Source organism: Pseudomonas sp. F9001 (genome assembly GCF_013385435.1).
Classification (GTDB): Bacteria; Pseudomonadota; Gammaproteobacteria; order Pseudomonadales; family Pseudomonadaceae; genus Aquipseudomonas.
The window spans coordinates 57672-109786 of sequence record NZ_JACAPX010000011.1 but is presented as its reverse complement, the minus strand read 5'-3'; the positions used below and the strand labels follow the sequence as shown (position 1 = coordinate 109786).

Here is a 52115-nt window from a genome sequence, read left to right as displayed (position 1 = left end):
GCCCGCTCCCACATTTTGATTGTGCTATTTTCAGGTTTTTGGCTGCAACAACAGCGCCACCAACGCACTCCACCCTGTCTGATGCGAAGCCCCCAACCCCCGCCCGGTCTCGCCATGAAAATACTCATGGAACAACACCAGGTCGCGGCTCGCCGGGTCCGCCTCCAACTGTGCATACCCCACCATCGACGGCCTCGAACCGTTCTCATCCCTCAGAAACAAACGCGTCAACCGCTGACTGAGCCCATCGGCAACCTCCTCCAACGACGCCAGATACCCACTCCCCGCCGGATACTCCACCGAGAAATTATCCGCGTAGTACCGATGAAACTCCCGCAGCGACTCAATCAGCATGTAGTTGACCGGCATCCACAACGGCCCGCGCCAGTTGGAGTTACCGCCGTACAGCCGCGAATCAGACTCCGCCGGTTCATAGCGGGCACACAGGGTATTGCCATTCATCTTCAGCGCCAGCGGTTCCTCGGCGAACGCTTTCGACAGCGACCGCACCCCAAAGGTGGAGAGAAACTCCGACTCATCCAGCATCCGCCGCAGCAAGTCCTTGGTCCGCTCCCCCCGCAACAGCGCCAGCAGCAGGCGATTACCCTGCCCCGGCTCGTTCCAGCGCGACACCAGCTTGGCCAGGTCCGGCCGGTGTTTCATAAAACCCAGCAATCGCTCGCGCAACCCCTCCAGCCCTTCATGCTCGCGCTGCTCCAGCACCAGCACCGCAAACAGCGGCATCAGGCCGACTATGGAGCGCAGGCGCACCGGTTCGCTTTCACCGCCAGGCCGATGCAGCACGTCATAGAAAAACTGGTCCTGCTCATCCCACAAGCCTTCATCGCCATTGTCGACGCGGTTGATCGCCCCGGCGATATACAGGAAGTGCTCAAAGAACTTCACCGCGATATCCACATACACCACGTTGCGTTTGGCCAATTCCAGGCCGATACGCATCAGGTCCAGCGCGTACGCCGCAACCCACGCTGTGCCGTCCGCCTGGTCCAACTGATAACCCGGCGGCAAATCAGCCGAGCGATCAAACAGCGCAATGTTGTCCAGCCCAAGAAACCCACCCTGGAACAGGTTGCGGCCCTCGGCGTCCTTGCGGTTGACCCACCAGGAAAAATTCAGCAGCAGCTTGTGGAAGATCCGCTCCAGGAAATCCATGTCGCCCACGCCATTCAGCGCCTTGTCCTGCTGATACACCCGCCAACTGGCCCAGGCATGCACCGGCGGGTTGGCGTCGTCGAAACGCCACTCGTAGGCCGGCAACTGACCGTTGGGGTGCATGAAGCGGTCTTTCACCAACAGCAACAGTTGCTGCTTGGCATAACCGGGGTCGATCAGGGCAACGGCCACCGCCTGGAACCCCTGGTCCCAGGAGGCATACCACGGATATTCCCAAGTGTCGGGCATCGAGAGAATGTCGAAATTCGACAAGTGCCGCCAATGGGTATTGCGGATATGCAAACGCTCGGGCGGCGGCGCGGGCTGGGCCGGGTCGCCGTCGAGCCATTGATTCACGTCGAAGTAGTACAGCTGCTTGGACCACAGCAACCCGGCCAGGGCCTGGCGCTGCACATTGCGTGCGTCTTCATCGGCGATGCCCTGTTGCAGCGCCGCGTAAAAGTCATCGGTCTCCTGGCGGCGCTCTTCAAATAGCTTGCGCGCATTGATCCACGGCGCCTCCACCGGGGCGAAGCGCAGGTACAGGGTTTTGCTTTCCTGGCCCGCCAGTTCGAGGATGAAACGCGCGGCCACTTTCGTGCCCGAATCCCGGCGAATCGCCGATTCCAGGCCCGTGGTCACATAGTCGTTGATCCCGTCCTTGAACGGCCCCGGCGCCGGTTGCCCGTCCAGCCTGGGGTAGTTGGTTTCGTTCTCGCAGAACAGCCATTCCACCCCGTCCTGGCCCCAAGCACTGAGGTGGCGATCGAACAGCTCATGGTGCCGCGCCACCACCTGTTCGCCCTCCAGGCGCAACTCGGGCCTGGGCGCATCGTGGGTCCAACTCCAGTCGTTGCGCGCCCACAGGTGCGGCAACACCTGCAGGCGTGTGGGTTGGTCTGAACGGTTGTGCACGGTAATGCGCATGAACACATCATCGGGCTGGTGCTTGGCGTATTCGACGGTGACATCGCAATAGCGGTTGTCTTCGAAAACCCCGGTATCGAGGATCTCGTATTCGGCATCTCCAAGGCCACGGCGGGCGTTCTCGGTGATCAGGTCATCGTAGGGAAAGGCCGCGTGAGGGTATTTGTAGAGCATGCGCATGTAGGCATGGCTCGGCACGCCATCGACGAAAAAGTACAGTTCCTTGACGTCTTCGCCGTGGTTGCCCTCGGCGTTGTTCAGGCCGAACAGACGCTCCTTGATGATCGCGTCGTGCTCGTTCCACAGCGCCAGGCCCAGGCACCAGCGCTGGGCCTTGTCGCTGAAGCCCGCCAGGCCATCCTCGCCCCAGCGGTAGGCGCGGCTGCGGGCATGTTCGTGGGGGAAGTAGCGCCAGGCATCGCCGTCGGCGCTGTAGTCTTCGCGCACCGTGCCCCATTGCCGCTCGCTCAGGTAGGGGCCCCAGTCACGCCAGCGCTCGCCGTCAGGCTTGGCCAGGCGCTGGCCTTCAATCGTTTCCAGAATGTTCGTCGCAGGCTGTGCCGTCATCGAGTCTTCCGTCGCGTTCAGAGGTGACGGCCAGTGTAGAGCCCTTCGACGGTGAGATGCACGTGAAGCTGACGTCATCCAGCTCATTCATTTGCAGAATGAAGTCCAGAGGAATCTTCGTTTGCAAGGCGTCGGCAGGCCCAACAAAATCAGGCAACCGTGCCTTTCCTCTCTATAGCCGCCAGGAATTTTTCTATGCCCGCCGCCCGCCCAGTCAGCCCTGACGAGATTCGCAAAGGCTTCTCCAAGGCCATGTCCGACATGTACCGCGATGAAGTGCCGCTGTATGGCGCACTGATGGAACTGGTGGCCGAGACCAATGCCCGGGTGCTGGAAACCGACACCGCGCTGGCGCACCAACTGAAGCGCACCGGGGAAATCCAGCGCCTGGACAGGGAGCGCCACGGCGCCATCCGACTGGGCACCGCTGAAGAACTGGCCACCATCAGCCGCCTGTTTGCGGTGATGGGCATGCAGCCGGTGGGCTATTACGACCTCACGCCCGCAGGCGTTCCCGTACACTCCACAGCCTTTCGCGCCGTGCATGAAAGCGCCCTGCAAACCAGCCCCTTCCGGGTGTTCACTTCGCTGCTGCGCCTGGAACTGATCGAAAACCCGGAACTGCGAGCCTTCGCCCAGTCAGCCCTGGCCAAGCGTTCGATCTTCACCCCACGCGCCCTTGAGCTGATCCAACAAGCCGAAGCCGACGGCGGCCTCGATGCCGCCCATGCCGAAGAGTTTATCCAGCAAGCCCTGGAAACCTTCCGCTGGCACCACACCGCCACCGTCACTGCCGCGCAATACCAGCAACTGAGCGACCAGCACCGGCTGATCGCCGACGTGGTCGCCTTCAAGGGCCCGCACATCAACCACCTGACACCGCGCACCCTGGACATTGACCAGGTGCAGGCCGCAATGCCCGGCAAAGGCATCACCCCCAAGGCGGTGATCGAAGGCCCGCCCCGCCGCCAGTGCCCGATACTGCTGCGCCAGACCAGCTTCAAGGCCCTCGACGAGGCAATCGCCTTTACCGATGCCAAGGGCAGCCACAGCGCGCGCTTCGGCGAAATCGAACAACGTGGCGTGGCGCTGACGCCCAAGGGTCGCGCGCTGTACGACCAACTGCTGAATGCTGCACGGGATGAATTGGGCGCGTTTCCGAATGAGGCCAATGCCGGGCGCTACACCGAATTGATGGAGCAACACTTCCAGGCGTTCCCCGACAATCACCGCGAGATGCGCGAACAGGAGCTGGCGTACTTCCGCTATTTCGTAACCGAGAAAGGCTTGGCCGCCCAGGACAAGTTTAAAACCCTGGACGAACTGATCGCCGCCGGCCACGTGGACGTGGAGCCGTTGGTGTACGAAGATTTTCTGCCGGTGAGTGCGGCGGGGATTTTCCAGTCGAACCTGGGGGATGCGGCGCAGAGTCACTACGCGGCCAACTCCAACCAGGCCGAGTTTGAAAAGGCCTTGGGTCGCCAGACTATCGACGAGTTGAAGTTGTACGGTGAAACCCAGCAGCGCTCGATTGACGAATGCAAGCGCGCGCTGCTGGCTTGAAAGAGAGAGTTCGCCCGGCCACAGCGCATTCCATGCGCCGTCTAAGAGCCCCAGTGCCGGGCGAACGGTTGGCATGATAGGCAGCGGCGGTGCTGCTGTCTTTCGGGCAATTCTGAACAAATCTTCTACTTGGCCGTCGCTTTCTCCAGTTGCTCGACGATCTTGTCTTTGATCAACAGGCGTTTCTTCTTCAGCTTCTCCAGCTCCTCGTCACCGCCGCTTGAGGACTCAAGCTCCAGCACCTCCTTGTCGGCGCTGTCGTATTGGTGGAGCAGCGAATCCAATCGGTTATCGCTCGCCCTGCGTTCATGAATAGCTTCCTTGCTCAAACCCAGGTCCTGATACAGGTCGTGTTTCACTGGCATGGAGTACCTCCGCAAGTTGATCATTGACTGAATGCCCCTTGAAGCTAGCCCATCCGGCGGGCTCTTGTCATGTTTGAGATCAACCTGTCGCGTTTGCGTCCCCGTTCGTCGCGGGGCAGACGATTTCATAAAACCTTTGGCGCACGCTGCCCTCCACTGTAGATCGTCACCCGATGGAGAACAGGTTCCATGAATCACGCTGCCAACGCTGTCGACACCCAGTGCATCGACACCATTCGTACCCTCGCCATGGACGCTGTGCAGAAGGCCAACTCCGGCCACCCCGGCACGCCCATGGGCCTGGCGCCCGTCGGTTACACCTTGTGGAGCCGCTTCCTGCGCTATCACCCCGAGCACCCCGACTGGCCCAACCGTGACCGTTTCGTATTGTCGGTGGGCCATGCCTCGATGCTGTTGTATTCGCTGCTGCACCTGGCCGGTGTGGTGGAGATTGATGCCCACGGCAAGCGCTCCGGCCAACCGGCCATCAGCCTGGACGACATCAAGCAGTTCCGGCAGATGAGCTCCAAAACCCCCGGCCACCCCGAATACCGCATGACCACCGGTGTGGAAACCACCACCGGCCCCCTCGGCCAGGGGTGCGCCAACAGCGTCGGCATGGCCATGGCCGAGCGTTGGCTGGCCAAGCGTTTCAACCGTGACGACCAGGTGCTGTTCGACTACAACGTCTACACCCTGTGCGGCGACGGCGACATGATGGAAGGCATCAGCAGCGAAGCCGCGTCCATCGCCGGCCACTTGAAGCTGGAGAACCTGTGCTGGATCTACGACAACAACACCATCAGCATCGAAGGCCACACTGAACTGGCCTTCAGCGAAGACGTGATCAAGCGTTTCCAGGCTTATGGCTGGCACACCTTGCACGTCACCGATGCGAACAACCTGCTGGCCCTGAGCGACGCGCTGAGCACGTTCCAGAAAAACACCGGGGCACCGACGCTGATCGTGGTCGACAGCGTGATTGGCTATGGCTCGCCCCACAAGCACAACACCGCGTCGGCCCATGGCGAGCCTTTGGGCGAAGAAGAAATCCGCCTGACCAAAGCCGCGTACGGCTGGCCCGAAGACTCAAGCTTCCTGGTGCCGGATGAAGCGCGCACGGTGCTGCGGGATGCACTGCTCAAGCGCAGCAAGCCGCTGTATGAGCAATGGACTGAGACCCTGTCCCACCTCGAACAGTACGAACCGGAACTGGCCGATGAACTGCGCCGCATGCGTGCCGGCGAGATGCCCGAGCATTGGCAGGAGCAACTGCCGAGCTTTGCCACTGATGCCAAAGGCGTCGCCAGCCGTGCCGCCGGTGGCGAGGTGTTGAATGCGTTTGCCAAGCAGATCCCGTGGCTGCTGGGGGGCTCGGCCGACTTGTCGCCGTCCACCAAGACCAACCTGACGTTCGACGACGCCGGGCGCTTCAGCGCCGAGAACTACGGCGGGCGCAACCTGCACTTCGGCATTCGTGAACATGCCATGGGCGCGATTGCCAACGGCATGGCGCTGTCGTACCTGCGGCCGTATACCTCGACCTTCCTGGTGTTCAGCGACTACATGAAGCCGCCGATTCGCCTCGCGGCGATCATGGAACTGCCGGTGGTGTTCGTGTTTACCCATGACTCGATTGGTGTCGGCGAAGACGGCCCCACTCACCAGCCCATCGAACACCTGACCCAGTTGCGGGCGACGCCGGGATTGCTGACCCTGCGCCCGGGCGACGCGAATGAAACCCTGGAAGCCTGGAAGATCGCCCTGGCCCAGACCCATCGGCCAACCTGCGTGGTGCTGTCGCGGCAGAACCTGCCGACCCTGGACCGCACGAAATACGCAGCGGCGTCGGGCACTTCCCGTGGCGCGTATGTGCTGGCCGGCGCCGAGAAGCCTCAGGTGATCCTGATGGCCACCGGCAGTGAAGTCAGCCTGGCGGTAGACGCCTATGAGCAACTGAAGGCCGAGGGCGTGGCGGCGCAAGTGGTGTCGATGCCGAGCTGGGAACTGTTCGAAGAACAGGACCAGGCCTACCGCGACAGCGTGCTGCCACCCGCAGTGAAGGCACGACTGGTGGTGGAACAGGCCGGCCCGTTGGGTTGGGACCGCTACGTGGGGCAAACCGGGGCCAAGGTGGTGATGAACAGCTTTGGCGCCTCGGCACCCTTGGCCAAGTTGCAGGCCAAGTTCGGCTTTACCCTGGACAATGTGGTGAAGCTGGCGAAGGAGCAAGTCAGGCTCAACAGCTGACCCAGTGCATGCATGCCGGGCGTGGCCTACCGAGGGAAACCTCGGTGCCATGCCCTGCTGCTCATTTCCCGCCGGTGACATCCAGGAACGTACCGGTGATGAAGGACGCCTCGGCGCCTGCCAGCCACAGGATCGCCCGAGCCACTTCTTCAGGCTGACCGCCGCGGCCCATGGGGATCGAATCCTTCACGCGATCAACCCGCCCTGGCTCCCCGCCACTGGCGTGAATGTCGGTGTAGATATGCCCCGGGCGGATGCAGTTGACGCGTATTCCCTCCCTGGCCACTTCCTTGGCAAACCCGATGGTGAAGGTCTCGAGAGCCCCCTTTGATGCGGCGTAGTCGACATATTCGTTGGGGCTGCCCAGCCGGGCGGATGCCGACGAGATATTGATCACGGCACCACCCCGCCCCTGGTTACGAAACGACATGCGCTTCACCGCTTGCTGGGCACACAGCATCGGCCCGATCGCGTTGACCGCGAAAATCCGCTGCATCCGCTCGAACGGCAAGTCTTCGACCCGGGACTGCAACGCGTTGATCCCGGCGTTGTTAACCAGCACATCGATGCGCCCGAACGTCCGATCTATCGCCGCAAATAACTGGACGACCTGCTCCGGGTCTGCGCTGTCCGCGCGTACGGCCAACGCCCGGCGCCCTGCCGCTTCTACATCCGCCACCACCGCGAGGGCGGCAGACTCATCGGAAACGAAGCTGATCGCCACGTCATAACCTTGTGCGGCGGCCAGCCGCGCGGTGGCGGCGCCAACGCCACGACTTCCACCTGTTATCAGAATCAGCGGTGCCTGCGGGACGGTATCCATTGCGCGAACCTTCATGTGGTGGTGGAAAATGCTTTGCCTGCTGTCAGCCGATCAGGATGGTGCCCGTGGCAATCACCACGCACGCCAGCACCTTGCGGACCGTCAGTGTCTCGCCCAGGAAGAAATAGCCGATCAGTGCCGCAAACAGCACGCTGGTCTCGCGCAAGGCCGAGACCGCGCCCATGGGCGCACCGGCCATGGCATAGATAATGATTCCGTAGGCCAGGAGCGACACCAGCCCACCGGCGAAGGCCGTGAAAAACCCGGGCCGCAGGCTGAACAGACTTTTCGGGCCCCGCAGGCCGATATACACCGCCGGCATCAACACGCCCCACAAGGCGCACATCCACACCGTGTAGGCCATCGGCGCACCCGACAGGCGCGCGCCGATGCCGTCTGTCACGCTGTAGGCGGCAATGAAACAGCCGGTGCCCAGGGCGTATGGCAGGCTGGGAACGGCGAGCCGGCGCCCCCTGAACGCCAGGGAAATGATGCCGCCCGACACCAGGGCAATGCCCAGAAGCGAGCTGGCCGAGACACTCTCCCCGGCAAACACGGCGGCACCCAGGGTGATCAGCACCGGCGAGGAGCCCCGTGAAATCGGATAGGTCTGCCCCAGGTCTCCGACTTTGTAGCTACGCACCAGGAACAGGTTGTAGCCCACGTGCAGCACCGCTGACAGCACCACATAAAACCAGCTGGCTGGCGCCGGAGGGTCCAGGAACACCGCAACGCCGCCACTGGCGATAGCGACCGCCAGGCACATCACCGTCATCGACCAGAGCCGGTCGGCGCCGCCACGCAGCAGCGCATTCCAACTGGCGTGCAGTAAGGCAGCGAAGAGGACCAGGAGAATAATGGGATAAGGCATGCGCCCATCCTAAGCAAACCGGCGCCTTAACTGAAGCGAAGTCTGCTCATTGAAGAATGAGCAAATCCTCATGCTTTATTCGTAAGCCAGTCCGGCGTTTACGGCTTCCTGCATCAGCCAATCACGAAAGCTGACGATATGCGGCTGGGACTCGATGCCTTTGGGGCAGACAAAGTAATAAGCGACCGGTGACGGGAACGGCACATCGAACAGCCTCACCAGGCTGCCATCGCTCAGCTCTGACTCCACATGCCCACTGCGCGCCAATGCAATGCCCTGGCCGAGCAAGGCCGCCTCTATCGTCATGTTGGTATCCGCAAACCTGACACTTTCCTTGAGCGGCGCAATCGCCAGCCCGACGTGCTGGAACCAGACTTCCCACTTCGGCACCAGGTCGGCGCCGTCGCGCATCAGCAAGGGATAGCGCAGCAGTTCGGCGGGTGTGTGTGGCCGGCCAAAGCGTTTCAACAGATCGGGACTGGCCACCGGAAAAATCTGCTCGCGGAACAGGAACTCCGAATACAGCGCCGGGTAATTCCCGTTGCCCAGGCGGATCGCAACATCAGCCTCCGCGCTTGAAAAGTTGATGATCTTGTCGCTGGAGTCCAGGGTGACCAATATTTCAGGGTGCCGTTGGGCCAGGCTCGGCAATCGGGGCAGCAGCCATTTCAGCGCGAAGGAATAGGTGGTACTGACCTTGAGCCGGACCCTGCCCTTTTGCTCGCGCAGGTCCGCGAGTGTCGCCTCAAGGTTCATGAAAAACTCGCGCACGATCGGCGCAAGGGCTGCTCCGGCAGGCGTCAGGCTGAGTGACTTGCCCCGCTGGAACAACTGCAATCCCCAGAGTTCTTCAAGGTGCTTGAGCTGATGGCTGACGGCACTCTGGGTGACATGCAACTCTTCTGAAGCCGAGGTGAAGGTTGCGTGGCGTGTGGCAACCTCAAAGGCGCGCAATGTCGAGGTGGGTGGCAGGTCTCTCATGGCATTGCTTCACCGTTTATGAATAGATGCTCATGATAGAACATCTATCCATTGCGCTGTAGGCCGCCCCTCAACCCAGCTGGAACCGCGCCGTGTTGTCGCTCAACGCCCGGCTGCCCTTGCTCAACATATCCGCCGCCTGGTTCACCGCCCGCGCGCCGTCGAGCAAGCGCCCGGCGGCCTGGTCAACCTGCTGGATATTGCCGCTCACTTCATCCGCCGTCGCTGCCTGCTCCTCAACCGCCGTGGCGATCTGCGCCAGGGTGTCAGTGACGCTCTGCACCGCGCTGGCGATCTCCCCCAGGCGATGGCCCAGGCCCGTGACGGACTCGGCATCGGTCACCGCCTGCTCACAGGCCACGCCCATCAGGGTGACCGCCTGGCTCACCGTCGCGCGCAAACTGTCCACCGTGCCGGCGATCTGCGCCGTGGAAGCCTGGGTCCGTTGCGAGAGGCTGCGCACCTCATCGGCCACCACCGCAAAACCCCGCCCCTGTTCACCAGCCCGCGCAGCCTCGATGGCAGCGTTCAGCGCCAGCAGGTTGGTCTGCTCGGCGATACCCCGAATGGTGTCAACCACCGACTGGATCTGCTGGCCCTGCTGGCTGACGCGCTCCAATGCATCGGAGGTGTCGGTCAAGCGCTGGTTGAGTTGCTGGATACTCGCGGTGGTGCGCTGGCTGTCGCGGCTGCTGTCTTCGGCAATCTGCCGGGTTTTCTGCGCGCTGCCGGAGGCCTGCTCGCAGCTCTTGGCGACGCCCATGGAGGTCGCGGCCAACTGTGTGGCGGCCGCTGCAATCTGGCTGATCTGCTGTTGCTGGTCTTCCACTTCGGTCAGCGTGCTGCCCGATTGCAAATTGAGTGTCAGCACCGCAGAGCCCAACTGCTGCGTCTCGTGATTGACCCCCAGCAGGCTGGTGCGCAACTGCACCACCGCCACGTTGAGCGCCGTGCTGATGGCCGCCAGTTCATCGCGCCCTTCCACCGCCACTTCAACGCACAGATTACCGTCACGCAGGGATTCGGCCAGGGTGGTGATGCCGCTGGCACTGCGGCGAATCGATGCCTGCAAGCACACGAACAGGTACAGGGCTGCCAGCGCCAGCACGCTGAACGTCACCGCCACCGGGATGAATTGCTTGAGCGAGCTGTCGCGGTAGTAACCCAGGCGCGCGTCCAGCGAGGTCAGCGACTGTTTACGCAACGCGCCGAGGGCGCCAAGCATGCCATCCACACTGCGTTCGAAGCCGGTGGTATCGAGCTTGATGGTGCCGCCGAACACGCCTTCGTCCAGGGTCTTCAGTTCGTTGTCCAGCAGTTGCAAGCTGTCGTCGTATGGCGCGATCCAGGTTTGCAGCCCCGGGTATTGCTTGGCCTTGAGGGATGCGGCGGCCTTGACCAACTGGTCCCTTGCGTCGCCGATGCGACCGCGCAAATCACGCATCTGCAAACGGCTTTGCAGGGTGAACTGCCCCGATGCGATGGATGACTGCCCGACGCTCGCCATACGCCCGATACGCTCGATCAGGTCGGGGGTTTGCTGGGTGGAAATCTGCATCAGCAAATAGGTTTCAAGCCACGGATCGAGGATCAACCCGGTGTCCATGGTGATCTGTTCGCGCAGGGTTTGCATCGCGCTCAGCGCAGACGTGAAGCGGTCATAACCATCCGGCCACCAGCCCACGGTGCGCAGGGATTGGGAATCCATGCCGGTGACCGAGGCTTGCAATGCCTCAAAACGTGCAAGGGTGTCCGGGCGGGCGTTCTGGACTTTGAGGGCCTCGCCCAGGGCCTGCACGCTTTGCAGGATCAGCGGGAAATTGGTATCGACCGCAGTCATGGCCGCCTTGGCCGCGGGTGTCTGGTCGTGGAGGATGTCGGCGGCTTTCCAGCGCGCCGCCAGGTTGCGCTGGGCGGTCAGTTGGGCGTCCAGGGCATCCAGCGCCAGCAGTTCGCGCACCCCGGATTGCTCATTGGAAATCACCGTCAGCTTGGTGCGGTACTCCTGCGCGATCATCCACAGGCTGCCCGCCAGGGGCAGCATGAACAGGAAAAACAGGATCTGGAACTTGCGCGCGAATCCAAAACGTCCGAGCAGGCGGATACCTGGCGACAACACACTTTGCATGTCCGACTACTCCTAGAACCACTCGCCTCAACAGCGAATCAAGCTTTGAAATGATTGACGGCAAAATGCCATGTCATTGATTAAGCTGGCTCTAGCAAGAAACGGACCGCTGTTGTCGGGCCCGCTGGATAGGCGGGACGTCGTGCAAAACACGCTGTGCCGTGCGCGAAAATGGGGCGAAAGCACTCAGCGCAGGTGGCAGAACGGTAACCGTCTGACCAATACCGCAAGCGTAAGGGCAGCCGACAACCTGTGGCGAGGGAGCTTGCTCCCGCTGGGCTGCGAAGCGGCCCCAAAACAGGCACTGGTGTTCCTTCAGGTCGATACGATTGCAGGGTTTAGGGCTGCTTCGAAGCCCCAACGGGAACAAGTTCCTTCGCCACAGGATGGGTGCTTGCTGAATCAGGATTGCCGACTGGCAAACACCAACACTTTCTCCAGCATCCGGTCACAGGCCTCAAGCTGCGCAACGCTGATGAACTCGTCAGGCTTGTGCCCCTGGTCCATGCTGCCCGGTCCACATACCACGGTGGGAATGCCCGCCTGATCAAACAGCCCGCCTTCGCTGCCGAACGCCACTGTGCCGTATGCCTGAGAGCCACAGAAGTCGGCAACCCATTCAGCCGCCTGGCTCTGCGCTGATGTCGACAACCCTGGGTAACTCGACAGCTCACTGAAGTGGATTGCACACTGCCCGCTCACCGCCTGCATCGCGGGCAATAAGGTGTGCTCGGCGTAACCCCGCAGTTGGTCCGCGACGTGCCAGAGATTCTGTGCGGGCAGTGAGCGCACTTCGAAGTCGAAGCTGCAGTTTTGCGGGACGATATTCAGGGCGTTGCCACCGGCAATCATGCCGGTTTGCACGGTGGAGAACGGCGGATCAAAACTCCCTTCGTGATGTTGCGGCGCCTTGAGTTCTTCACCGAGCCGGCCCAGTTCGATGATCAACAGCGCGGCATATTCGATGGCGTTCACACCCGACGGCGCATACGCCGAATGGCACGCCGCGCCATGTACCTCGCAACGCATCGCCAGCTTGCCCTTGTGGCCCAGCACCGGCTTGAGTTCGGTCGGTTCGCCGATCACGCACAGTAACGGCTTGACGGTTTTTGCATGGAACGCTTCGATCAGCGACCCCACGCCCAGGCAGCCCACCTCTTCATCGTAAGACAGCGCGATATGCACCGGCATGCGCAGCGGTGCCTGTACCAGCGCCGGTACGCTGGCCAGCACGCAGGCGAGGTAGCCCTTCATGTCGGCGGTGCCACGCCCGTACAGCTTGCCATCCTTCTCGGTCAGTTCAAACGGCGCAACGCTCCAGCACTGACCGTCTACAGGTACTACGTCGGTATGGCCCGAAAGCACGATACCGGGCACCTCCGCCGGACCTATGGTGGCCAACAGATTGGCTTTGCTCTTTTGCTCGTTGAACAACAATTCACAGCTCACGCCATGGTGCTGCAAGTAGTTGCGCACGAAGTCGATCAGGGCGAGGTTGGATTCGCGGCTGGTGGTGTCAAAGCTGACCAGGTGCGCCAGCAGGTCACGGCTGCGGCTCATCGGTCATCTCCCGGCACCGCGTAGCCAGGGGCGCTTTGCGGGTTGATGGCGCGGTCGATATAGTCCTGCATTTGCCCGCGATAGGCCTGCCAGAGTTGGTCCAGGGTGCCGATCGGATCCACGTCGGCCCAGTCCACCCGCAGGTTGACGATGGGCCACAGGTGGTCACCGACCACCACCAGCGCGGCAGAATGTACTGGCCCCGCCTCGCCGCCTCCCGCCGCCCCCGCCTGCATGGAGGCGAGCAACCGGTCGGCGAGATGCCCGGGCGTATCTTCGAAGGCGCGCACCATGGCTTCGATCACACCGGTATTCGCCAGCATGTTCCCTGCCGCCACGCATTGCTCGCCGCTGACCGCGTGGTGGATGCCCAGGGTCTGCGCGCCGCTGAAGTGTGCGGTTCGGCCAGTGCTATCGATCACTGTCACCTGGCGATATTCGCTACGGCTCTGCGGGGTGAGCGCGGTGGCCAGCGCCTCGCTCGGGGCCATGCCCTGGGCCAAAAGGTCCAGGGTTTGCGGGCCGAGGGCCGGCAACGTGATGTTCTGCGACGCCACCGCGCCCACGCCGGGGCGCAGCCACGGGCAACGGGCGCCCACGGCAATGCTCGACGAGCTGATAGCGATACCCAACTGGCCGGTTTCGGCACAGCGGGCGACAACCGAAAAGGTCATGGGAGTTCCTGCCTGTGAGGGGTGAAATCAGTCGAGCAACGAAGGGTCGGCGTCGATCATCAACTGCTTCATTTCTTCAAAATGCCGTTGCGAGAAATCCGTGATGCCTTCCCATCCCCGCGCGGTCTTTTCAGCCACTTCGTCAGACAGTATCCGCAGCGGCTGGCCGGTGGACCACGCCGTGACGAGGATCTGGCAGGCGCGCTCCAGGGTCCAGATATCATCGAATGCCTCGCCGATGGAGGTGGCTGTGACCATCACCCCATGGTTGCCCATCAACAAGCGGCTCTTGCCATCCAGCAAACCGGCGAGGCGCTCGCCCTCGGCCTCGGTGTCGGCCATGCCACCGTACAGCTCGTCCACCGCCACGCGATTGAAATAGCGCGCGGTGTTCTGGTCGATCGCAGGGATATGCGGCTTGGCCAGGCAGGCTACCGCCGTGGTGTACACCGGGTGCAGGTGCAGCACGGCGCGGGTTTGCGGCAACAGCCGGTGAATCTGCCCGTGGATCGACCAGGCGGTAGCGTCTACCTCCGGATGATCGGCACCGCCGGCGTCGTCGGCATTCAACAGCAGCATGTCACTGGCGCGGATACGCGAGAAGTGCTTCCACTTCGGGTTGAGCAGGAACTGTTTGCCGTCGGCCGACACCGCCGCGCTGAAATGGTTGGCCACTGCCTCATGCATGCCAAGGTGCGCAACGATGCGGAAAGTTGCCGCCAGGTCGATGCGGGTTTGCTCTTCAAGTGATAACGCCATGTAGCTTTCTCCGCAGGACAAGTACCCCATAATCTGTAGTGAGCAAGCTCGCTCGTCACAGGTATGGCGTGTTCCTTAAGTGAACAGTTTCCGGTCAGGACTTCGGCATCAGCTCGGCGATGTCGGCATCGGTAGGCGCCTGGAAGTTGTATTTCTTGAGCAAGGCGGCGTATTCAGGGGTGGCGCTGAACTTCTTGATGCCTTCGATCAAGGCGTTCTTGACCTCGTCATTGCCCTTCTTCACACCAAAGCCGTTCAACACCGGGTAGATCAAGGTATCGGAAGAAATCACCACGCGCCCGCCGAGTTTTTCCACTGCGCCACGGGCCACGGCCGCATCGGTGATCTGCGCTTCAACAGCATGAGCCAGCAAGGCCTGGGTGGTTTGCGGGTCGGTACTGTACTCGCTGATCGCGATCGGCTTCAGCCCTTTCTTCACACAGTACTCATCCGACAGCTTGTGCATCTGCGCCAGCCAGGAGGTGGCGCCCATCGAGCCGATCTTGTGGCCGCAGAACTCTTCAGGGGTCTTGGGCTGGAAGTCGCTGCCCTTGAGCGTCAGGATCGACTCACCGCTTTTCAGGTAGGGAATCATATCGATGACTTTCACCCGTTCGGCGGTGATGTACATCGAAGAGTTGGTCACGTCGAATCGCCCCGCCTGCAGGCCGGTGATCAGGTTGGGAAAGCGCGTGTCGAGGGTCTCGACGGTGCGCCCCATGGTCTTGGCCAGGCCATCCATGAATTCGATATCAAAGCCGGCGGGCTTGTTGTTATCCATGTATTCATAGGGAAAGAAGGTCACATCGGAACCTGCGACGATTTTCCCGTCTTTCTGGAAAGCCGAAGCCGCCAACGACGTCATTGCAACCGCAGCGCCCAGCAGGCACACGGCAATAGGGCGAGCAATCATCTGAAACGCTGTCATGGTAATACCCTGCAAGGTGAGAAGAAGGTTAGGCAGTGACTGAATCCTGGCCGGCCTGTTGCACAAAGAAAGAGGCGCCACGGGGCTTCTGCGGCAAGCGCAGGTGGTTTTCCGTGGAACGCACCAGCCCACTTTCTTCACCGGCCACTATCAGGCCGGCGTGCGCGCTGGGCAGCGGGTTTTCGCCGAATGGAAGCGCGTCTTCAGCGGCGTAGACGCTGATGAACAGGGTGCGCGGCAGTTCGGTCTCGTTAGGGCTTGAAGCGTGCAAAAGACGGGTGTGCATGAAGCACACGGAACCGGCCGGGCCATAACAGGCGACCGGGTCGTGGCACAGGTCGTCGACCACCGTGTCGTCCACCGAACCGGTGAAACGCTGGTCGCGCCAGTGGGACCACAACGGGCCTTTGTGGCTGCCGGGAATAACATTCAACGGGCCATTCTGCGGTGTGACTTCACTGACCATGAGCAAGGCCGTGACGATGTCGTCATTGCTGTGGGGCGTGAACTGGAAGTCCTGGTGCCACTTCACCTGCGTGGCGGTGTGGGGCAGTTTCGAGTTGATCTTGCTGTGATGAAAACGCGTGCCGCCGCCCCCGATCAGTTGCGCGGAGATCGCTGCCATCCGCGAATGCAACGCCACACGCTGGTATGCCGGCGAAATTTCGGTGGGCGAACTCACTCGGCGCAGCGAGGGATGATCCGGGCGATGGTCGCCTTCCAGGTCGAAACGCGCACGGCCATCTGCCGTTTCACCCCAGCCCTGTTCGTGGCTGCGGCTGTCTTCTACCCACTGGTCGAAGTCGTGCTGCAACGCGGCGACTTCTTCAGCCGACAGCACGTCTTGCACCACCAGAAAACCGTCCCGGTGAAACTGTTCAATTTGCGCTTGCTCGATCATGTTGTGGCTCTCTTGTCGCTCGAACGTTAAAGGGGTTACGCCAGCGAGACGTCCTTGAGGAACGCCTCCACACGTGGGTTTTCGCCGCTGCGCAGCGCCTGCGGCGTGTCGTCGCACACCACACGGCCTCTCTCCATGAACACGATCCGGTCGGAGACCTTGAACGCGAAATTCATCTCATGGGTGACGATCACCATGGTGATGCCCTCCTGGGCCAGGGCCTCGATGACCTGCAGGACTTCGTTGACTTTTTCCGGGTCCAGGGCCGAGGTGGGCTCGTCAAACAGCATGATTTGCGGGCGCATCATCAGGGCGCGGGCGATGGCCACGCGCTGCTGTTGGCCACCGGAAAGCTGATGCGGGTACTTCCAGGCGTGATCGAGCATGCCGACCTTGTGCAGCAGCGCGTAGGCTTGTTGCTTCAGCTCATCCAGCTTGCCGAGGTGGTGGTACTTCGGCGCCATCAGCAAGTTGTCGAGCACGCTCAGATGCGGGAATAGATTGAAGCTCTGGAACACCATGCCGATGTTCAGGCGATGCTCGGCGTGCTCGACATACTGCGGCTTCTGCGCGCCGACTTTGTTCAGGTGAATAAAGGGTTGGCCGTTGATCTGGATCTCGCCGTTGTCCAGTTGCTCAAGACCGTTGAGCAGGCGAATCAGGGTGGTTTTTCCGGAGCCCGAAGGCCCGATCACCGACACTACTTCGCCGGGCTGGATCTGCAGGTTGACCGAGCCCAGTACCTCTACATCGTTGTAGGCCTTGTGCAGCCGGCTGGCCTGCAGCGCCGGGCCTTCGGTACTGACAGGGCGTTGCAGGGCGACGTGCTGTCGGGTCGCCAGCGCCAGCACCTCGGCATCAGGTACCCGGGACACGTTGCGTTGATTGACGTCGAGAAAACGCTCGAGCCGTTTGAGCAGGAAGTCGAACACCGTGACGATGAACACGTAGAAAAAAGCCACCGCCGCCATCGTCTCGATCACCAGGAAATTCTGCGAATACAGGCGCTGGCCGACCATCAGGATCTCGGTCAGCGAAATCACCGACACCAACGAGGTCAGCTTGACGATGGAGATGTATTCGTTGGCCAGCGACGGCAGCGCCACCCGCAATGCCTGCGGGATCACCACCCGCCACTGGATCCCGAAAAACTTCAGCCCCAGTGCCCGCGCGGCCTCGCCCTGACCTTTGGGAATCGACAGCAGGCCGCCCCGGTGAATCTCAGCGACATAGGCGGTTTCGCAGATCACCAGCGCCAGCAGGCCGGCCCAGAACGGGTCCGCCAGAATCACCGACGTGGCGGGAATCGCCTGTGGCAGGTTGTAGATGAAGATCAGCAGCACCAGCAGCGGCAGGCTGCGGAACAACCAGATATAGCCACGCGCCGGCAGGCTAATCAGCGCGTGCTTTGACTGCTTGGCCAGGGCCAGCAGGAAGCCCAGCGCGATACTCAGGACCCATGTCAACGAACTGAGCTGGATGACCGTCCATGTCGCCCGCCAGAACTCGGCATCGGCCAGCAAACCAAACATGTAATTCCAGTTGAAAGTCATCGTCACTGTGCTCGACAAAAAAATGAAAATGCCCACCGAATGCTCAACGTGAAGGTCGAACCCTGATCTGCACCGATGGACTGAGATTCGTGGGGAGAGGCCCTTGGGGTCAATTCGTAAAAGCCGGCCTATTGGGTAGGGAGAACCTACGCAGCGTCACCGTTCCCTGGGTGACGACTGGACTGGTAAAACAGCCTGTCTCTTAATGGGGCGACACCTCGCCCATCAGGCAATCAGCGCCACATCTTGGTGCGAAGCAAACGCGATCCCCTGTGGGAGCTGGCTTGCCTGCGATAGCATCGCCCCGGTGTACCTGGAAGACCGAGGTGCCTGCATCGCAGGCAAGCCAGCTCCCACAGAAAAGCAGGAAAGCACGCGGCTCAGCCCGCGCCGTTCAGGGTGCGCACCGCATGGGCATCAAAAAAGCTCGGGGCCGCCATGCCCGGGATGTACTGGTCTGAAACGAACATGCGGCAACGCTCGGCAAACGCCGACACCACGCGGGACAATTGGGTATTGCTCGCCGTGGCATAGCCCAGCTGCATGGGCCGGTGCGGGCCGGACAAGCGCAGGCGGATCAAGCGCTTGCCGTCCTGGGAAAGATTGGCTTTGGGCCGGGCATTCGCGAAGGAATAGCCGATGCCATTGGCAACCATCGAGCGCACGGTTTCAAGGTTGCTGGAGCGCATGATGATGTTCGGTGTGGTACCGGCCTGCATAAAGAAGCTGAGGAAATATTCCCGACTCCAGGGCGTGTCCAGCAGCACCACCGGGTAATCCTCAAGGTCGAGCATGCTCACCGCCGACAGGCTTGCGAGCGGGTGGTACTCACCCACCATCACATACGGCGGTAATTGCGCCAGCGGCTGGAAGTCGATGTCGTCACTGGTCACCAGGTCGTAGGTCAGGGCGATATCGATCTCGGCGCTGCGCAGTTTTTCCAGCATTTCCTCGTGGTTGCCCTCCACTTGCGTGAGGCGTACACCTGGAAACGCGCGGCCAAAACCAAACACCAGCTCAGGGGTGATCATCGGCGCCAGCCACTCCAGGCAACCCACCCGCAGCGGTCCGCGCACGGTGTTCAGCGACTCGGAAGCGATGGTGTAGAGGTTGGTCATCTGCTCCAGGATCAGCTTGGCCTCCTGCATCACCTGGCGCCCCACTGCCGTGAGGGAAATGCCCTGGGCGTGATGCCGCACAAACAGCTGGATGCCCAACTCGGCCTCCATGTGGGTGATCGCAGCCGAGATAGACGGCGACGACACATGAATGCGCTCAGACGCCGCACTGATGCTGCCTGCCTCACCGGAAGCCACGAAATATTCCAGTTGGCGCTGGGTAATACGACTGAGCATCACGCCTCCACATCATCAATAAGCTGACGCCAAGCCGGCGCCGCCTGCCTCAAACACAGCGTTGCATGGTTCATGCCGATTGCTGTTTTAGCCCGACGCTGACGCCGGCGGATGGCGCTTCGGTTTTGCCTAAGCATTACCTCGCGCAAATGCTGGTTTCGCGCGGGCGAGGCCAATGTGAAGCTGGATTTATTCCGCGCCTCATGAGTTGCCAGCAATGCCCACCCATACCCGTATCCGCATGTTCAACACCAAGCAGACCTACCCCAACCAGGCGCTGGACAACGACCTGTGCCAGGCCGTGCGCGCCGGCAATACCATTTATGTACGTGGCCAGATCGGCACGGACTTCGACGGCAACCTGATCGGCCTCGGCGACCCGCGCGCGCAAGCCGAACAGGCAATGAAAAACGTCAAGCAACTGCTGGAGGAAGCCGGTTCCGATTTGTCGCACATCGTGAAGACCACCACCTACCTGATCGACCCGCGCTACCGCGAACCGGTGTACCAGGAGGTCGGCAAATGGCTCAAGGGCGTGTTCCCGATCTCCACCGGCCTGGTGATTTCGGGTCTGGGCCAGCCGGAGTGGTTGATGGAGATCGATGTGATTGCGGTGGTGCCGGATGACTGGAACCCCAACCAGCAACCATGAGCCACCTGGAGCTTGCCATGCCCCGCACTGTGTATTTCCTCAACGGCCCCAACGCCAACCTGTACGGTCTGGACAAGAACGGCACCTACGGCAGCGAAAGCTTCGCCAGCATCGAAGCGTGCTGCCAGCGCCACGCTATCGAACTGGGCCTGACCCTGGATTTTCGCCAGAGCAACCATGAAGGGGTGCTGGTGGACTGGATTCAGGAGGCCCGGCTCAACGCCGACGCGGTGATCATCAACGCCGCCGGCCTGACCTACAGCTCGGTGCCGATTCTCGATGCGCTGCTGGCGTTCGACGGCCCGATCATCGAAGCGCACATGAGCAACATCTGGAAGCGCGAGGCTTTCCGTCATCACTCCTATGTGTCCAAAGCCGCCACCGGCGTGATCGCAGGCCTCGGCGCGCTGGGCTACCGCCTGGCCCTGACGGCGGTGGCCGAGCTGCTGGAGGCCGATTGAAGGGCTTTGGTTTTGCCTAACCTCTACGTTCAAAAAGCATAATTTCCGGCTGGCGGTTGCTTGATCACACTGATACCGGTCGATGGTCGCTTATCTTTAGGAAGCTCACATGTCAGTTGAAAAGATCAACACCCTGGTGGTGGGCGCAGGCCAGGCGGGGGTCGCCATGAGCGAGCATCTGTCACTCATGGGCGTGCCGCACATCGTGCTGGAGCGTAACCGCATCGCCGAGCGCTGGCGGTCCGAGCGCTGGGACTCGCTGGTCGCCAACGGCCCGGCCTGGCACGACCGTTTTCCCGGCATGAAATTCGAAGGCATTTCCCCCGAGAGCTTCCCGCCGAAAGAGCGCATGGCGGCCTACTTTGAAGAGTACGTGAACATGCTGAAGGCTCCGGTGCGCACCGGGGTTGAAGTGCAGCAAGTGGAACGCCACGTGGGTCGCCCCGGGTTCAAGGTGACCACCTCGGCGGGTGTGATCGAGGCCACCAACGTTGTTGCGGCGACAGGCCCGTTTCAACGTCCGTCCATTCCGAATCTGGTGCCCGCACACGCCACGGTTCAACAGCTGCACTCCTCGGCCTACAAGAATCCCGGCCAGTTGGCCGAGGGTGCTGTGTTGGTGGTGGGCGCTGGCGCATCGGGTTCACAAATTGCCGAGGAACTGCAAAAGGCCGGCAAGACCGTGTACCTCTCGGTGGGCGAACACTATCGCCCTCCTCGCTCGTATCGTGGCCGTGATTACTGCTGGTGGCTGGGCGCGCTGGGCTTGTGGGACGAGGTCAAAATCCAGCCGAAGAAGAAGCATGTGGCGTTTGCCGTCAGTGGCTATGAAGGCGGCAAGACCGTCGACTTCCGCCGCCTGGCGCACATGGGCATTACGCTGGTGGGTGTTACTCGGTCGTGGAATGAAGGCGTGATGGAGTTTGAGCCCGGCCTGGCGGCTAATGTGGCTGAAGGTGACCGTGCCTACTTTGATGTACTGCGGGATGCCGACGCCTATATCGAGCAGAACGGCCTGCCGTTTGCGCCGGAGCCTGAGGCGTGGGAATTGTTGGCTGACCCGGAGTGCCTGGTGAATCCGATCCTGAGCCTGGATTTGGCTGAGGCCGGTGTGACCACGATTCTGTGGGCCACGGGTTTCAGTTTTGATTTCAGTTGGTTGAAAGTGAATGCGTTCGACGAGAAAGGTGAGCCTTTCCATAAGCGCGGGATTTCGGCGGAAAGCGGGATTTACTTTTTGGGTTTGCCGAACCTGGTGAACCGCGCGTCTTCGTTTATCTACGGGGTTTGGCATGATGCGAAGTACTTGGCCGACCATATTGTCTTGCAGAATGAGTACATGGCCTATAGCAAGCCGTGAGGTGCCTTGCTCCATTGCCTACAGTTACGTCAGAATCCGCCGGCTTGTGCGCTTGGGTATGGGGCTCTAAGGATGCTCGGTCGCTGAAACCTCAGTGATCGGGTTTAGTAGCCCGAAGTATTCTAGGCAATGTGCATAAGCATCATCTGTCAGACGTCTTTGTCTGTGCTTAATGGTGGCTGTGTGCAGGGCGCCCTCGGGCGCGCCGGTTTTGTCTGGAATATCCGCTCTACTAACCTGCACACAGCTGCCACCTTTCGTTTAGTAGCGATAAGGCGGGGGCCAAAATGGAGCATCCAGACAATGTTCAAGGTTACCCCTAATCCTCCGGGAACTTCCGATCCAAAACTCCACCAGGCCGCCCAGCGCGCCATGGATCACTACCTCAATCCCAGTTCCAAACCCGCCCCAACGCCCTCAGCCCTGTTCAGCGTTCCCAGCCTCAGCTTTTGCTCGTTCAACTCACCCTCACCGAGGGTAATTTGCTTGTGGATCATGGCAGCACACGCACAGCTTGTTGCCATCAGTATCTCGAAAATACGCGCCGTAATAATCGGGGTGGTAGTGAGGCCTTAATCCAGGCTCTCCTTCACATATCCCGCCGAGCGCCAACGCCGCTGTATAACTTCTTCTAACCGCTTCCCGACTGGGCGCAAGTAGCCCCACCATCTGCCCATTCCCGGGTGCACTCGGGTTGCCATCAAATGGCGCCCCAATGACGAAGATCGGACGAGGTGCGGTTTCAGCCACCCAACCGGCCCACGGTTTATCCGCATCGCAAAATTTCAACCTGAGGCCCAACTCAGCCATCACCTTCGAATAGAAAGCAAAAGCCCGATCAAAATCACCTGTACCTAAAAACACATGGGAAATCATGGTGGCTACCCTGGGGCAATGAATGCCCATGAGTCTGGCGCGAAATGATTGCTGGCGAAAGCTTGATGACTCCGCCCGGCATATGTACGGCTCCCATCCCCTCATACGCCAATGAAAACCGCAATTCCCAACAATCCGCAGGGTGCCGCCCGGCATTTCGTCAACCCATAATGGGCTTACAACAATAAAGGGGCTCACCCCGGGGCGTGTAAGCCATGTACAGAGACCATATCGTCAAGACCCGCATGACGGACAGCGCGGTATTCATGGGCGCGGTGGCCGTGGTGATTTTCATCATCACGCTCGCCTGCGGCGTCGGTGAAGGCCGCCTCTCCCACTTGATGGGCCCCATCGTTCTCGACCTGAAGGCACCACTGGCACGAGATATTGCAGTGGGCGGCACGTTCACCCTGACGGTGGTGCTGAACCTGTTCATCCTTGGCCGCTTTCCCTTACGCGCGCAGATCATCACGGTCTGGTGCGAGTTGCTGGTGCTGTTCCTGTTGTTCTTCGACACCTTCAACCTTTCCTACAGTTTCATCGCGACCAAAATCGGCTTCATGATCACCCAGGGGGTGTTCACGACCGTCTACGTGTCGGCGATTTCGATTGCGATTGCGTTCGTCCTGGCGCTGCTGGGCGCCACCGCGCGCTTGTCTTCCAACGGCTTCGCGATTGCGATTGCGAGCTTCTACACCTCGTTTTTCCGCGGCGTCCCGCTGCTGATCCAGATCTATCTGATTTACCTGGGCATCCCTCAACTGGGCTATGTCGTCGGGGCGGTTCCAGCCGGGATCCTGGCGCTCTCGCTGTGTTATGGCGCCTACATGACGGAGATCTTCCGCGCCGGTATCAGCAGCATCTCGCGGGGCCAGTGGGAAGCCTCGCGGGCGATTGGCCTGAACCCGTTCCAGACGATGACCCGGGTGATTCTCCCGCAGTCCATGCGCCTGATCATTCCGCCAACGGGCAACCAGTTCATCTCGATGCTCAAGGACAGTTCGCTGGTGTCGGTGATCGGCGTCTGGGAGCTGATGTTCCTGGCACGAACCCAGGGACGCGCCGAGTTCCGGCACCTGGAAATGCTGATCACCGCCGCCGTGCTGTATTGGCTGCTGTCGATCGTGCTGGAAACCGTCCAGGCCCGCCTGGAAAAGCACTTCAACCGCGCCCATCGCTGAACCAGGAGCATGACGATGAATCAGCCCTCAATAGTCCCTGCTCCATACCCTGCAATATCGATCCAGGACATGCATAAATGGTATGGCGATTTTTATGTGCTCAAGGGCATCGACCTGCACATTGCCAGCGGTGAAATCGTGGTGGTCTGCGGGCCGTCGGGCTCCGGCAAGTCCACGTTGATTCGCTGCCTGAACCTGCTGGAAGACTTCCAGAAAGGCCACGTGTTCATCGAGGGCACCGAGTTGACCCGTGATGCCGCCTGCGTGGCGGGCATAAGGCGCCAGGTCGGCATGGTGTTCCAGCAGTTCAACCTGTTCCCGCACATGACGGTGCTGGAGAACCTCATGGTGGGACCGCGTCTGGTGAGCAAGCTCAGCGAGCCCCAGGCCCGCGAGCTGGCCTATGAATACCTGGACCGAGTGCGCATCGGGAACCAGGCCGACAAATACCCCAGCCAGCTCTCGGGCGGCCAGCAGCAGCGCGTCGCCATTGCCCGGGCCTTGTGCATGCGCCCGCGCATCATGCTGTTCGACGAGCCCACGTCGGCCCTTGACCCCGAGATGGTCAAGGAAGTGCTGGACGTGATGGGCGAACTGGCCCAGGACGGCATCACCATGGTCTGCGTCACCCACGAGATGGGATTCGCCCGGCGGGTGGCCGACCGGATCATCTTCATGGACCAGGGCTGCATCATCGAGCAAGCCAAACCCACCGAGTTTTTTGACAACCCGCAGCACGAGCGTGCCCGGGAATTCCTGTCGCAGATTCTCAGCCACTGAGCAGCACCGTCGAACCTTGCGAAGTCACCGATAAAAACAACAGGCACCGCACTCAAGATACTGGAGGCTTACCCATGATCTCGTTCACTCGCTTCTTCACCGCAGCCGCTGTCGCCACCGCCCTCACCAGCCTCACAGGTGCGGCCTGGGCGGGCTCGACCCTCGACCGCATCCATGAAACCAAGGTGATCAAGGTGGCCACCTCGGCCAACTGGCCACCGCAATCGTTCCTGGGCCCGGACAATAAGCTGCAAGGCTTCGATATCGACGTCGCCAGCGAAATCGGCAAACGCCTGGGCAGCAAAGTCGACTTCGTGACGCCCGAATACGGGATCATCACCGCCGGGCGCTGGTCGAGCCGCTGGGACCTGTCGGTCGGCTCCATGACGCCTACCACCGAGCGCACCCGGGTGCTCGACTTCCCCGCGATCTACTACTACACGCCGTATGTATTCGCGGTGCACAAGGACGCGGCCGAGACCAAAGTGGCGGACCTGAACGGCAAGATCATCGGCGTCGAAGCCGGTACGACTTCGGAGGACTATATCAACCGCCGCCTCAAGATCGACGCCGCCGACGTGCCGCCGTTCACTTACGAAGTCACCCCCGGCGAGGTTCGCACGTACGGCGACAGCATGGGCCCGCTGGATGACCTGCGCATGGGAGACGGGGTGCGCCTGAACGCAACCCTGTCCGCCCTGCCCACCATCGTCGCCGCCGTCAAGAATGGCTACCCCATCGTCAGGGTGGAAGGCAAACCCGCCTACTACGAACCCCTGGCCATCGCCGTGGACAAGGGCGATGAGGCGTTCAACAGCGCGCTGACCAAGATCGTCGCCGACATGAAAGCCGATGGCACGCTCAAGCAATTGTCAGAGAAATGGTACGGCGCCGACCTCACCCAGGTGCAGTAAAAAACCCCACAGGCCGTACAGGCGCCCCGTCCTCGACGCGGCGCGCTGTATGCCTGCGCCGCAAAAAAAGGACGGCCGACTTCATGTTCACCTATAACAACAATTACTACACCGCCACGATGCGCGACACGACTGAACGCCAGGCGCTGTGTGGCAACGCCCGGGCCGATGTGTGCGTGATCGGCGCCGGGCTGGCGGGGCTGAGCACGGCGTGGGAGCTGGTCTCCCGCGGGCAGTCGGTGGTGCTGCTGGATGCCGGTCGCGTGGCCTGGGGAGCGTCGGGGCGCAACGGTGGCTTCGTGCTCCAGGGCTGGTCCGAAGGGTTGGCCGCCATCGAGCGACGCTGCGGCAAACCTACAGCCGCCGCGCTGTTCAAACTGTCGCTTGAGGGCGTCGAAATTGTTCGCGGCATGATCGCCGGTCATCAGTTGCCCGGCTGCACGCCAACCCCGGGGAAACTGAGTGTGGTGCGCTACGAAGATGGCGACAACCTGCAGCGCGTGCGGGACAAAATGGCCGCGGATTTCGACTTTCACCTCGACTACCTGGATCGCCAGGCGGTGCGCGAAAAGCTCAAGACCGAGCGGTATTTCCAGGCGCTGCGCGACAACCATGGCTTTCACTTCCACCCCTTGAACTATTGCCTCGGCCTGGCCCGACTGATCGAGCAAAGTGGTGGCAAAATCCATGAACGCTCGCCCATGACCGCCGTCGAAAGCCGCAACGGGCGACACCGGGTCATCACCGATCAGGGCACTGTCGATTGTGCCCACGTGGTGTACTGCTGCGGCGGCTATGGGGGGCCTGAGTTCGGCAAATTACGCCGCGCCTTCCTGCCGATCGCGACCTATGCGGTGCTGACCGAGCACCTGGGCGATCGCCTGGCCGAGGCGGTCTGTACCTCCGATGCCGTGGGCGATAACCGCCGGGCCTCGGACTATTACCGCATCGTCGAGGGCGACCGCCTGCTCTGGGGCGGCCGCATTACCACGCGCAACCTGCAGGATGAGAAACGCCTGGGGCAATTGCTGACGCAGGATATCCTCGACGTTTATCCACAATTGCGCGGCATCAGGATCGACAAGGCCTGGTCCGGGTTGATGGGTTATGCGCGGCACAAGATGCCGCACATTGGCCCGCTGGGGCAGGGATTGTGGGCGTGTACATCATTTGGTGGCCATGGTATGAACACCGCGCCGATCGGCGCACGCGTCATCGCCGAGGCGATCTGCGGCGAAACCGATCGCTACCGCCTGTTCGATGCCTACGGCCTGGAATGGAATGGCGGCCCCCTGGGCCCGGCGGCCGCACAAACGGTTTACGCCGGCCTGAAAATGATGGATATGTTTCAGGAAAAGCGCTCGCAACACAGGGCGACTCATAAAAACTGAACCCCAGCGAGGGTCAAGGACGTGTCCATGGATACGCAGAATCCCGGTCCACTGTTTAACCTCACCGACAAGGACAGGCAATTGCTTGGCCTGCTGCAAGCCAACGCACGCGAACCCACCGCGTCATTGGCCCGCAAGCTCGGGGTCTCGCGCTCTGCGGTGCAGGAGCGGATTACCCGCCTGGAAAAGGCCGGCGTCATCACCGGCTACAGCGTGCGCATCGACCAGGACCGGCTTCAGCAGACGGTGACCTGCTTTACCATGACCTCCTGCACCAACAAGAGCTACACCGATGTGATGACCTCGCTGCGCAGGATGGAAGCGGTGCAGGCCGTGTATGCGGTCTCGGGAGAGTCCGATTTCATCATTCACCTGGCCACCGCCACCCTGAGTGAACTCAATGCCGAGCTCATCAGGATCAACATGATCAAAGGGGTGGCGCACACCGCTTCGCATATCGTGATGGAAACCAAGTTCAGCCGAAAACTGATGGTGTGAAGTGCTGCCGGCCGTGGGAAACCGCGCGCCTCACGCTCTGCCTCGGCTGCCATAGCGACTCAGCCACCTGACAAGTCATTCCTTGCAAAATAATTCGCCTCAACGCAATATTAAAAGCAATTGCTTGGTTAATTACCTCAAGCCTGACGCTTAACCCTTCGCCGGCTTCCATACCGCGAACGCATTACAAGGAATCGTTGATGCAAACCCAAGACAGCAGTTGGGGCGAGTTGCTTAGCGGCAAGAACGCCACGCGCTCCATTGCCCTTTCAGGCGGCATCGCGCTGTATGCCACCAACACCTACATCGCCACCACCATCCTGCCGTCGGTGGTGGCCGAAATCGGCGGCCTGGCGCTTTATGCGTGGAGCACCACACTGTACGTGGTGGCCTCGATCCTCGGTTCCGCCCTCACCTCCAAGCTGTTGCAACGCACCGGTCCACGGCTGGCGTATGCGCTGGCCACACTGGTGTTCATGGTAGGCGTGCTGATCTGTGCCCTGGCGCCGAACATGCCGGTGATGCTCGCGGGGCGCTCCATCCAGGGGCTGGGCGGCGGGGTCTTGCTGGCCCTGTGTTACTCGATGATCCAACTGGTGTTCGAAGAGCGCCTGTGGCCGCGCGCAATGGCACTGGTGTCGGGGATGTGGGGCGTGGCGACGCTCGTCGGGCCGGCGGTGGGTGGCGTGTTTGCCGAGATGGACGCGTGGCGCCTGGCCTTCGGCTCGATGGTGCCGGTGAGCCTGGCGTACATGGTACTCACCAGCCGCGCCCTGCCCCCGCGCGACACCACGGCGACCGCCACCGCTCGTTTGCCGGTGCCGCAACTGGTGCTGCTGGCGGGCGCGGTGCTGGCGGTGTGTGCCGGCAGCGTCTCGGCGCTGCCGAGCTGGAACCTGTTGGGTATCGCCACCTGCGTCGTGCTGGTGGTGCTGTTGATCCGCAAGGAGTCCAGCGCCACCGTGCGTCTTTTGCCCCGGGATGCATTGAAGTTCAGCACCCCGCTCTGCGCGCTTTATGCGACCACCTGCCTGTTGGTGATCGGCATGAGCAGCGAGATCTTCATGCCGTACTTTCTGCAGCATTTGCATGGCCAGTCGCCGCTGATCGCCGGTTACATGGCCGCGCTGATGGCGGCCGGCTGGACGGTCTCGGAAATCATCAGCTCCGGCTGGACCGGCCGCGGCCCACATCGCGCCATCATCGCGGGGCCGCTGTTTATCGTGGCGGGCTTGATGATGCTGGCGATCACTACGCCCATCGCCAGCCAGGGCGAATGGACATTGCTGGCCCCTATCTGCCTGGGGCTGTTCCTGGTGGGGTTCGGCATCGGCCTGGGTTGGCCGCACCTGCTGACGCGCATCCTGCAAGTGGCTTCAGAACAGGACAAGGACACGGCCGCTTCGTCGATCACCACCCTGCAACTGTTCGCCATGGCCATGGGCGCGGCGCTGGCGGGGGTGATCTCGAACATGGCGGGCATCAATGAAGTGGCCGGCAATGGCGGCATCGCCCATGCCGCACGCTGGCTGTTCGCGCTGTTTACCCTGGCACCCGTGTTGGCGCTGTTGATGGCGCTGCGGGCAACGCGGACGAAGCCGATCGAAGGCGCGCCCCTCGACCTTGGAATCGTCCAACCTGCCCCCATAACTAGCGAGGTATCCAACAAGGGGAAGCACAGACCATGACCAACCCGACCGAAACCGCCCTGCTCGCCGGCGGCTGCTTCTGGGGCATGCAAGACCTGCTGCGCCGCTACCCCGGCGTGCTGCACACGCGGGTCGGCTACACCGGCGGCGATGTGCCGAATGCCACGTATCGCAACCACGGCAACCATGCCGAAGCCATCGAGATCGTCTTCGACCCGACGGTGATCACTTACCGGCAGATCCTCGAGTTCTTTTTCCAGATCCACGACCCCAGCACGCCCAACCGCCAGGGCAACGACCTGGGCCCCAGCTACCGTTCGGCGATTTATTACCTGAGCGAACAGCAACGCGACATCGCTGAAGACACCGCTGCCGACGTCGACGCCTCAAAACTGTGGCCGGGCCGTGTCGTCACCGAGATCGAACCGGCGGGGCCGTTCTGGGAGGCGGAGCCGGAGCATCAGGATTACCTGGAGCGGATTCCGAATGGCTACACCTGCCACTTCATCCGACCCAACTGGAAACTGCCGAAACGCGGTTGAAAATGTGGGAGCGGGCTTGCTCGCGAAAGCGGTGTGTCAGTCAGCAAGTTCTTCACTGACCCACCGCCTTCGCGAGCAAGCCCGCTCCCACATAAAGCAGTTCCTACACAAAGCGCCTCCCTCACAAGGCGCATTTCCCTCAGCGCATTTGCAGAATGATCGGGCTGCTGCTCGCCGGGCCCGTGTGCTCACGCAACTTGCCCACCGCCTTGGCATCCACCGCCCCACCCTGATTGCCCCAGGTGCCGCGCACAAACGTCAGCACTTCAGCAATCTCCTGGTCCGACAACTGCTCACGGAACGCCGGCATGCGATAAGCGTCCGCCACATTGGCCGCCACTACGCGCTGCGAGCCATTGAGGGTGATGTTGATCGCCGAGGCGTCCTCCTTGGCCAGTGCGGAGGTGGCGCCCGCCAGCGGCGGCATCCAGTCCGGTTGCCCTTTGCCTTCCAGCCCGTGGCACGAGGCGCAGCGGGTCACATAGGTATGCGCACCCGGCGCATCCAGGCGTTGCGCAGCCGATACCGCCTGATACTGCCAGGTCGCACCGTCGCGCTGCTCGTCGCCCGGCAACGACCGCAGATAGCGTGCAATCGCCGCCAGGTCATCGTCGCTCATGAACTGCGTGGAGTTGTTGAACGCCTCGGTCATCGAGCCATAAACCACCGCATGTTTGTTGCGACCGGTCTTGAGGAACTGCACCACTTCCGGCTCGCTCCAGCGCCCCAGGCCGGTGTTGGGATCGTCCCGCAGGCTCGGTGCGTACCAGCCGTCGAGCAAGCCACCGGCCAGGTACGGCTTGCCACTTTCATCCAGGGCCTTCTCGTTGAAGGCCAGGCCCCGTGGCGTGTGGCAACTGCCGCAATGCCCCGGGCCCTGCACGATGTAAGCCCCCCGGTTCCACAGTTCATCCTTCCCGGCCTTCGCGACATACGGCTTGCTGTCGGTAAACACGCCATTCCACAGCGCGATCGGCCACCGCATATTCAATGGCCACGGGATCGAACTCTTGATATTGGCCTGCTGCACCGGCGCCACGCCCTTCATGAAGAACGCGTACAGGGCGCGCACATCATCGTCGCTGAGCTTGGCATAGGACGGGTACGGCATCGCCGGATACAGGCGGCGCCCACCCGGCGCGACACCCTGGCGCACCGCGCGGTCGAAGTCGGCGAGGCTGTAGCTGCCAATGCCGGTTTCCGGGTCTGGCGTGACGTTGGTGGCGTGGATCGCCCCCAGCGGCGTGGCCATTTCCAGGCCACCGGCAAAGGGCTTGCCGTTGGGCACGCTGTGGCACGCCACACAGTCGCTGAGCCGGGCGACATACTCGCCTCGGGCGACCAGCGCCGGGTCCGTGGCGACGGGCTCGGCCCCCAGCGGCGAGACAGGCTCGCGGGTGACATACCAGGCCAGCAGGCCTGCGGCGACCAGGCACGGCAGCGCCAGCCAGCCAACGGTTCTTGCGAATCGACGGTTGTTCATAAGTGCTCAGGCCCCGGTCAGGTGAAGGAGTGGCGGCTTAACGGCATGCTGCGAACGCGCTGCCCGGTCAACGCCGCGACGGCGTTGGCCACGGCAGGCGCCACGGCGGGCAGCGGCGGTTCGCCAATACCGCCCATTTTTTCCCCGCTCTCGATCACGCGCACGTGCACCCGGGCCATCCGAGAAGGCGGCAGCACCGGGTACAAATCGTAGTTACGCGCCCGAGGCAAGCCGTCCACATACACCGCTTCCTCCAACAGCACCTGGGACAAGCCCAGCGACACCGCCCCATTCACCTGCGCCTCGACAATCGCCGGGTTGACGATGCTGCCCGGGTCGACTGCCTGCCAGATGTCATGCACCTTGACCTGGCCGTTCTCGATCGACACCTCGGCAATCACCGCCGTCTGGGTGCCGAACGGTGACGCCATCGCCACCCCGCGTGCGCGCTTGCTGCCGTCTTCGGCAACAAACGGCCCACGTTTCCAGCCACCCGACAACTCGCCCACCGCCTTCAGCAGAGTGGTCAGCCGCTGGTTATCCCGCAACAGATGCAGGCGCAACTCGAACGGGTCCTTGCCCCCCTTGTCGGCCAGTTCATCCAGGAAAGATTCGTAGAAAAAGTCATTCAGCGAATTGCCCACCGAACGCCAGTAGCCCAGCATCACCGGGCCCTTCACATAGATCTGCGCGATACGCTTGTTGGGAATCGCATAGGACTTGCCGGACAGTCCCTCAAGGGCCGTCGGGTCGAGCTTCTCGCCCTGCTTGCCCGCCAGGGCCTCGGTTGGCCCCTCCGTGGCACTCACCGCTTCAATCGCCACCGGCCAGCCGTCGCTGTCCAGCGCCCCACGGAAATTCACCGCTGCGACCGGGCGCAGCACATCCCGCAGGAATTCTTCTTCGCGGCTCCAGATCAACTTCACCGGGCGCCCCACCGCCTTGGCCAACTCGATGGCCTGCGGGTAAGGACTGGCCGAGTCATACAGGAAATGCCGCCCGAAAAAACCACCCAACAACGGCGAATGCAGGGTAATCCGCTCCGGGGCCAGGCCGGTGCGCTTGGCGATATCGGCCAGGAACATGTCCTGCGCCTGATTCGGCAGCCAGATCTCCAGCGAACCGTCAGGGTTGAAGCGCGCCAGCGCCGAAGGCGGCTCCAACTGGGCATGGTGCAGGTACTGGTTGTGGTAAGTGGCCTCGACCCTGGTCTTGGCATTGGCCAGCGTGCCGGCCACGTCGCCCTCGTTCTCATCATCACGGGCCGGGCCGGTTTCTGCGGCCAGGCGCTTGAAATGCTCGTCGCTGGAAAAGTCCTTCGGCATCCCGCGCACCTTGGAATCAGCCGTCGGCTCCAGCCAGTCGACCTGAATCGACTCCACCGCACGCTTGGCATGCCACCAACGCTCGGCCACCACCGCCACCGCACCGGGCAGGCGATGCACCGAATGCACGCCCGGCATGGCCTTGACCTGGTCTTCGTTGCGCAGGCTGCCCACGGTCATGCCGAGTCGGGGCGCATGCTGCACGGCGGCATGGAGCATGCCGTCGACCTTCATATCAATGCTGTACAGCGCCTTGCCGGTGGACTTGTCATACGCATCGAGACGCTTCACCGGCTTGCCGATCCAACGGAACTGGCTTGGGTCGCGCAGCTTCACACTGGCCACATCCGGTACCGGCAGGTCCATCGCCCGCCCGGCCAACTCGCCATACGCAAGAGAACGCCCGGACGCCGCGTGTACGACCTTGCCCGGCTCGGTCGACAGCTCGCTCACCGGTACCTTCAGCGCCTGCGCCCCGGCCTCCAGCAACATGGCCCGGGCCAGCGCACCCAGCCGGCGCATCGTGGGGTAACTCATCCGCACCGACATACTGCCGCCGGTGATGCGCATGCCGTTCTCCATCACCACAAAGGCTTCACCGGGCGGGGCACACTCAACCAGGAACGTGGCCGGATCGGCGTCCAACTCCTCGCCGACAATCTGCGCCATCGCGGTGAACGTGCCCTGGCCGCCTTCGATAAACGGGCTGAGCAAACGAATCGTGTTGTCCGGGCGAATCTCCAGGAAGGCCGGCACCTGTGTACCGCGTTCGGCCGTGGCCGCCTGAACTCGGCCAGACCCCAGCGGCAGGCCAAAACCGATCACCAGCGCGCCCACGGCCGTACTGGCCAGGAAGCGACGGCGGGACAGGTTCACCGGGTCAGTCAGCGCCGCGACCAAGGGCAGCGCGGTGGGATCAATGCGAATGTTCATCAGGCCTCTCCCTTCTGCGCAAGGTCATGCACGGCGGCATGAATGGCGTTATAGGTGCCACAGCGACAGAGGTTGACCATGGCGGCCTCGATCTGCGCATCACTGGGCTTGGGCGTGTGCTTGAGCAGCGCGGTGGCCGCCATTACCTGGCCGGATTGGCAGTAGCCGCATTGGGCGACCTGGTATTCGACCCAGGTGGCGACGACCCGCTTGCCGACGTCATCGGACTCGATGGCTTCGATGGTGGTGATTTCGCGGCCGACCACGCCGGAAACGGGCGTGACGCAGGAACGCACGACATTGCCGTCCACAAGCACCGAACACGCACCGCATTGCGCCAGGCCGCAGCCGTATTTGGTGCCGGTCATGCCCAGGTTGTCGCGGATGACCCAAAGCAGAGGCGTGTCGGGTTCGGCGTCGACTTGGTGGGTCTGCTGGTTAATTCGTAATTCCATGGCTCACCCGCTGATCATCGGTTGGTGTTGCATTTTTTAGTATTTTTAGACGGCAAGACGGGGCCTCGCCGCTGGGCATCGATGGCCCGTCTGGTTCGCGCGCGCGTGGTTTGACTAGTCTAGCGGGCGATGGGAATGACTTTAGACCCTGGTTCATCAAGGCGCTATGCAGGGGTGGGCAAGATCGCAGGATTAGGCAAGTATTCAAGAGGATTGCGTCAGGGGGAGCGGCCTGTGGTGTCAGTGGCGGTCACGCCGGGTGGTGTTCCACCAGAAAGTCGACAAATGCCCTGACCCGCGCAGGCATCGCCGCGCCGCCGACGAACACCGCGTGAATCGGCTCCTGGTCTCCGGGGTTGTACGCTTCAAGCAACGGCACCAGATCACCGCTGGCCAGGTCATCTGCCACGCTGAATGCGCCAATGCGTGCGATGCCGGCACCCAGCTTGGCCAGCTGGGACAATACCTCCCCGCTGTTACCCTCGATCGTACCCGACACCTGCAGCGAAAAATCGCGCCCGTCCACGCGAAACGGCCAGTCGGGCGCTGCCCGGCGGAAGTTGAAACGCAGGCAGTTGTGGTTGAGCAAATCCTGCGGCACCTGCGGCGTGCCATGACGCGCCAGGTAGTCCGGGGAAGCGACTATGACCTCGCCGATGGAGCCGATAAGGCGAGCGGTCAAGGGGCTGTCGGCCAATTGACCGAAGCGGATTGCAACGTCCGCTTGCCCGCCCAGGATATCCACCACCTCATCCTCCAGCCGCAACTCAACCACGATGGCCGGGTAGCGCGCGCTGAACGCGGCAACCAGCGGCACGATCGACAGCCGCCCGTGTGCGAGCGCCGCGCTGACCCTCAGCCGGCCCCGTGGTGCGCCCTGGTCGGTGATCGCATCCTCGACTTCGGCCATGTCCGCCAGGATCCGCCGGGCGCCGCGCAAATACGCTTCGCCTTCGGCGGTGAGCGTGATCGCCCGGGTGGTGCGCAGCAGCAGGCGGGTGCCTATGCGCCCCTCGATGCGGGTGATGATGCGGCTGATGGATGACGGTGTGAGGCCCAGCACCCGAGCCGCCCCCGAGAGGCTGCCCTGCTCCGCGACCCTGGCGAACACCGCCATCTCCCCCGACCGACCGCCTATGTCCACTTGTGATCTCCACGCAAAGCTGTAGTGCCCTGCCGAGGGCTACCGCCTGAAAAGTCGTGATTGTAGCATTTGACACAAAGATGAGGAGTCACCCATGCGTATCAACCCACCCCTTGTAGCACTGTCCATCGGCGCCTTCGGCATCGGGGTCACCGAGTTTGCCCCCATGGGCATGTTGCCCGGGATCGCCGCCGACCTCGGTGTTTCCATTCCCGCCGCCGGGCTGCTGGTCAGCGCCTATGCCATGGGCGTGCTGATCGGCGCCCCGATCATGACCCTCGCGACAGCCAGGGTGGCGCGCCGTTATCTGCTGGTGGGCCTGATGGCCATTTTCACCCTGGGTAATCTGCTGTCAGCCCTGGCCACCGACTACCAAACCCTGATGGTCGCCCGGTTGGTGACATCGCTGAATCACGGGGCATTCTTCGGCATCGGCTCCATCGTGGCAGCGAGTGTGGTGGCGCCCGACAAACGCGCGGGGGCCGTCGCCGCGATGTTCCTCGGGCTGACCCTGGCGACCATCGGTGGCGTGCCCCTGGCAACCTGGTTCGGCGAGAACTTCGGCTGGCGTACGGCGTTCTGGGGCATCAGCGGGCTCGGGGCGTTCGTGATGGTGGCCCTGTGGTGGGCGCTACCGAATACGCCCGCTCCAAAAGGGGCAAGCCTGATGGCCGAAATCCGCGTACTGGGCCGCGGGCCGGTACTGGCAGCGCTGGCGTTGACCGTGGTGGGGTCCAGCGCCATGTTCACGGTGTTTACCTATATCGCGCCGATTCTGCGGGATGTCACCCACGCCTCGACCAACTTCGTCACCGCAATGCTCGTGCTGTTCGGGATCGGCCTGACCCTCGGCAACGTCTGGGGCGGCAGGTCTGCGGACCGTTCGGTGGACCGCACCCTGATAACGTCGCTCGTGGTCCTGATTGCCGTGCTGCTGGCGTTCTCTGTGCTCATGCAATGGCCGCTGCCCGCCGCCTTGTCGATCCTGCTGTGGGGCGCCGCCAGCTTTGCGCTGGTACCTCCCCTGCAAATGCGCGTGATGGAAGCCGCCAAGGATGCACCCAACCTGGCCTCGGCGATGAACATCGGTGCGTTCAACTTCGGTAACGCCATCGGCGCGGCGCTGGGGGGAGCAGTGATCAACGCAGGGCTGGGCTACCCGGCCATTTCGCTGGCTGGTGCGATCATGGCGGCCCTGGGTTTGCTGATGGTGCTGGGCCTTGGCTGGCGCTCGCGGCGCACAGGTTCACGTATCTGCCAGGAACCGGCGCAGGCATAAGGACAGCCGCGCTCAAACGGCCCCCCTGCACCCTCCCCTCTGAAAAGCCCCGAATCCCGGGGCTTTTTTGCGTCTGCCTGGCCGCCATCCATCGCTGCAAAAAATTTCAACTAGTGACTTTCATTATGAAATCCACTGTGCAATATTACTTGCGTAATATTAAGCAACAGATCCCGGAGTCCCTCATGAAGAAAGCCAGCGTCCAACCCATGTCCTGCCCGGTCGCCCGTGCCCTGGAGCACATCGGTGATGGTTGGAGCCTGTTGATCCTGCGTGATGCGTTCTACGGGCTGCGCCGTTTCGACGAGTTCCTGCAGAGCCTCGGGATCGCCTCGAACACCCTGACCCGCCGCCTGAATGCGTTGGTGGCCGGCGGCTTGCTGGAACGGCGCCCGTACCAGGACAACCCGCCGCGCCATGAGTACCACCTCACCGAAGCGGGCCGGGACTTGCGCCAGGTCATCCTCGCGCTGATGGCCTGGGGCGCGCGGCATGCCGAGGGCTCGACCAAGGTGTTTCTCGCCGATGAGGCCACCGGGCGCCCGGTGGTGCTGGCGTTGATGGATGCCAACACCGGCAAACCCATCACCCGTGCGGGCCACCGCGTACATGTCAGCGCCGATGCCGAACCGCTGACCCTGTGGCGCGCACGAACCGGCCGGGCCTACGCCGAAAAAGACCAGTTGGTCAGCCCCTTCCCCCACTAATATTCAACGAGGTCATTTCGTCATGGACGCTCCAGTCAGCGCTGTGCCCGAACCCACCCAACCATCCCGGCGCAAACAGGTTTTGCGCCTGGGGCTGCTGACCCTGGCCGTGGCGGGCGGCGTGTGGTACGCCAGTCACTGGTGGCTGGTCAGCCGGTTTATCGAAGACACCGACGACGCCTATGTCGGGGCGGATGTGACGGTGATCAGCGCCAAAGTGCCGGGCTATATCAGCGAAGTGACGGTGCAGGACAACCAGTTCGTACGGGCCGGCGACGTGCTGGCGCGCATCGATGTGCGCGACTACCGCACGGCCCTGGCCAAGGCCGACGGCGCCGTGGCCGGGCAACAAGCCTCGCTCGCCAACCTCGACGCCACCGAACAACTGCAACTGGCGGTGATCAACCAGGCCAAGGCACAGATCGACGCCACCGATGCCGAAGCACAACGGGCCGGCGACGATCAAACGCGTTACCAGAACCTGGTGCGCAGCCAGGCCGTATCGGTCGAAAGCGCACAGCGGGTCAGCGCCGTATGGAAGACCGCCCGCGCCGACCACTCCCGGGCACAGGCCGGGTTGATGGCGGCGCGCCGGCAAATCGACGTGATTGAAACCCAGCGCGGCCAGGCACGTGCCGCGTTGCAACAGGCGCAGGCCGAACGCGACCAGGCGCAATTGAACATCAGCTATACCGAACTGCGGGCGCCGGTGGATGGTTACGTGGGCAACCGCCGCGCCCGGGTCGGTGCCTACGCCGCGGCCGGCAGCCAACTGATCTCGGTGGTGCCCGCGAAAGGATTGTGGGTGGATGCCAACTTCAAGGAAGACCAATTGGGGCGCCTGCAGGTCGGGCAAAGCGTGAGCATCCGCGCCGACATCCTCCCCGGCCGTGAATTCCACGGGCACATCGAGAGCCTGGCCCCCGCCACCGGGGCGCAATTCAGTGTGCTGCCGCCGGAAAACGCCACCGGCAACTTCACCAAGATCGTGCAGCGAGTGCCGGTGCGCGTGCGCCTCGACAGCAACGATGCCGACTTCGGCGCCCTGCGTCCGGGCCTGTCGGTGATGGCGAAGGTCAACACCGATGAGGCGTTCGAGGACCAGGCCAGCGCCCTCAAGGCCCAGCTATGAACAGCCCGTTGCCCGCCCTCAGCACCGCACAAAAAGTCGCGGCCTTCGCCACCATGTGCGTGGGCATGTTCATCGCCTTGATCGACATCCAGATCGTCTCCGCCTCCCTCAAGGACATCGGCGGCGGGTTGTCTGCCGGCGCGGACGATACGGCGTGGGTGCAGACCGCCTACCTGATCGCGGAAATCATCGTGATCCCCATGTCAGGCTGGCTCTCCCGGGTGATGAGCACGCGCTGGCTGTTCGCGGCGTCGGCGGCCGGGTTCACCTTGACCAGCCTGCTGTGCGCGATGGCCTGGAACATCCAGAGCATGATCGCGTTTCGCGCCTTGCAGGGGTTCCTGGGGGGCTCGATGATTCCGTTGGTGTTCACCACCGCGTTCATGTACTTCAACGGCAAGCAGCGGGTGATCGCCGCCTCTACCATCGGCGCCATCGCGTCCCTGGCCCCCACATTGGGCCCGGCCGTGGGCGGTTGGATCACCGACATCTCCTCCTGGCACTGGCTGTTCTACATTAACCTGCTGCCCGGCCTGTTCGTGACCTTTGCGGTGCCGATGCTGGTCAAGGTCGACCGCCCCAACCCGTCATTGCTCAAGGGCGCCGACTATATCGGCATGGCGTTGATGGCGGTGTTTCTCGGCTGCCTGGAATACACCCTTGAAGAGGGCCCGCGCTGGAACTGGTTCAGCGACAGCACCATCTCGACCACGGCCTGGATAGCCGCCATCAGCGGCGGGCTGTTTATCTGGCGCTGCCTGGAAATCAAGGAGCCGATCGTCGACCTGCGCGCGCTTCGGGACAGGAACTTCGCCCTGGGCTGCCTGTTTTCATTTATCACCGGCATCGGCATTTTCGCCACCATCTACCTCACGCCGCTGTTTCTCGGGCGGGTGCGCGGGTACGGCTCGCTGGATATCGGCCTGGCGGTGTTTTCCACGGGGGTGTTCCAGTTGCTGGCGATCCCGGTGTACGCCTTGCTGGCCAATCGTTTCGACCTGCGCTGGATTTTGATGTTCGGGTTGTCGTTATTCGCCCTGTCGATGTGGGACTTCTCCCCCATCACCCACGACTGGGGCGCCAAGGAGCTGCTGCTGCCCCAAGCCATACGCGGGTTTGCTCAACAAATGGCAGTGCCGCCGGTGGTCACCCTGACCCTCGGCGCACTGGCCCCCGGCCGCCTGAAGCTCGCCTCGGGCCTGTTCAACCTGATGCGCAACCTCGGCGGCGCCATCGGCATCGCCGCCTGCGCCACGGTGCTCAATGACCGCACCAACCTGCACTTCCTGCGCCTGGCCGAGCACCTGAACATCCGGAACGAGTCGATGAATGTCTGGCTTGACCAGCTTTCAGGGAATGCCCAGTTGCTGGGGCAAAACAGCCTGGATTCGAGCCAGTTCGCGCTGAGTCAGCTGTGGGCGCTGACCTGGCGCGAGGCGCAAACGCTGACCTATGCGGACGCATTCCTGATGATCATGGTGTGCTTCGTCGTCGCCGTGTTGCTGGTGCCGTTGATGCGCAAGGTGCAACCGCCGAAGCAGCCGACGGCGGATGCGCATTAGAGAGGACTTGTCACAACGTTTGAGGCTGTGAGTACAGCACCCGGCTCCATTGCCTACAGTCGCGTCGGAATTTGCCAGCTTGTGCATCTGGGAGGCACCTCTCTAAGGTTGCCCAGGCGCTGAATACCCCTTTACCTGTACTCAACCTCGCGTCGACAAGATGTAGCCATCTAGCTACAAATGGAACTATGATCAACAAGAAAAAAATATACGAGATCCACCAAACACCCGAGTTCGAGAGCTGGCTTAAACGTATGAAGGACACTCAGGGAAAAGCGGCAATTCTGACCCGACTGGATCGTGCCGGAGCGGGCAACTTTGGTGATTGCGAATCGGTTGGCGATGGGATGAGCGAAATGCGTGTTTTTGTTGGCCCGGGCTATAGAATTTACTATGTGCGCTCGGGAATCGCAGAGTACTTGATGCTCAGCGGGAGCGATAAAACGGATCAAAAACGGGGCATACAAAAAGCTAAAGCAATACTCGCTGGCCTGAGAGGTAAATGATATGAGCGATAAATTCAATCCCGAGGAGATGCCAATCCTCAGCCTCGACACGACGGGTACGACTCATTACGAAGCCTCGCGCTTTCTCGATAGCCCGGAAGCAATGGCGGCCTATTTGGCTGAAAGTCTGAAAACCGGTGATACCGAGGGCCTTATTCATGCGTTGGCCGAGGTCGCAAAAGCCAAAGGCGTAAATAAGGTCGCCAAGGATGCGGGGGTCAATCGTGAAAGCCTTTATAAGGTGCTGAAAGCCGGCTCGAAAACGCGATTTGAGACCATAAGGAAGCTGATGACCGCAATCGGTGTCGAACTCACCGTACAACCGGTAACAGCGCTGGCTGTCACTTCAAAACCCGTTGATCCAAGGGCTGGCAAGCCCGTTTCAGCCGCCAAGCCTGCAGCGAAGACGCGCTCGTGATCATCACTGTGTGTTTTGTTGTGGCCGTGTTGCTGGTGCCGTTGATGCGCATTGAGTCGCCGTCAGACAGTGAGGTACTGGATCACCTCGCCCATCGCGTCAATATCGGGAGCATCGCTCACTGCTGCTTCCGAGTTGCACCATGGGTAACTCAGACCTGACACCCACTTCATGACGCTCCCCAAATCCGCAGCGGGCAGCGTCTTCATATGCTCGATAGTGATGGTGAGCTTTTCAACAAGCCCCGACTCAACACTGAACTGCCACTCATACACCCCACACCCAACCCGGGCTTCGCCGGAGTTTTTGTCGGACATCCCCACCAGCCATTTGCACTGATAGGTTTTGGCCCCCGCTTCGGGTGGCTGCCCCAGGCAAAACGTATAGACGTTTTCAAAGGTCTGCCCGAACCGCCTCACCAGCACATCGCCGATGCCGCCCACCCCTTCGACGTGGGGCGGAAACGAGATGGACCCGGTGCGCACCACCATGTCCAGGATTGCCTCGGGAACAAACGCCCGGCTGAGCAAATGCGGGCGGTTGCCGTCCTTGGCGAGTATGTAGTGCTGAATCGCGAGTTGAGCAGTGTTCATGGTTTTTCCGTCGATTCCCTATCAGGTAATGCTTAGGCCTTCTGGATCAGTTCTCAGAGGTAACAACAGGCTCATCACCGGACTCGGCAGCCAGCTTCAATCGGTCTGCTTTGCTGATGTATTTATCCTTTTTGGCCGGTGCCAATTTGGCGCTGGCCTTTTTGGCCTTGGCCTTGAACAGCTGCTGTAGTTTTTTTTGACGATTCATGTTTTCTATCCGGTGTGTAATCAGTGCTTGCCGGCGTGATTATCCATCTTTCATGCCTTTATCGAAGCAGATTTAATTCACGGCACTCCACAGCGCCACCACGGTCTGTCCCTATAGTCCCTATACGCCTCTATTCTCGCCCAGCGGAGCCATCATGATCATCGTCCACCACCTCAACAACTCCCGTTCGCAACGCATCCTGTGGCTGCTCGAAGAACTCGGCCTGCCCTACGAGCTCAAGCGCTACCAGCGCGACCCGAAAACCAACCTCGCGCCCCCTGAACTCAAGGCGATCAATGCCCTGGGCAAATCACCGGTGATTCAAGACGGTCCCCACGTGGTGATCGAGTCCGGCGCCATCATCGACTACCTGATTCGCCGCCATGGTAACGGCCGCCTGCAACCGGATCCGGCCACTGCAACCTATGACGAATACGTGCAATGGCTGCACTTCGCCGAAGGTTCGGCCATGCTGCCACTGATGCTCAACCTGTACGTCGGGCGCCTGGGTGACGCGGGTGCGCCGTTGCATCCGCGTATCGAATCCGAGGTGGCGAACTACCTGGGTTATCTGGACAACGCACTGGGGCTCACGCCGTACCTGGTGGGTGACGAATTGACCGGCGCGGATATCCAGATGAGCTTCATCGGCGAAATCGCCCGGGCTCAGGGCAAGCTGCAGGCCTACCCGAATGTGGCGGCGTGGGTGCAACGCTTTCAGGAACGGCCCGCGTATCGCAAGGCGCTGGAACAGGGTGGCGCATACGCGTTCGCGAAGTAAAAGGCCAGGCGGTTCCGGCGGGTGTTCATCTGTATTGCGTTAATCCCCGGGATGAGGATTACTGTAGGACGCATCCGGCATTGAGATAACACAGCATGTTCGAACTCGCCCCCATCCTGACGTATGTCGCCGTGGTCATCGGCCTTTTCCTGATTCCCGGCCCAGCCGTGCTGCTGGTGATCACCCGCACCCTCCAGGGTGGGCGCAAGGTCGGGATTGCCACCGGGCTGGGGGTGGCCTCGGGCGACCTGATCCATACGCTGTGCGCGGCGCTCGGCCTGTCGGCCATCCTGATGACCTCGGCCGTGGCGTTTAACGTGGTCAAAATCGTCGGTGCCTGCTACCTGATCTACCTGGGCATACGTGCGTTTATGGCCAAGCCTGGCGCCACCACGCGCAAAGACCTGCCCACCGTGACCTCGACCCAGGCGTATTTCCAGGCGGTGGGTGCCGAAGTGCTGAACCCGAAAACCGCGATTTTCTTCCTGGCCTTCCTGCCGCAGTTTATTCACCCGGAATCGGGTTCTTCCCTGGCGCAGTTCGCGGTGTTGGGGTTGATCTTCTCGGGGCTCAGTGCGGTGTACACCACGCTGATTTCGGTGGCGATTCGTCCGTTGAGCCAATGGATGGTGGGCCTTTCAAGGCTGCGCCGTTGGGAGGGAAAGATCATTGGGACGTTGTTCATGGGATTGGGGCTGAAGATTGCTTTCCAGCAGCGTTAATCGGTTGCAAACCGCTGCCTTTTAACCCGGTACATCTCACCATCCGCGTGGCTGAGCAGGCTGTCGGCATCTGCCCCATCCGCCGGGTAAAACGCTACGCCGATACTGCAGGACGGCATCTTGACCGCGCCAAACTCAGCGCTCAGGGGCTGGGTCATCACCGCAACTATCTGCTGCACTTTGGCCGACACGGCTTCCGGTGACTGAATATCCGTCAGCAGCACGGTGAATTCATCCCCGCCCATCCTGGCCACCAGGTCGCTCTCACGCACACACCCTTCCAACCGTCGTGCAATCACGCAAAGCACGCGGTCGCCCACGGCATGCCCGTACACATCATTGATGGCCTTGAAGTCATTCACGTCCAGAAACAGCAAGGCCAGAGGACTTTTGTGGTGGTGAGCGGCTTGCAGGGCCTCGTCCAACCGGTCATTGAACAGCGAGCGATTGGTGAGGGCCGTCAACGGGTCGTGATGGGCGAGGAAACGCAGCTCCTCTTCCGCCTGCGTCAGGGCGGTTACGTCCCGCGCAACACCGATCCGCGCCCCCACTTCCTCGGACCAGAAGGCCGCCCACAGAATGTGCACCACACTGCCATCCTTGCGGATATAGCGGTTGCGGAAGTCGACGTGGGGCTTGCCATTCATGACCCGCACAATCGACGCCCGGGTGCGGGCCAGGTCTTCAGGGTGCATGTAGTGGGTGATCAGGGTGCCGGTCAGCTCCTCGGCGCGGTACCCCAGCAGCGCTTCGCAGGCATCACTCACAAACACGATCTGATTTTCACTGTCGACCACGAACACCGTATCCAGCATCAAGTGGATCAGTTTGGGATAGAGGGCTTGCAGGTCAACGGGCATAGGTCTGGGGAGCGTCTGGTTCGGATTGGGCGATCATAGCCCGATCCCGAAGGATGGCGAAAAGGAATCATAGCGGCCCGCAGAATAGCCCCCGGCAATGTTGCTGCGCCAACTGCGTCGCCACCAGCAGGCTGCGCCACCCTTCAAGGTCGTAGGAGAGCGCCCGCCAGAGCAGCCACGGCCAATAGTCGCAGAGGTGGAACACGCACCAGATCATTCGACACTCGGTTTTTATAATGAACGAATGATTGCTATGCTGAACACCCGGCGACAAAGCGTCAACCCATTTATGGATGATTTGAAGAACAAATGACCGACATAACGAACAATCTCAATCCAAGCCGAATCGACCTGCTGGCCCTGTCGATTAAGCGCGAACGCCAGGCTGCGGGGCTTTCATTGACTGAACTGGCAAAACGCGCAGGCGTGGCGAAGTCGACCTTGTCCCAACTGGAGTCCGGCATCGGCAACCCCAGCATCGAGACCCTGTGGTCGTTGGCCACGGCGATGGGCTTGCAGGTGACCCGGTTCTTCGAACAACCCCAGCAACACCTGCGGGTAATTCGCGCCAACGAGGGCCTGACCACCTATACCGAAACCGGCCACTACGCGGCCACACTGCTTGCGGATTGCCCGGCGGGCGTGCGTCGCGATATCTACCGGCTAAAGGTACAGCCGGGCGAAGCGCGCCTGTCTCAGCCCCACCCTGCCGGCACCGTCGAGCACGTGCTGCTGTGCAGCGGCAGCGCGAATATCGGCCCGGCCGGTGCGCCTGTGCTGCTGCACGCCGGCGACTACATCAGCTACCTGGCGAATGCGCCCCATGTGTTCGAAGCACTTGAGGCGGATACCACGGCGGTGATGGTGATCGAACATCCCTAAGCCGCGGGGATGTGCCCTCAGGCATGGATAGGCAGGGCCAACCCGAACAGCACAAAAAACCCGCCGCAGACTTTATTGAATCGGCGCCCGGTTCGCGCCAGCCAGGGCCGTACCCGGTGCGCGGCGCTGGCCACCAGGTACTCGACGATGAACTCCACCACGGCGTAGGTCAGGGCGATGGTGAGTGTCTGCGCGATGATGCTCCGGTGCGGGTCCAGGAACGGTGGAATAAACGCGGTGAACAGCAGCAAGGCCTTGGGGTTTGAGATCGCCGATACCAGCCCCTGGCGGAACAGCGGCCAGCTCCGCGAGCTGGTAGTGCCGGTCGCCTCAAGGCTGACCGGTGCCGCCCGCCATAGCCCGAAGCCCAGCCAGATCAGGTACAGCCCACCCGCCACCTTCAAGGCCGTGAACAAACTGGCCGATGCCTGGATCAGCGCACCCAACCCCAACGCACACAGCGCCAGCACAATCGCAAAACCGAGCACGCCGCCACTGATGGTGAACAGCGTTTTGCGGCTGCCGTGAAGCGCACCGTGGGTCAGCGCCAATAACGCATTGGGCCCTGGCACCACCGCGATGCCGAAGCAGGTAACCAGGTAAAGCAACCAGGTATCAAAGGGCATGGATCCGATCCAGAAGGTGTTGGTTCAAGGCAGAATGTTGCGGGTGAACAAGCGTCCATGAAAAGCGCATAATTCAGGCCTTAGCCATTCGATTAACGAATAGAGGTCAGCGCGATGCCCGCCAGCGATTTGCAACTCGATTGGCTCAAATGCTTTGTGGCCGTGGTGGATGCCGGCTCGTTGTCTGGCGCCGCCCACGAGGTCAACCGCTCGCAGTCCGCCGTCAGCATGCAGATGAAGAAACTCGAAGCCGCCCTTGGACGACAGCTCTTGAGTCGCGGCCCGAGGCACCTGCAATTGACTGCCGATGGCCAGACGCTGCTGAGCTACGCCCGGCGCATGCTCGCCCTGCACGCTGAAACCCAGGCGGCGTTTCATGGTGAAGAGCTGACCGGGCGCATCCGCCTTGGCGTTGCCGAAGACTACGCGGCCCGGTACCTCACGCCGCTGCTCAAGCGCTATTCGCCGCGCTACGCCGGTGTGGAAATCGAACTGACCTGTGAACAGTCGACCACGCTGATCCCGCAGTTGCGCAGCGGCGATCTTGACCTGGCGCTGGTGTCTCGGGACTCGCCCCAAAGCGGCACCTTCCTGTTCAAGGAGCCCATGGTGTGGGTAGGTTCACCGCAGTTCGAACTGTGGCGGCGCGACCCGATCCCCATCGCCGTCTACGAAAGCGCAAGCCTCGCCCGGCGGTATGCGGTGAACGCACTCACCCAGCAAGGCCGCGAATTCAAGGTGGTGTACAACAGCTCCAGCCTTGCCGGCCAGGTGGCCGCCGTCGAGGGCGGGCTCGCGATTGCCGCGATCACCCAATGCACCGTGCAGGATTCGCTTCAGGTACTCGGTGACGAGCACGGTTTGGGCAGTATTGAGCCCATGGAGGTTTCGATTCTGCGTAGCCGGGCGTCCCGCGGGTCCAAGGCGGTCAATAGCCTGCATGCGTTCATCATCCGAACGCTGAGGGCTCAGCCTTAGTGGGCAGAGCGTTTCGGCACAATCATCGAGCGCTTCGGCGCAGTGCCCTGCCTACGCGCTGTTTAGGATCAAGGCTCAAACCACGCCTGGACATCACCGCAATGAAACTCAAAGCACTTGCCCCCGCGATCACCCTGATCATGGCCGCCAGCGGACACGCCGCCAGCTTCTCACTCAACAGCCCGGACATTGCCGACCAACGCCCGCTGACGCACCTGCAGGAATTCAACGGCTTCGGCTGCAGCGGCGGCAACACCTCCCCTGCCCTGTCCTGGGCCAACGCCCCGGCGGGCACCAAAAGCTTCGCCATCACCGTCTACGATCCCGACGCCCCGACCGGCAGCGGCTGGTGGCACTGGACGGTGGTGAACCTGCCTGTCACCGTCTCCAGCCTGCCGAGCAATGTGGGCACCCACCTGCCGGCCGGGGCAGTGCAAGGCCGCACGGACTACGGCCAACCCGGCTTCGGCGGCGCCTGCCCGCCCGTGGGTGATAAACCGCATCGCTATCAATTCACCGTGTGGGCGTTGAAAGTCGACACCCTGCCGATCGACAATCAATCCAGCGGCGCCCTGGTCGGCTACATGCTCAATGCCAACAGCTTGGCCAAGGCCACAATCACGGCCCCTTACGGACGCTAGTCACGATGGATGTTCACGAAGGTCTGCGGCACCGGGAAAGCATCATCGAAAGCTGCGTGATCAGGGCCCGACAACACCATACCCTGCAACGCGTGCCGGTCTTCATGACCGCCCTGTGCCGCGTGCGACAGGGGCAAAAACTGATGCAGTGGGATGAGCGCGAAATGCGCGCTGGCCCACAGCACCTGATTCTACTGCCGGCGGGCCGCGAGCTTGGGGTGACCAATTTTCCCGGTGCCCAGGGTGACTACATCGCTGACGTGGTGTCGTTTCCGGTGCCGGTGTTGCGTAACTTCGTTGCCCGGTATGGCGCGCAGTTCAAGGGCAGCATGCATGCCGACCTGTGCGTACGCCTGGACAAACAGACCCGACAAGCCTGGGACCAACTGCTGACCGCACTGAGCACCGGCGCCCCGTCGGCCCTGTGCACCCACTATGGCGAGGCCGTGTTGCTCTGCCTGTGCCTGGCCGGCCAGGCGGGACCGTTGCTGATGGATCGCAACGACCCCTTGAGTGAGCGCGTGCAGCGGTTGATCGGCAGCAACCTGTCCAGGGACTGGACCGTTGCCACGGTTGCGCAGCAGCTGAATCTGGGGGAATCGACGTTGCGTCGGCAACTGGCCAATGAGGATGCGAGCTTCAGGGCCATCCTGGAAAATGTTCGGCTGGGGGCGGCGTTGCAACAGCTGCAAACCTCCAGGGATTCCATCGGGGAGATTTCCAGTGCGTGCGGGTATGCGTCGGCGTCGCGGTTTGCGGTGAGGTTCAAGTCACATTATGGGCTTTCACCGCGGTCGTTGCGGGCGGCGATGTGAGGTACACACTACCTGAGTAGCCCATAACCTGTGGCGAGGGAGCTTGCTCCCGCTGGACTGTGCAGCAGGCCCATTTTTTTGGGGCCGCTACGCGGCCCAGCGGGAGCAAGCTCCCTCGCCACAGGTACTTCGCGGTTATTGAAGCGCTTTGGCAACCGCATCAAAGGCAAACATATCGTCGATCACCTTGCCACCCGTGGGTTTGGTCTGCGCCTGCCACACCACAATCACCACATTCCTGGTCGGATTGATGTAGAGGTACTGACCAAACGTACCGGCCGCCGTAAAGGCTTTATCGGCTTTGGAGGCGTCGGTCCAACCTGGCCACCACATGGACGCAAAGTCACCGTACGCCGCATCTGAACCCGTAGTCGCGCTGGCAAAACTCAACCAGTCTTTAGGCAACACTTGCTGCCCTCCCGCCTTGCCGCCGCTGAGCACGAACTGCCCAAAACGCCCGTAATCCTCAAGCGTCGCGCTGATACCGCTGCCGCCCACTTCATTGCCATTAAGACCATCCAGCCACCACTTGGCATCGGTTTGCATGCCGTAAGGCGCCCAGATCTTCTCGCTCAGGTATTGCGTCAGTGGCTTGCCCACCGCAGCGCTCACCAGTTGCCCCAACACTTGAGTTTCACCGGTGCTGTAGTTGGTGCGAGTGCCAGGTGGCGCGGCGGTGGGCAGGCTGGCCATGAACTTGAGGAGCGACCCGGGCACTTGTTCGCTGCGCAGTTTGATCAAGTGGCGCTCGTCCGAGGTAGGGTCCGTGTATTGCTCGTTCCACTTGATCCCGGAGCGCATGGACAGGATCTGGCGCACGGTGACCTGGTCATAACCGCTACCGGCCAACGCGGGTAAATAACGGGTGACCTTATCATCCAGGCTCTTGATGGCGCCGTCCTGCAGCGCCGCGCCCACCAGCGTCGAGGTGATGGACTTGGCCACCGACATCGACATCCACCGGGTGTCGGCGGTGTTGCCTTTTTCATAACGCTCATCAACGATCTTGCCGTCCTTGAGCACCAACAGCCCCGTTACCCGGTTGATCGCCACGTAGTCATCGAGGCTGTAATGCTTGCCTTTGTAGTCAAAGGCAACCGGCCCAAGTGGCTGGCTGCTACGGGGTAACGGGAACGGATGACCGCCCGCCTTGATCGTGCGCGTCGGGAACAACCGGTCGGTATTACGGAAGGTAGTGACGGCCAAGTCCTCGCTGAGCCTGCCGTCATAGATGGCCTGCACGTCGCCAATCGGTTCCTGTGCATGGGGATAAGGCTTCGCGGGATCCGGGGTGGCCGCGCAGGCGGTTAACGACAGCGCAAGTGTCGACGCACACACCAACACATGAAGCGCGCTGCGTTCAACCAGGGATGAAGAGCGATGAAGCATGGGCATAAACACCTCTTTATTATTGTTTGATCGGCCTTGAAACGCTTCAGCACGTCAGCAAAACCGACATGCCGAGGCTCAGGATGCAGCGGGGGATTTTTTCTGGCGCGCGGGATCGGGCCGGATTACGCGCGGAGTCGGGCCATGGGCAATCGAGAGGGTCTACACGGAAGAGAACGCTCTACGCAGGCAGTCTTATCAACGAGACTGATGATTACTATCGAACCGGTCGCCTATTGGCTTACCAAAACCCATTCCTATAATCGCCTCCACTTTCTCCCTCCCGTCTGCCCGCAGGCGAAATCTCCTCCCGGAACCCAACACCATGCCAAGCGCAAGCCGGGCCCCTAGCGGCCTCCCCGAACATAATCAACAAACCGTCCTGCAGCAGTGGCTGGCGATTCTCTCGGTGGCCGTGGGCGCCTTCGCCCTGGTCACCAGCGAGTTCCTGCCGGTAGGCGTACTCAACGACGTCGCCGCCGACCTCGGCATCAGCGCCGGCCACGCCGGGCTGATGGTCACCCTGCCCGGCATCATGGCCGCCCTCGCCGCCCCGTTGCTGTCGGTGGGCATTGGCGCCATGGACCGTCGCTACCTGCTGATCGGCCTGACCCTGATCATGATCATCGCCAACATGGTGGTGGCCTACGCCAGCGACTTCAGCCTACTGCTGTTCGGCCGCGTGTTGCTGGGCATCAGCATCGGCGGCTTCTGGGCCACGGCCATCGCCCTCAGCGGCCGCCTGGCGCCCAAGGGCGTCGGCGTAGCGAAGGCCACCTCGATCATCATGATGGGCGTGACCCTGGCCACCGTGCTCGGCGTACCCGTCGGCACCTGGCTGAGCGGCCTGATGGGCTGGCGCATGACCTTCCTCGTCACCGCACTGGTGGGCATACCGGTACTGCTGGCACAGATGTTCCTGCTGCCGCGCCTCGAACCGGAAAAAGCCATTCGCATCGCCGACCTGCCGGCCCTGTTCATCAACCCACAAGCACGGGTCGGCTTGATCGCCGTATTGCTGATCGGCCTGGCCCACTTTGCCGCGTACACCTACGTCGCGCCGTTCTTCAAAAACAGCTCCGGCTTCGACGGCCCGACCATTGGCTCCCTGCTGCTGCTCTACGGCGTGGCCGGCGTAATGGGCAACGTCTTCGCCGGCTTTGCCGCCAACCGCAGCGTGCGCCACACCTTGCTGCTGGTGGCGCTGATGATCGGCACCAGCACCGCCCTGTTCCCCTACTTCGCCACCGGCATGAGCGGCGCAGTAATGCTGATCGCACTGTGGGGCTTCGCCTTCGGTGCCTTCCCGGCCTGCGCGAGTATCTGGATGTTTGTGGTTGCGCCCAAGGATGTGGAGCGTGGCATGCCGCTGTTCGTCGCGTTGTTTCAGGTGATCATTGCCGTGGGCTCGTTCTTTGGCGGGCAGATCGTCGACAAGATGGGGACGTCGGTGCTGTTGAGTTTGGCGACCGCGTTGGTGGGTGCCGGGTTTGTGACAGTGCTGGTGTTGGGGCGCAAGGTGAGTAATAGCCTGGCGGCCCAGCCTGCTTAATCGAGGAAAGCGGGACTGATTGAATTCAGTCCCGTGGCTTGAGGCAGTGAGCACGGCACCTTGCTCCATTGCCTACAGTTGCGTCAGAATCCGCCGGCTTGTGCACCTGGGTTGGGGTCTCTAAGGTTGCTCGGTCGCTGAAACCTCAGTGATCGGGTTTAGTAGCCCGAGGTTCAACCTAACGTGTGCATGAGCTTCATCTGTCGGACGTCCTTGTCTGTGCTTGATGGTGGCTGTGCGTAGGGCGCCCTCGGGCGCGCCGGTTTTTGTTAGGTTCCCCCGGTCTACTAACCTGCGTACAGCTGCCACCCCCTCGTTTAGTAGCGACGGGATGGAAGCCCGAGCAAGGAACTTAACGATGTTCAAGGTAACGCCGAATCCTCCGGGAACTCCCGATTTGAAACTCAACCAAGCCGCGCACCGTGCCTTGGATCACTATCTCAATCCCTCCTCCGCCAAGACCACCCCGCCGTCGGGTGCGTTGTTCAGTGTGGCTGCTGATGCCAGCAGTGAAAGTCTGATTACCAATAGCTATGAAACCTTTGCCTCGGTCAGCGCGTTGCTGCTTGATCTGTCGGATGAGCTGAGCGGGAAAGACCGTGATGTGGCGTTGGCGATTCATCAACTCAGTGAGTTGGGGGTGCTATTGATGGGCAAGCTGATGGATCGGGAGGTGCCGTGTAGCTGAAGTCAGACGTAGTCCAATAGCACTTACCGTTCAGTGCACGCAATCGATTAGTCGCTGGGGCGTTGTAGGCATCTACAGCGGCTCAGCGACGGCACACATGCCAGGGCACTGCTTTTCTCCGGCTATGCTGAATGTCGGCCTTCGGCCATGAGCTGCCGTTGGCAAAATTTTTAGCTCTTGTTGATGTGGGAAATCTTGCAAAACCGAGTCGATTATTCGTACTACGACGTACGAAACTGAGTGGCGACTACGGGCGACGCTGTACGCTCGGGGCACGCAAGGTTCAGATCTCCCATGAACCGCATATGACTGGGGATATGCCAAGCCAGGTATGCAGCCGCCGGGTTGAGTTCCTAGGATTCCACACTGACTGCGAGCCTATGTCGAATAACTTTGTCACAGGCGCGGGCTGTATTTCGGTGATCGACTCTTGTCGGACGTGAGACCGATCAGAGTGGCGGTGAAGGCTTGCTACGCCCATGGATCTGTCAGTACGCTGCGCTGAGCATGTCGCGCGGTTTTGTCCTTGCTACTGAGCCCGCAGGACACGCAAAATGCGGCCACAACGATTGAGTCCGACTTTTTGCCTGCAAGCGTAGGCGATTTCTCAGTACTAGAGACTGAGCCCTTCCCGAGGCAAAACAGATGATTTACTCACCGCACTCGCTCTTGAAACTGGTCCGGGATGGAAAACTAATCAAGCATCTTGCTCAGCGTGAGTTGACTACCCCGGAAGGCGTTGGATTTGACCTCA

General features: G+C 61.7%; 50 protein-coding genes (1 of these 50 only partly in view). 27 read left to right on the top strand and 23 right to left on the bottom strand.

Going from position 1 to position 52115, the window contains the following annotated elements:
- Positions 1 to 30: 30 nt before the first annotated feature.
- Complete coding sequence (locus HX818_RS09245; RefSeq protein ID WP_177019897.1) at positions 31 to 2667, bottom strand: glucosidase; 2637 nt, start codon at positions 2665 to 2667, stop codon at positions 31 to 33.
- A 195-nt stretch (positions 2668 to 2862) separates the two neighbouring features.
- Between HX818_RS09245 and HX818_RS09240 the strand changes: the two genes are divergently transcribed.
- Positions 2863 to 4230, top strand: coding sequence for a VOC family protein (locus tag HX818_RS09240; RefSeq protein WP_177019896.1), 1368 nt, complete (start codon positions 2863 to 2865; stop codon positions 4228 to 4230).
- Between the two features lie 125 nt (positions 4231 to 4355).
- Here HX818_RS09240 and HX818_RS09235 read toward each other — a convergent pair whose 3' ends face one another.
- The gene (locus HX818_RS09235) at positions 4356 to 4595 is read right to left on the bottom strand and encodes a DUF465 domain-containing protein (protein WP_003215657.1); all 240 of its coding nucleotides are present in this window, start codon (positions 4593 to 4595) and stop codon (positions 4356 to 4358) included.
- 189 nt (positions 4596 to 4784) lie between these two features.
- Between HX818_RS09235 and tkt the strand changes: the two genes are divergently transcribed.
- Positions 4785 to 6845: a transketolase gene (gene tkt / locus HX818_RS09230; protein ID WP_177019895.1), complete on the top strand. Its 2061-nt coding sequence runs from the start codon at positions 4785 to 4787 to the stop codon at positions 6843 to 6845.
- A gap of 61 nt (positions 6846 to 6906) precedes the next feature.
- Here the strand turns inward: tkt and HX818_RS09225 are convergent, their stop codons facing one another.
- The 11 genes from HX818_RS09225 to HX818_RS09175 form a co-directional block, all read right to left on the bottom strand.
- Positions 6907 to 7668 (bottom strand): SDR family oxidoreductase, encoded by a 762-nt coding sequence (locus HX818_RS09225; RefSeq protein ID WP_177019894.1) that lies wholly within the window; start codon positions 7666 to 7668, stop codon positions 6907 to 6909.
- A gap of 43 nt (positions 7669 to 7711) precedes the next feature.
- Positions 7712 to 8539 carry a DMT family transporter gene (locus HX818_RS09220; protein ID WP_008434678.1) on the bottom strand — a complete coding sequence of 276 codons (828 nt, stop codon included), beginning with the start codon at positions 8537 to 8539 and terminating at the stop codon, positions 7712 to 7714.
- Positions 8540 to 8614: 75 nt separating this feature from the next.
- Positions 8615 to 9520, bottom strand: coding sequence for a transcriptional regulator GcvA (gene gcvA, locus HX818_RS09215; protein WP_087693730.1), 906 nt, complete (start codon positions 9518 to 9520; stop codon positions 8615 to 8617).
- A gap of 70 nt (positions 9521 to 9590) precedes the next feature.
- Positions 9591 to 11648 carry a methyl-accepting chemotaxis protein gene (locus HX818_RS09210; RefSeq protein WP_177019893.1) on the bottom strand — a complete coding sequence of 686 codons (2058 nt, stop codon included), beginning with the start codon at positions 11646 to 11648 and terminating at the stop codon, positions 9591 to 9593.
- 402 nt (positions 11649 to 12050) lie between these two features.
- Positions 12051 to 13208: an acetylornithine deacetylase gene (gene argE / locus HX818_RS09205; protein WP_177019892.1), complete on the bottom strand. Its 1158-nt coding sequence runs from the start codon at positions 13206 to 13208 to the stop codon at positions 12051 to 12053.
- Positions 13205 to 13882, bottom strand: coding sequence for a DUF1028 domain-containing protein (locus HX818_RS09200; RefSeq protein ID WP_008434686.1), 678 nt, complete (start codon positions 13880 to 13882; stop codon positions 13205 to 13207). Before HX818_RS09200 ends, argE begins: the two co-directional genes overlap by 4 nt.
- Before the next feature lie 27 nt (positions 13883 to 13909).
- Positions 13910 to 14641: a class II aldolase and adducin N-terminal domain-containing protein gene (locus tag HX818_RS09195; protein ID WP_008434687.1), complete on the bottom strand. Its 732-nt coding sequence runs from the start codon at positions 14639 to 14641 to the stop codon at positions 13910 to 13912.
- 94 nt (positions 14642 to 14735) lie between these two features.
- On the bottom strand, positions 14736 to 15569 hold the full coding sequence (locus HX818_RS09190; protein ID WP_023658745.1) for an ABC transporter substrate-binding protein: 834 nt from the start codon (positions 15567 to 15569) through the stop codon (positions 14736 to 14738).
- A gap of 28 nt (positions 15570 to 15597) precedes the next feature.
- Positions 15598 to 16470 (bottom strand): phytanoyl-CoA dioxygenase family protein, encoded by an 873-nt coding sequence (locus tag HX818_RS09185; RefSeq protein ID WP_177019891.1) that lies wholly within the window; start codon positions 16468 to 16470, stop codon positions 15598 to 15600.
- A 35-nt stretch (positions 16471 to 16505) separates the two neighbouring features.
- Positions 16506 to 18023, bottom strand: coding sequence for an amino acid ABC transporter permease/ATP-binding protein (locus HX818_RS09180; protein WP_003215631.1), 1518 nt, complete (start codon positions 18021 to 18023; stop codon positions 16506 to 16508).
- Between the two features lie 380 nt (positions 18024 to 18403).
- Positions 18404 to 19378, bottom strand: coding sequence for a LysR family transcriptional regulator (locus HX818_RS09175; protein WP_008434694.1), 975 nt, complete (start codon positions 19376 to 19378; stop codon positions 18404 to 18406).
- A 217-nt stretch (positions 19379 to 19595) separates the two neighbouring features.
- Here HX818_RS09175 and HX818_RS09170 point away from each other — a divergent pair, with 217 nt between their 5' ends.
- From HX818_RS09170 to HX818_RS09160, 3 genes are all read left to right on the top strand, one after another.
- Positions 19596 to 20030, top strand: a complete 435-nt coding sequence (locus HX818_RS09170; RefSeq protein WP_003215629.1) for a RidA family protein — start codon at positions 19596 to 19598, stop codon at positions 20028 to 20030.
- 17 nt (positions 20031 to 20047) lie between these two features.
- On the top strand, positions 20048 to 20491 hold the full coding sequence (locus tag HX818_RS09165; protein WP_023658744.1) for a type II 3-dehydroquinate dehydratase: 444 nt from the start codon (positions 20048 to 20050) through the stop codon (positions 20489 to 20491).
- Between the two features lie 109 nt (positions 20492 to 20600).
- The gene (locus HX818_RS09160) at positions 20601 to 21851 is read left to right on the top strand and encodes an NAD(P)/FAD-dependent oxidoreductase (protein WP_177019890.1); all 1251 of its coding nucleotides are present in this window, start codon (positions 20601 to 20603) and stop codon (positions 21849 to 21851) included.
- 468 nt (positions 21852 to 22319) lie between these two features.
- Here the strand turns inward: HX818_RS09160 and HX818_RS09155 are convergent, their stop codons facing one another.
- Positions 22320 to 22727: a VOC family protein gene (locus HX818_RS09155; RefSeq protein WP_003215625.1), complete on the bottom strand. Its 408-nt coding sequence runs from the start codon at positions 22725 to 22727 to the stop codon at positions 22320 to 22322.
- Between the two features lie 215 nt (positions 22728 to 22942).
- On the opposite strand from HX818_RS09155, the gene HX818_RS09150 reads away from it, so the two are divergent.
- The 7 genes from HX818_RS09150 (at position 22943) to msrA (ending at position 29682) form a co-directional block, all read left to right on the top strand.
- The gene (locus tag HX818_RS09150) at positions 22943 to 23908 is read left to right on the top strand and encodes an amino acid ABC transporter permease (protein ID WP_008434702.1); all 966 of its coding nucleotides are present in this window, start codon (positions 22943 to 22945) and stop codon (positions 23906 to 23908) included.
- 15 nt (positions 23909 to 23923) lie between these two features.
- Positions 23924 to 24688: an amino acid ABC transporter ATP-binding protein gene (locus tag HX818_RS09145; protein WP_023658742.1), complete on the top strand. Its 765-nt coding sequence runs from the start codon at positions 23924 to 23926 to the stop codon at positions 24686 to 24688.
- Positions 24689 to 24762: 74 nt separating this feature from the next.
- Positions 24763 to 25602: a transporter substrate-binding domain-containing protein gene (locus tag HX818_RS09140; protein ID WP_003215621.1), complete on the top strand. Its 840-nt coding sequence runs from the start codon at positions 24763 to 24765 to the stop codon at positions 25600 to 25602.
- A gap of 83 nt (positions 25603 to 25685) precedes the next feature.
- Positions 25686 to 26993, top strand: a complete 1308-nt coding sequence (locus tag HX818_RS09135; RefSeq protein WP_177019889.1) for an FAD-binding oxidoreductase — start codon at positions 25686 to 25688, stop codon at positions 26991 to 26993.
- 27 nt (positions 26994 to 27020) lie between these two features.
- The gene (locus tag HX818_RS09130) at positions 27021 to 27491 is read left to right on the top strand and encodes an Lrp/AsnC family transcriptional regulator (RefSeq protein ID WP_003215617.1); all 471 of its coding nucleotides are present in this window, start codon (positions 27021 to 27023) and stop codon (positions 27489 to 27491) included.
- 200 nt (positions 27492 to 27691) lie between these two features.
- A complete protein-coding gene (locus tag HX818_RS09125) occupies positions 27692 to 29179 on the top strand; it encodes an MFS transporter (RefSeq protein ID WP_003215615.1) in 1488 nt (495 codons plus the stop codon).
- Entirely contained in the window at positions 29176 to 29682 is a 507-nt protein-coding gene (msrA, locus tag HX818_RS09120) for a peptide-methionine (S)-S-oxide reductase MsrA (protein ID WP_003215613.1), read from the top strand. The genes HX818_RS09125 and msrA overlap by 4 nt, the downstream gene beginning before the upstream one ends.
- Before the next feature lie 139 nt (positions 29683 to 29821).
- On the opposite strand, the gene HX818_RS09115 is transcribed toward msrA, so the two are convergent.
- The 4 genes from HX818_RS09115 to HX818_RS09100 all read right to left on the bottom strand — a co-directional run bounded on the left by HX818_RS09115 (position 29822) and on the right by HX818_RS09100 (position 35022).
- On the bottom strand, positions 29822 to 31165 hold the full coding sequence (locus HX818_RS09115; protein WP_177019888.1) for a cytochrome c: 1344 nt from the start codon (positions 31163 to 31165) through the stop codon (positions 29822 to 29824).
- A gap of 17 nt (positions 31166 to 31182) precedes the next feature.
- Positions 31183 to 33423, bottom strand: a complete 2241-nt coding sequence (locus HX818_RS09110) for a molybdopterin cofactor-binding domain-containing protein (RefSeq protein ID WP_177019887.1) — start codon at positions 33421 to 33423, stop codon at positions 31183 to 31185.
- Entirely contained in the window at positions 33423 to 33878 is a 456-nt protein-coding gene (locus tag HX818_RS09105; RefSeq protein ID WP_003215609.1) for a (2Fe-2S)-binding protein, read from the bottom strand. The genes HX818_RS09110 and HX818_RS09105 overlap by 1 nt, the downstream gene beginning before the upstream one ends.
- Before the next feature lie 250 nt (positions 33879 to 34128).
- Positions 34129 to 35022, bottom strand: coding sequence for a LysR family transcriptional regulator (locus tag HX818_RS09100; RefSeq protein WP_177019886.1), 894 nt, complete (start codon positions 35020 to 35022; stop codon positions 34129 to 34131).
- A 94-nt stretch (positions 35023 to 35116) separates the two neighbouring features.
- Between HX818_RS09100 and HX818_RS09095 the strand changes: the two genes are divergently transcribed.
- The 6 genes from HX818_RS09095 to HX818_RS09070 all read left to right on the top strand — a co-directional run bounded on the left by HX818_RS09095 (position 35117) and on the right by HX818_RS09070 (position 40626).
- The gene (locus tag HX818_RS09095) at positions 35117 to 36301 is read left to right on the top strand and encodes an MFS transporter (protein WP_177019885.1); all 1185 of its coding nucleotides are present in this window, start codon (positions 35117 to 35119) and stop codon (positions 36299 to 36301) included.
- Positions 36302 to 36486: 185 nt separating this feature from the next.
- Positions 36487 to 37008, top strand: a complete 522-nt coding sequence (locus tag HX818_RS09090; protein WP_177019884.1) for a helix-turn-helix domain-containing protein — start codon at positions 36487 to 36489, stop codon at positions 37006 to 37008.
- Positions 37009 to 37030: 22 nt separating this feature from the next.
- Positions 37031 to 38140, top strand: coding sequence for an HlyD family secretion protein (locus HX818_RS09085; protein WP_177019883.1), 1110 nt, complete (start codon positions 37031 to 37033; stop codon positions 38138 to 38140).
- A complete protein-coding gene (locus HX818_RS09080) occupies positions 38137 to 39702 on the top strand; it encodes a DHA2 family efflux MFS transporter permease subunit (RefSeq protein WP_177019882.1) in 1566 nt (521 codons plus the stop codon). The genes HX818_RS09085 and HX818_RS09080 overlap by 4 nt, the downstream gene beginning before the upstream one ends.
- 188 nt (positions 39703 to 39890) lie before the next feature.
- Positions 39891 to 40208, top strand: coding sequence for a type II toxin-antitoxin system RelE/ParE family toxin (locus tag HX818_RS09075; protein ID WP_008434722.1), 318 nt, complete (start codon positions 39891 to 39893; stop codon positions 40206 to 40208).
- A gap of 1 nt (position 40209) precedes the next feature.
- Positions 40210 to 40626, top strand: coding sequence for an addiction module antidote protein (locus tag HX818_RS09070; RefSeq protein WP_008434724.1), 417 nt, complete (start codon positions 40210 to 40212; stop codon positions 40624 to 40626).
- A 62-nt stretch (positions 40627 to 40688) separates the two neighbouring features.
- Here the strand turns inward: HX818_RS09070 and HX818_RS09065 are convergent, their stop codons facing one another.
- Together HX818_RS09065 and HX818_RS09060 are read right to left on the bottom strand one after the other, a co-directional pair.
- Positions 40689 to 41219 (bottom strand): hypothetical protein, encoded by a 531-nt coding sequence (locus tag HX818_RS09065; RefSeq protein WP_102605919.1) that lies wholly within the window; start codon positions 41217 to 41219, stop codon positions 40689 to 40691.
- A 46-nt stretch (positions 41220 to 41265) separates the two neighbouring features.
- Entirely contained in the window at positions 41266 to 41427 is a 162-nt protein-coding gene (locus HX818_RS09060) for a DUF2986 domain-containing protein (RefSeq protein ID WP_177019881.1), read from the bottom strand.
- A 154-nt stretch (positions 41428 to 41581) separates the two neighbouring features.
- Between HX818_RS09060 and HX818_RS09055 the strand changes: the two genes are divergently transcribed.
- Positions 41582 to 42208, top strand: a complete 627-nt coding sequence (locus HX818_RS09055) for a glutathione S-transferase family protein (RefSeq protein WP_102368774.1) — start codon at positions 41582 to 41584, stop codon at positions 42206 to 42208.
- A 95-nt stretch (positions 42209 to 42303) separates the two neighbouring features.
- Positions 42304 to 42930 (top strand): LysE family translocator, encoded by a 627-nt coding sequence (locus HX818_RS09050; protein WP_177019880.1) that lies wholly within the window; start codon positions 42304 to 42306, stop codon positions 42928 to 42930.
- Here HX818_RS09050 and HX818_RS09045 read toward each other — a convergent pair.
- On the bottom strand, positions 42927 to 43790 hold the full coding sequence (locus HX818_RS09045; protein WP_087694680.1) for a sensor domain-containing diguanylate cyclase: 864 nt from the start codon (positions 43788 to 43790) through the stop codon (positions 42927 to 42929). The genes HX818_RS09050 and HX818_RS09045 overlap by 4 nt on opposite strands.
- Before the next feature lie 309 nt (positions 43791 to 44099).
- Here HX818_RS09045 and HX818_RS09040 point away from each other — a divergent pair, with 309 nt between their 5' ends.
- Positions 44100 to 44672 (top strand): helix-turn-helix domain-containing protein, encoded by a 573-nt coding sequence (locus HX818_RS09040; protein ID WP_008434733.1) that lies wholly within the window; start codon positions 44100 to 44102, stop codon positions 44670 to 44672.
- A gap of 17 nt (positions 44673 to 44689) precedes the next feature.
- Here HX818_RS09040 and HX818_RS09035 read toward each other — a convergent pair whose 3' ends face one another.
- Entirely contained in the window at positions 44690 to 45298 is a 609-nt protein-coding gene (locus tag HX818_RS09035; RefSeq protein WP_102368770.1) for a LysE family translocator, read from the bottom strand.
- A gap of 114 nt (positions 45299 to 45412) precedes the next feature.
- Here HX818_RS09035 and HX818_RS09030 point away from each other — a divergent pair, with 114 nt between their 5' ends.
- The 3 genes from HX818_RS09030 to HX818_RS09020 all read left to right on the top strand — a co-directional run bounded on the left by HX818_RS09030 (position 45413) and on the right by HX818_RS09020 (position 47732).
- Positions 45413 to 46276 carry a LysR family transcriptional regulator gene (locus HX818_RS09030; protein WP_177019879.1) on the top strand — a complete coding sequence of 288 codons (864 nt, stop codon included), beginning with the start codon at positions 45413 to 45415 and terminating at the stop codon, positions 46274 to 46276.
- Positions 46277 to 46377: 101 nt separating this feature from the next.
- Positions 46378 to 46917, top strand: a complete 540-nt coding sequence (locus HX818_RS09025; RefSeq protein ID WP_003215583.1) for a kinase inhibitor — start codon at positions 46378 to 46380, stop codon at positions 46915 to 46917.
- 5 nt (positions 46918 to 46922) lie between these two features.
- Positions 46923 to 47732, top strand: coding sequence for an AraC family transcriptional regulator (locus HX818_RS09020; RefSeq protein ID WP_003215582.1), 810 nt, complete (start codon positions 46923 to 46925; stop codon positions 47730 to 47732).
- A gap of 135 nt (positions 47733 to 47867) precedes the next feature.
- On the opposite strand, the gene HX818_RS09015 is transcribed toward HX818_RS09020, so the two are convergent.
- Complete coding sequence (locus HX818_RS09015) at positions 47868 to 49127, bottom strand: serine hydrolase (protein WP_177019878.1); 1260 nt, start codon at positions 49125 to 49127, stop codon at positions 47868 to 47870.
- A gap of 319 nt (positions 49128 to 49446) precedes the next feature.
- On the opposite strand from HX818_RS09015, the gene HX818_RS09010 reads away from it, so the two are divergent.
- The 3 genes from HX818_RS09010 to HX818_RS09000 all read left to right on the top strand — a co-directional run.
- Complete coding sequence (locus HX818_RS09010) at positions 49447 to 50673, top strand: MFS transporter (RefSeq protein WP_003209751.1); 1227 nt, start codon at positions 49447 to 49449, stop codon at positions 50671 to 50673.
- 358 nt (positions 50674 to 51031) lie between these two features.
- Positions 51032 to 51361, top strand: a complete 330-nt coding sequence (locus HX818_RS09005) for a DUF6124 family protein (RefSeq protein WP_177020115.1) — start codon at positions 51032 to 51034, stop codon at positions 51359 to 51361.
- A 645-nt stretch (positions 51362 to 52006) separates the two neighbouring features.
- Positions 52007 to 52115: the start of a deoxycytidine deaminase gene (locus tag HX818_RS09000; protein WP_177019877.1), read on the top strand. 425 nt of this gene lie beyond the right edge of the window; only the first 109 of its 534 coding nucleotides appear in the window; its start codon is at positions 52007 to 52009; the stop codon falls past the right edge of the window.

Excerpts from the sequence above, each read along its gene's own strand:
- HX818_RS09245 (WP_177019897.1), bottom strand. The coding sequence starts at position 2,667 with ATGACGGCACAGCCTGCGACGAACATTCTGGAAACGATTGAAGGCCAG.
- HX818_RS09240 (WP_177019896.1), top strand. The coding sequence starts at position 2,863 with ATGCCCGCCGCCCGCCCAGTCAGCCCTGACGAGATTCGCAAAGGCTTC.
- HX818_RS09235 (WP_003215657.1), bottom strand. The coding sequence starts at position 4,595 with ATGCCAGTGAAACACGACCTGTATCAGGACCTGGGTTTGAGCAAGGAA.
- tkt (WP_177019895.1), top strand. The coding sequence starts at position 4,785 with ATGAATCACGCTGCCAACGCTGTCGACACCCAGTGCATCGACACCATT.
- HX818_RS09225 (WP_177019894.1), bottom strand. The coding sequence starts at position 7,668 with ATGGATACCGTCCCGCAGGCACCGCTGATTCTGATAACAGGTGGAAGT.
- HX818_RS09220 (WP_008434678.1), bottom strand. The coding sequence starts at position 8,539 with ATGCCTTATCCCATTATTCTCCTGGTCCTCTTCGCTGCCTTACTGCAC.
- gcvA (WP_087693730.1), bottom strand. The coding sequence starts at position 9,520 with ATGAGAGACCTGCCACCCACCTCGACATTGCGCGCCTTTGAGGTTGCC.
- HX818_RS09210 (WP_177019893.1), bottom strand. The coding sequence starts at position 11,648 with ATGCAAAGTGTGTTGTCGCCAGGTATCCGCCTGCTCGGACGTTTTGGA.
- argE (WP_177019892.1), bottom strand. The coding sequence starts at position 13,208 with ATGAGCCGCAGCCGTGACCTGCTGGCGCACCTGGTCAGCTTTGACACC.
- HX818_RS09200 (WP_008434686.1), bottom strand. The coding sequence starts at position 13,882 with ATGACCTTTTCGGTTGTCGCCCGCTGTGCCGAAACCGGCCAGTTGGGT.
- HX818_RS09195 (WP_008434687.1), bottom strand. The coding sequence starts at position 14,641 with ATGGCGTTATCACTTGAAGAGCAAACCCGCATCGACCTGGCGGCAACT.
- HX818_RS09190 (WP_023658745.1), bottom strand. The coding sequence starts at position 15,569 with ATGACAGCGTTTCAGATGATTGCTCGCCCTATTGCCGTGTGCCTGCTG.
- HX818_RS09185 (WP_177019891.1), bottom strand. The coding sequence starts at position 16,470 with ATGATCGAGCAAGCGCAAATTGAACAGTTTCACCGGGACGGTTTTCTG.
- HX818_RS09180 (WP_003215631.1), bottom strand. The coding sequence starts at position 18,023 with ATGACTTTCAACTGGAATTACATGTTTGGTTTGCTGGCCGATGCCGAG.
- HX818_RS09175 (WP_008434694.1), bottom strand. The coding sequence starts at position 19,378 with ATGCTCAGTCGTATTACCCAGCGCCAACTGGAATATTTCGTGGCTTCC.
- HX818_RS09170 (WP_003215629.1), top strand. The coding sequence starts at position 19,596 with ATGCCCACCCATACCCGTATCCGCATGTTCAACACCAAGCAGACCTAC.
- HX818_RS09165 (WP_023658744.1), top strand. The coding sequence starts at position 20,048 with ATGCCCCGCACTGTGTATTTCCTCAACGGCCCCAACGCCAACCTGTAC.
- HX818_RS09160 (WP_177019890.1), top strand. The coding sequence starts at position 20,601 with ATGTCAGTTGAAAAGATCAACACCCTGGTGGTGGGCGCAGGCCAGGCG.
- HX818_RS09155 (WP_003215625.1), bottom strand. The coding sequence starts at position 22,727 with ATGATTTCCCATGTGTTTTTAGGTACAGGTGATTTTGATCGGGCTTTT.
- HX818_RS09150 (WP_008434702.1), top strand. The coding sequence starts at position 22,943 with ATGTACAGAGACCATATCGTCAAGACCCGCATGACGGACAGCGCGGTA.
- HX818_RS09145 (WP_023658742.1), top strand. The coding sequence starts at position 23,924 with ATGAATCAGCCCTCAATAGTCCCTGCTCCATACCCTGCAATATCGATC.
- HX818_RS09140 (WP_003215621.1), top strand. The coding sequence starts at position 24,763 with ATGATCTCGTTCACTCGCTTCTTCACCGCAGCCGCTGTCGCCACCGCC.
- HX818_RS09135 (WP_177019889.1), top strand. The coding sequence starts at position 25,686 with ATGTTCACCTATAACAACAATTACTACACCGCCACGATGCGCGACACG.
- HX818_RS09130 (WP_003215617.1), top strand. The coding sequence starts at position 27,021 with ATGGATACGCAGAATCCCGGTCCACTGTTTAACCTCACCGACAAGGAC.
- HX818_RS09125 (WP_003215615.1), top strand. The coding sequence starts at position 27,692 with ATGCAAACCCAAGACAGCAGTTGGGGCGAGTTGCTTAGCGGCAAGAAC.
- msrA (WP_003215613.1), top strand. The coding sequence starts at position 29,176 with ATGACCAACCCGACCGAAACCGCCCTGCTCGCCGGCGGCTGCTTCTGG.
- HX818_RS09115 (WP_177019888.1), bottom strand. The coding sequence starts at position 31,165 with ATGAACAACCGTCGATTCGCAAGAACCGTTGGCTGGCTGGCGCTGCCG.
- HX818_RS09110 (WP_177019887.1), bottom strand. The coding sequence starts at position 33,423 with ATGAACATTCGCATTGATCCCACCGCGCTGCCCTTGGTCGCGGCGCTG.
- HX818_RS09105 (WP_003215609.1), bottom strand. The coding sequence starts at position 33,878 with ATGGAATTACGAATTAACCAGCAGACCCACCAAGTCGACGCCGAACCC.
- HX818_RS09095 (WP_177019885.1), top strand. The coding sequence starts at position 35,117 with ATGCGTATCAACCCACCCCTTGTAGCACTGTCCATCGGCGCCTTCGGC.
- HX818_RS09090 (WP_177019884.1), top strand. The coding sequence starts at position 36,487 with ATGAAGAAAGCCAGCGTCCAACCCATGTCCTGCCCGGTCGCCCGTGCC.
- HX818_RS09085 (WP_177019883.1), top strand. The coding sequence starts at position 37,031 with ATGGACGCTCCAGTCAGCGCTGTGCCCGAACCCACCCAACCATCCCGG.
- HX818_RS09080 (WP_177019882.1), top strand. The coding sequence starts at position 38,137 with ATGAACAGCCCGTTGCCCGCCCTCAGCACCGCACAAAAAGTCGCGGCC.
- HX818_RS09075 (WP_008434722.1), top strand. The coding sequence starts at position 39,891 with ATGATCAACAAGAAAAAAATATACGAGATCCACCAAACACCCGAGTTC.
- HX818_RS09070 (WP_008434724.1), top strand. The coding sequence starts at position 40,210 with ATGAGCGATAAATTCAATCCCGAGGAGATGCCAATCCTCAGCCTCGAC.
- HX818_RS09065 (WP_102605919.1), bottom strand. The coding sequence starts at position 41,219 with ATGAACACTGCTCAACTCGCGATTCAGCACTACATACTCGCCAAGGAC.
- HX818_RS09060 (WP_177019881.1), bottom strand. The coding sequence starts at position 41,427 with ATGAATCGTCAAAAAAAACTACAGCAGCTGTTCAAGGCCAAGGCCAAA.
- HX818_RS09055 (WP_102368774.1), top strand. The coding sequence starts at position 41,582 with ATGATCATCGTCCACCACCTCAACAACTCCCGTTCGCAACGCATCCTG.
- HX818_RS09050 (WP_177019880.1), top strand. The coding sequence starts at position 42,304 with ATGTTCGAACTCGCCCCCATCCTGACGTATGTCGCCGTGGTCATCGGC.
- HX818_RS09045 (WP_087694680.1), bottom strand. The coding sequence starts at position 43,790 with ATGCCCGTTGACCTGCAAGCCCTCTATCCCAAACTGATCCACTTGATG.
- HX818_RS09040 (WP_008434733.1), top strand. The coding sequence starts at position 44,100 with ATGACCGACATAACGAACAATCTCAATCCAAGCCGAATCGACCTGCTG.
- HX818_RS09035 (WP_102368770.1), bottom strand. The coding sequence starts at position 45,298 with ATGCCCTTTGATACCTGGTTGCTTTACCTGGTTACCTGCTTCGGCATC.
- HX818_RS09030 (WP_177019879.1), top strand. The coding sequence starts at position 45,413 with ATGCCCGCCAGCGATTTGCAACTCGATTGGCTCAAATGCTTTGTGGCC.
- HX818_RS09025 (WP_003215583.1), top strand. The coding sequence starts at position 46,378 with ATGAAACTCAAAGCACTTGCCCCCGCGATCACCCTGATCATGGCCGCC.
- HX818_RS09020 (WP_003215582.1), top strand. The coding sequence starts at position 46,923 with ATGGATGTTCACGAAGGTCTGCGGCACCGGGAAAGCATCATCGAAAGC.
- HX818_RS09015 (WP_177019878.1), bottom strand. The coding sequence starts at position 49,127 with ATGCCCATGCTTCATCGCTCTTCATCCCTGGTTGAACGCAGCGCGCTT.
- HX818_RS09010 (WP_003209751.1), top strand. The coding sequence starts at position 49,447 with ATGCCAAGCGCAAGCCGGGCCCCTAGCGGCCTCCCCGAACATAATCAA.
- HX818_RS09005 (WP_177020115.1), top strand. The coding sequence starts at position 51,032 with ATGTTCAAGGTAACGCCGAATCCTCCGGGAACTCCCGATTTGAAACTC.